Here is a 56,264-nt window from a genome sequence, read left to right as displayed (position 1 = left end):
CGGCAGGCCGTGCGAGCGGTTCTTGTCGAGCAGCCGGTCGGTGCGGCGCTCCGCGATGGAGCCGAGGTCGGCGGCGGCGATGGCGAGGAAGTCCAGCACGTAGCCGACCGGGGCGCCGTGGAAGTTGCCGTTGGATTCGACCCGGCCGTCGGGGAGTACGACCGGGTTGTCGACGGCGGAGGCGAGCTCGCGGTCGGCGACCAGCTGGGCGTGCGAGAGCGTGTCCCGGCCCGCGCCGGCGACCTGCGGGGCGCAGCGGACCGAGTAGGCGTCCTGGACCCGCGGGGCGTCGTCCTGGTGATGGCCGGTCAGGCCGGAGCCCTGCAGCACCTTCAGCATGTTGGCGGCGCTGGCGGCCTGGCCCGGGTGCGGGCGGATCGCGTGCAGCTCGGGCAGCAGCACCTTCTCGGTGCCGAGCAGCGCTTCCAGCGACATGGCGGCGGTGATGTCCGCGGTGGTGAACAGCCGGGACAGGTCGGCGATGGCCATGACCAGCATGCCGAGCATGCCGTCGGTGCCGTTGATGAGGGCCAGGCCCTCCTTCTCGTGCAGCTCTATGGCCGTGATTCCGGCTTCGACCAGGAGCTCGCCGGCGGGGCGGATCTCGCCGTCCGGTCCGTACGCCTCGCCCTCGCCCATGAGGGTGAGCGCGCAGTGCGACAGCGGGGCGAGGTCGCCGGAGCAGCCGAGCGAGCCGAACTCGCGCACCACGGGGGTGATGCCGGCGTTGAGGATCGCGGCCATGGTCTCGGCGACAACGGGGCGGACGCCCGTACGGCCGGAGGCGAGGGTCTTCAGGCGCAGGAACATCAGCGCCCGAGTGACCTCGCGCTCCACCTGCGGGCCCATGCCGGCGGCGTGCGAGCGAACCAGGGAACGCTGGAGCTGGGCGCGCAGCGGACGCTCGATGTGCCGGACGGCGAGGGCGCCGAAGCCGGTGGAGACCCCGTAGACGGGGCGGGGTTCGGCTGCGAGCGCGTCGATGCGGGCGCGGGAGCCGGCCATCTCCGCGAGCGCGTCCTCGGAGAGTTCGATGCGGGCGTTGCCGCGCGCGACGGCGATGACATCCGCCGGGCTCACGTTGGCCTTGCCCACGACGACACGGTCGTCACTGTCGTCCACCACGTTGTGCATATCCATATGCACATTCTCACCAGGTGAATGCACTTATGACAACTAGCTGGGCCCACGATCTCGGTCACACGCGCTACGGCGGCCATCCTTCGGCCCCTGGTTCACCCGATCGGACCAGGAGCTGCGGCTACGGGTACCGTGGGTGCCCGAACCGGAAGGAGCCGCGCATGGGCCGCGTGACCGAGCGCCGCCGCGTGGTGCGACTGCAGGGCCCGCGCAGCGGCGCCCGCCCCGACACCCTCGCCGCCGAGGAACCGCTGGAGATCCGGATCAACGGCGTCTCGCTGACCGTCACCATGCGCACCCCCGGGGACGACTTCGACCTGGTCGCCGGGTTCCTGGTGAGCGAGGGCCTGGTCGCGGAGGCCGCCGCCCTCGCATCCCTGCGCTACTGCGCGGGCACCGACGCGGACGGCCGCAACACCTACAACGTGATCGACGCCGCCCTGCCCGGCCGCTCGGCGCCGCCGGTCTCGTTGCACCGCAACCTGCTGACCTCCAGCGCGTGCGGGATCTGCGGCAAGGAGACCATCGACGCCATCCGCACCCGCGTGCCGCAGGCCGAGGCCCTCGCCGCGGACCCGCTGCGCATCGCTCCCGACATCCTCTACGGACTGCCGGACACGCTGCGGGCCGCGCAGAAGGTCTTCGACTCGACCGGCGGACTGCACGCGGCGGGGCTGTTCACGGCTGGTGGCGAACTACTCTGCCTGCGCGAGGACGTCGGCCGCCACAACGCCGTCGACAAGGTCGTCGGCTGGGCGCTGCGTGCGGACCTGCTGCCGCTGCGCGGGCAGCTGCTGCTGGTCAGCGGCCGGGCATCATTCGAGCTGACGCAGAAGGCGGCGATGGCGGGGCTTCCCCTGCTCGCCGCGGTCTCGGCACCGTCCTCGCTCGCGGTCGACCTCGCCACCGAGCTGGGCCTCACCCTGGTCGGCTTCCTCCGCGACCGCAGCGCCAACGTGTACGCGGGGGCTGAACGGATCACCGGCGCCGAGTAGTCGTCACGGCGGCGAGGCGGGGCCGGAGAGGGCGACGGCGACCAGGGCACGCAGGGTGGGACAGAGGGCGGCGAAGGACAGGGTGGACTCGTCGGCGAAGAGCTCGACCAGCCAGCCGCCCGCGGGGTTGGCGCCGCCCGCGGCGATCACCGCTCGGTAGCCGCCGACCAGCAGCACCGCCTCCTCCGTCGGATCGTTGCCGGGCACCCCGGCCCGCATGGTGAATGCCTGGCCGTGTACGGCCCGCGCGGTCAGCGGATACGAACGCAGGTCGAACACCGCGTCCGGAGCCTCGTTCACGGCGCGCTGCACCTGGGCGCGGACGCTGCCCGGGCCCCGCGTCATCCGGCGGACGCCGTAGTGCGCGGTGCGCATCTGCTCCGATCCCGGCGGGACGTACGAGATCCACCAGGCCACCGCGTCGAGCAGCCGTGACGCCGTCTCGGCGACGATCTCCAGGCGGCCCAGGGTGTCCGCGGGGTGGACCTGACGCACCGGCTGCTCCTCGTCGAGAGCACTGATCGCAGCCGAGAGCAGCAGTCCCGGATCCGCGCTGTGCCGGGCACCGCGGAAGCGGCGACGCTCGGTCCGGCGACCGCCCCGTCCGTCACCGCCATCGTCGATCGCGCTCTCGACCAGCCGCACCGTCGGGTCCGGCCGCTCGCCGCGACCCGCCACCACGGGCTGCGCGGCATGCCCGGACTTGGCCCGGTACTGGGCGGCGTCGGCGAGACGGAACAGCCGGTCCGCGGTGGTGACCGGGCCGATCGGGTCGCCCGTGGAGGCGACCCCGCAGGCCACGCCGTCACCCTGGTCCAGCGTCAGCGCCTGCGCGCAGAGCTCCTCGGCGACCCGCACCACCTCGTCGGCCGACGCGCCCTCCGCCACCAGGCAGAACTCGTCGCCGCCGAGCCGTCCGGCGACGCTCCCGGGGAGCATCGCGCCGCAGAGCGACAGCTGATTGGCGAATCGTTCCAGCAACTGGTCCCCCACCTCGTGACCCCGCTCGTCGTTGACCCGCTTGAGGCCGTTGACGTCGCAGACCACCAGCGACACCACCGTTCCGTCCCTGAGGTGCGCCTCCAGCGCCTCGTCCAGCCGGGCGTCGACCGCGCGGCGGTTGGCCAGGCCGGTCAGCGGGTCGGTGAAGGCGAGCCTGCGGACCTCCTCCAGTTCTTCGCTCTGCGCCAGACCGGCGGAGATCTGCGCCGCCATGACCGTGGCGAACTCGGCGTCAGGTCGGCCGAACACCGGCCCGCCCACCGTGCGGGCGAGGTAGAGCTCGCCCCAGGCGCGGCCGCGCAGCAGGATCGGCGCGACCAGGCAGCAGCCGCGCCCGCGCCGTCGTAGGGAGGCCGCGCGCTGGCTGCAGGCCGGGCCGTTGTTGCTGGTGTCGTCGTCGACGCTCTGCACCCAGGCCCGCGGCAGGCCGTCCATGGTCCACGGCTCGCCGAGGCCGCGCTGCTCCAGGAAGCGGGCGATCTCCGGGTAGTCCGCGACCGGGTAGGACTCGTCCTCGGGCAGTTCCTCCTCACCGGGTGCGAGCAGGCCGTTGTTGACCAGCACCCGGAGCCGCCCGGTATCGCGCTCCCACATCGAGACGGCCGCCATGTCGGCGCCCAGCGCCTCCCTCGCCCGCACCGCGGCCGCCTGCACCGCGTCGATCCGCGACCGGGCGGCGGACATGGCCTGCGCCAGACCGACCACGGCCCGCAGCCGGGCGTCGGGGTCCGCGGGACCCGCCTCGACCGGAGGACCGCCCTCCACCTGCACGCCGCTGCCCTGCACGCCCCTGGCCGCCTCTCCGCCGCGCTCGCCACCCGTGCCCGCGGCACTCACCATCAGCCTAGGGACATTTCCGGCAAAACGGTGCGAGCACGCTCCTATCGCCCCAGGTCGTCGCCGGAGACCGGCCTGCGGCTGAGCAGCCACGGCTCGACCAGCCCGAGCCCGCGCACCGGCCGCCGCCACATCGGCTGCAGGTTGAAGCGGTACCGCAGCTCCAGATCGTCCAGTACCGCCGGCTCCGGACGGTCCTCCGGGGCGATCCCCACCGCGGCCACCGCCGACAGCGCGTCGGCCGCGCCCGGCGGCAGCCCCAGCGTTCCCCCGGCCCCGAACGGTGCGACCGCGCCCTCCCGCTCCAGCGCCGCCGCCATCTCGCCGTCCACCAGCACCGCGTCCTTGGGCGCGATCGAGGTCAGCCGGCTCGCCAGGTTCACCGTCGTCCCGAACACGTCTCCCATCCGGGTGGTCACCGTACCGAAGGCCAGGCCGACCCGCAGCGCCGGCATGGACTCGTCCTTGCCGAGGGTCTCGATCAGCGCGAGGCCGATCTCGGCGGCCGTTCCCGCGTCCTCGGAGACGTAGAGGATCTCGTCGCCCAGGGTCTTCACCAAGCGGCCGCCGCGTCCCGCGACGATGTCCGCGCAGGTGATCTCGAAGCTCTCGACGAGCTCGCCGAGTTCCTCGTCCTCCAGGCGGCGCGAGAGCCGGGTGAAGCCGACCAGGTCGGCGAAGCCCACCGAGAGCCGACCGCTCTGCATGTCCTCGTCCTCGGCGGCCTGCACCACTCGCCCGGTCACGGCGGCGAGCTGCCGCCGCCACACGTACACCAGGAACTGCTCCAGCTCCGGCAGCAGCAGCTCCACCAGCGGGTACGCCACCTCGGCGCGGGTCAGCCCCGGCTCGGACGCGGAGGTCAGATGCTCCAGGAAGGTGTCGATCTGCCACTCGGCGAGACGGGCCGTGGTCTGCCCGGTCGACCTGGCCACCTGGATCGCCATCGGCTCGCTGAGCAGTCCGGCCTCGACCAGGCCGGCGAGCCGGCGCAGCGCGATCACGTCGGCGTCCGTGAGCGCCCGCGATTGGCCGATGTCCGCGAAGCCCATGGCGCGCCAGAAGCGCGAGGCCAGTTCCATCGACACGCCTGCGGCGCGGGCCGCCTGGAACGGGGTGTACTGGCGCTCGGAGTCGAGAATCAGCTGTTCGAGCTGCAGCGGCACCGAATTCTCGTGGCCGGTCGCCTCGGACTCGTCGCCGTTCCCGGCCGAGCCGGTCATCCGGTCCTCGTCGCCCACCTGTCCACCCTCGCGCTCACGCCCTGTGTCCTTGCTCACACCCCCGCCCGCACGAATCCTCGCACGGATTCATCCCTTTCGGGGCATCACGCCTGGTCCTGCCACGGCCGCAGATGGACGACATCGCCCGCGCCGACCGGCCGCTCGGTGCCGTCGGCGGTGCGCACGACCAGCCGCCCGTCGCCGTCGACCGCCGTCGCCTCGCCCACCAGTTCACGTCCGCCGGGGAGTTCCACCCGGACCGTCCGGCCGAGGGTCGCGCACTGCGCGGAGTAGGCCGTCCGCAGGCCGCTCGCGTCCGGATCGCCCTTCCCCTCGACCCAGTCCACGTACAGCTCGGCGAAGGTCCGCAGCAGGGCCCGCAGCAGGGTCTCCCGGTCGGTCACCGCCGCGCCGGCCAGGGCGAAGGACCCCGCGGTCGGCACGGGCAGCTCCTCGGCACGCAGGGTGACGTTCAGCCCGATACCGACGACCACCGCGTCCCCGGCCAGCTCCGCCAGGATGCCGCCGAGCTTGCGCTCCTCGCCGTCGACCGCGACCAGCAGGTCGTTGGGCCACTTCAGCCGCACCTCGACCTCGGCGGTGCCGCTCAGCGCGGACGCCGCCGCCACCCCCACCAGCAGCGGCAGCCAGCCCCAGCGCTCCTTCGGCACCTCGGCGGGGCGCAGCAGCATCGACAGGAAGATCCCCGAGCGGGCCGGTGCGCTCCAGGTGCGCTCCAGGCGTCCTCGCCCGGCCGACTGCTCCTCGGCGACCAGCACCGTGCCCCCAGGAGCCCCGGCGGCTGCCTCGGCCACCAGGTCGCTGTTGGTCGACCCGGTCTGCGGCACCACCCGCACCGAGGTCCACAGGCCACCGGGCCGCACCAGGGCCCGCTCCAGCGCCGCGCCGCGCAACGGCGGCCGGTCCAGGTCACTCCACTGCGAAGACGTCACCCACCCACCCTATGACGCCTATGACGCCGGTCACTCGCCATATCCGCCACGCTGCCGTCATGGCTACGCTACTCAACGGAAACCTCACCCGTTGGTGCTGCTGGGAGCCCTACCGCCCTGGACAGCACTACCCCCTCCTGACGGGAGTCGCGCCGGATGTCCCAAGCCGAAATCGCCAACGAGGGCGCGGCCAGCCACACCACCGCCGGCAAGATCGCAGATCTGAAGCGGCGGCTTGACGAGGCCACGCACTCGGGATCCGCCCGCGCCATCGAGAAGCAGCACGCCAAGGGCAAGCTGACGGCCCGCGAGCGGGTCGCGCTGCTTCTCGACGAGGGCTCCTTCGTCGAGTTCGACGAGTTCGCCCGCCACCGCTCGACCAACTTCGGCCAGGACCGGAACCGGCCCTACGGCGACGGCGTCGTCACCGGCTACGGCACGGTCGACAGCCGTCAGGTCGCCGTCTTCGCGCAGGACTTCACGGTCTTCGGCGGCTCGCTCGGCGAGGTCTTCGGCGAGAAGATCGTCAAGGTGATGGACTTCGCCCTGAAGACCGGCTGCCCGATGATCGGCATCAACGACTCCGGCGGCGCCCGGATCCAGGAGGGTGTGGCCTCACTCGGCCTCTACGGCGAGATCTTCCGCCGCAACGTCCTCGCCTCCGGCGTCATCCCGCAGATCTCGCTGATCATGGGCCCCTGCGCCGGCGGCGCCGTCTACTCCCCGGCGATCACCGACTTCGTGGTGATGGCCGACCAGACCTCGCACATGTTCATCACCGGGCCCGACGTCATCAAGACGGTCACCGGCGAGGACGTCGGCATGGAGGAGCTGGGCGGTGCGCGCACTCACAACTCCAAGTCCGGCGTCGCCCACCACCTCGCCCCGGACGAGAAGGAGGCCGTCGACTTCGTCAAGGCCCTCCTCTCCTACCTGCCGTCCAACAACCTGGAGGAGCCCCCGGCGTTCCCGGAGGAGGCCGACCTCGGCACCACCGACCTGGACCTGGAGCTCGACGCGATCGTCCCGGACTCCGCCAACCAGCCCTACGACATGCACAAGGTCATCGCCCACATCCTCGACGACGGCGAGTTCCTGGAGACGCAGTCGCTGTTCGCGCCCAACATGCTCACCGGCTTCGGCCGGGTCGAGGGCCACGCCGTCGGCATCGTCGCCAACCAGCCCATGCAGTTCGCGGGCTGCCTGGACATCGACGCGTCCGAGAAGGCCGCGCGCTTCGTCCGCACCTGCGACGCGTTCAACGTCCCGGTCCTGACCTTCGTGGACGTGCCCGGCTTCCTGCCCGGCACGGACCAGGAGTGGGACGGCATCATCCGCCGGGGCGCCAAGCTGATCTACGCCTACGCCGAGGCCACCGTCCCGCTGATCACCGTGATCACCCGCAAGGCGTACGGCGGCGCGTACGACGTCATGGGCTCCAAGCACCTGGGCGCGGACCTCAACCTGGCCTGGCCCACCGCACAGATCGCCGTGATGGGCGCCCAGGGCGCCGTCAACATCCTGCACCGCGCCGACCTCGCCGCCGCGGCCGACCCCGACGCCCGCCGGGTCGAGCTGGTGGAGGCGTACGAGGACACCCTGCTCAACCCCTACGTCGCCGCCGAACGCGGCTACGTGGACTCGGTGATCATGCCGTCCGAGACCCGCCAGCACATCGTCAAGGGCCTCCGCGCGCTGCGCAACAAGCGCGAGGTGCTGCCGCCCAAGAAGCACGGCAACATCCCGCTGTAGCGCTGCCCAGCCGTCGAGCCGGAGCCGTGGACCGGAGCCGTAGAGGAGTCCCCATGTCCCCCATCAAGGTGCTGCACGGGCACCCCAGCCCCGAGGAGCTCGCCGCCGTCCTGGCGGTGGTCTCCGCCCGGGCGGCGGCCAACGCCGCCCGGGCCGACGAGACCGACCAGCCGTCCGTCTGGTCCGACCGGGCCCGCGCCATGCGCAGGCCCCAGCGCCCGGGCCCGTACGCCTGGCGCACCTCCGCCTGGGCGAACTGAACACACGCCGGAGCGCCTGCCGGTCGGTCTAAGAGGCTCCGCCAGTAGGGGGCTGGATGAAGGAGCGGGGCGAGGGCCGAGTCTGGGCGGTGCGGAGGAGGGAGTCGATGCGGAGCATCGGTCGACCGACGACAATCCGGCCAGGCGACAGCCATCGGCACGCGACGCCAGCCCCCTACTGGCGGAGCCTCTAAGGTCGACCGCCCCACGAAACTGAGTACCCGTACTCAGGCGTGGGGCAGCTTCCGGTTGCACCCTGGAGAGCGTGCTCTGGTCCGACCCCGTTGACGACACAGCGCAGGAGAAGCGCCGCCTGAACGACCTCCTGCGGCGCGTCGGCGCGTTCATCGCCGTGTTCGCGGTGCTGCTGCTGATCATCGTGATGGCCTGACCCGGGCGTGGCTCGGGCGTGAGTCGTGCGTGACTCAGGCGTGACGGGGCACCCCCTGGCCTGACCCCCGGTCAGCGCGGCGCCGGCCCGGGGCGAGCCCCTACCCTGGACGCCATGACCGTTCCGCTGATCCTCGCCTCCGCCTCCCCTGCCCGCCTCGCCCTGCTGCGCCAGGCCGGGCTCGACCCGCAGGTGGTCGTCAGCGGTGTGGACGAGGACGCCGTCACCGCGCCCACCCCCGGCGAACTGGCCCTGGTCCTCGCCGAGGCCAAGGCGGCAGCGGTCGCGGCGACCCTCGGCGCCCCCGCCCTGGTGGTCGGCTGCGACTCCGTCCTCGAACTGGACGGCCAGGCCCTCGGCAAGCCCGCCGACGCCGCCGACGCCCTCGCCCGCTGGCAGTCGATGCGCGGCCGCAGCGGCGTGCTGCAGACCGGGCACTGCGTCATCGACACCCGCACCGGCGCACGCGCCTCGGCCACCGCCGCCACCACCGTCCGCTTCGGCAGCCCCTCCGACGAGGAGATCGCCGCCTACGTCGCCTCCGGTGAACCCCTGCATGTCGCCGGGGCATTCACGCTGGACGGCCGCTCCGCGCCGTTCGTCGACGGCATCGACGGCGACCCCGGCAACGTGATCGGGCTCTCGCTCCCGCTGCTGCGCGCCCTACTGCTCAAACTGGACGTCAGGATCACCGACCTCTGGGTCTGACGCCCGGACCGACACCCCGGACCGACACCCGGGACTGACGCTCCGTCGTACCCACCCACTAGCCTGGCCCTGTACGCCTCAGAAGGGGGAGCGCGCATGGCTGACGGGGTACTCAACATCGTCCTGGGTGTGGTCTCCAGCGCCCTCAGCGCGGTCCTCGCCTGGAGTCTCCAGGCGGCCCTGCGCCGCCGCAGGATCGACCGCAAACGGCGCTTCTTCGGCCTCTACGCGGGCACCGAGTGCCTGCTCGTCGTCCCCCGCAAGGCCGGCGGCGGCGCCGAGCGCACGGTCGCCCAGCGGGACGTCTACGCGCTCATGGAGCTCGCCTCGCTGGTCCGCGAGTGCGGCGCCGAGGCGGAGATCACCTCCCACAACGAGGTCCACCAGGGCATAGGCAACAAAGCCGAGTTCTGCATCGGCGGTCCGGTCGCCAACGACCGCATGGCCGCGCACCTCCGCTGGCGGCTGCCCGGCGTCTCCGTCCGTGTGGAGTGGGAGGCCGGGGTCAACGAACTGACCGTCGGCGACCGGACCTGGTCCCGCGAGCCCGGCAAGTTCGACCACGTCCTGCTCGGCCGCATCGCCGCCGGCGAGGGCGAGCGCCCCACCTTCCTGATCTGCGGTCAGACCGCGACGTCCAACCTGGCGGCGGTCCGCTACCTCACCCGGCACCACCGCGAGATGATGCGCGTCCACAGCCCCGACGAGACCTTCTGCCTGCTGCTGCGCGTCATCCAGCCGGATGCCTACGGGGCCGACGTCATCGAACTCGTAGCCGACGTCACAGCGCAGGCTTCGGCACCACGTCCGACACCGGTCCCGGCGTCGGACCCGACCCCGGCTCCGTCGGGGTGAAGAGCAGCAGCACCAGCAGACCCAGTGTCAGCAGCATCCCCACAAAAGCCGGAACGCCGGACAACGCCAGCAATGCCGTCGCGAGCACGCCGTGGAGCACGGCACAGACAATCAGCAGAATCCTTGTGGGCCGCCCCATGGCACGCCGCCGCACCGCCATGAGAACGAGCACCACCGCCACCGCCACCAGGAACACCGCGAGCAGGCCCAGACCCACCCACGCGCCCACGGCCATCGCCTTCGGCGCCAAGCCGCCGAAGGACATGTTCTGCCGCTCGGCGACAGCACCCAGAACAAGCCCGGCAACGCCGAACACCAGGGCCTCAAGCACCAGCAGCACCGCTGCGGCGACCGCCGTCCAGATCCTCATGTCCGCACCTTACTGAGCAGTAGTCACCTCCGGAAGGGGTGCGCCAAAACACCCGCCCCGGCCCCCCGGCGTACCGTGGAACAGACAGAATCACCCTCCGTGTGGGCAAGCTCACCTCTGGACCCGACTCACCAATAGGCCCCCGGACTCCATAAACTCATCCACGGTTCAAGAAGGGAGCCATTGTGCGCAAGGTGCTCATCGCCAACCGCGGAGAGATCGCAGTCCGCGTCGCCCGGGCCTGTCGCGACGCAGGTATCGCCAGCGTCGCCGTGTACGCCGAGCCGGACCGGGACGCGCTGCATGTCCGCGCGGCCGACGAGGCCTTCGCCCTGGGTGGCGACACCCCGGCCGGCAGCTATCTCGACATGGCCAAGGTGCTCAGGGCCGCCGCCGACTCCGGCGCGGACGCCATCCACCCCGGCTACGGATTCCTGTCCGAGAACGCCGAGTTCGCCCAGGCGGTGCTCGACGCCGGACTGACCTGGATCGGCCCGCCGCCGCAGGCCATCCGCGACCTGGGCGACAAGGTCGCCGCCCGCCACATCGCCCAGCGCGCGGGCGCCCCCCTGGTCGCGGGCACCGCGGACCCGGTCTCGGGCCCCGACGAGGTGGTCGCGTTCGCCACCGAGCACGGCCTGCCGATCGCCATCAAGGCGGCCTTCGGCGGTGGCGGTCGCGGCCTGAAGGTCGCCCGCACCCTGGAGGAGATCCCCGAGCTGTTCGACTCCGCCGTGCGCGAGGCCGTCGCGGCGTTCGGGCGCGGCGAGTGCTTCGTCGAGCGCTACCTGGACCGGCCGCGCCACGTGGAGACCCAGTGCCTGGCCGACAGCCACGGCAACGTGGTGGTCGTCTCGACCCGTGACTGCTCGCTGCAGCGCCGCCACCAGAAGCTCGTCGAGGAGGCGCCGGCCCCGTTCCTGACCGACGCCCAGAACGCCGAGCTGTACGCCGCCTCCAAGGCGATCCTGCGCGAGGCCGGCTATGTGGGCGCGGGCACCTGCGAGTTCCTGGTCGCCGTCGACGGCACCATCTCCTTCCTGGAGGTGAACACCAGGCTCCAGGTCGAGCACCCGGTCACCGAGGAGGTCACCGGGATCGACCTGGTCCGCGAGCAGTTCCGGATCGCCGACGGCGAGGCGCTCGGCTACGGCGACCCGGAGATCCGCGGTCACTCCTTCGAGTTCCGCATCAACGGCGAGGACCCGGGCCGCGGCTTCCTGCCCGCTCCCGGTACGGTGACCGCGTTCGCGCCGCCGTCCGGTCCTGGTGTGCGCCTGGACTCCGGCGTCGAGGCCGGATCGGTCATCGGCCCGGCCTGGGACTCGCTGCTGGCCAAGCTCATCGTCACCGGCGCGACCCGGACCCAGGCCCTGCAGCGCGCGGCCCGTGCGCTGGCCGAGTTCACGGTCGAGGGCATGGCCACCGCCATCCCCTTCCACCGCGCCGTGGTCGCCGACCCCGCCTTCACCGCGGACCCCTTCACCATCTACACCCGCTGGATCGAGACGGACTTCGTCAACGACATCCCGCCGTTCGCCCCGACCGGAGCGGACGCGGAGGAGCCCGACACCCGCGAGACCGTGGTGGTCGAGGTCGGCGGCAAGCGCATCGAGGTCTCGCTGCCCTCGAACCTGGCGGCGACCAGCAGCAAGCCCGCCGCCAAGTCCAAGCGCCGGACCACATCGAGCAAGTCGGGCTCGGCCGCCTCGGGCGACACCCTGGCCTCGCCGATGCAGGGCACCATCGTCAAGGTCGCCGTCGAGGAGGGGCAGACGGTCGCCGCGGGCGACCTGATCGTCGTCCTCGAGGCGATGAAGATGGAGCAGCCGCTCAACGCCCACAAGGCGGGAACCGTCGTCGGCCTCAGCGCCGCCATCGGCGCCACCGTCACCAGTGGCGCGGCGATCTGCGAAATCAAGGACTGACCCACACCGTCCCGCCCCCTCGTGAGGGGGCGGGACGGGCCGCAGGGCGGGGTTGCGACCTCGCCGTCAGCCCCGCCCGCGCATGCGCGCTGCCACCGCGGCGGGCGGCAGTACCGTGCCGACCGGCGACCTTCGTTGCCCCGGGAAAGCCACGCCCGCCGCGGGCGGGGCGGCCCCCGTCGAGGGCGGGACGATCGGGGCGACACAGACCTGGACCCCGCGGTCGGCCAGCGCGTCGAGCTCCCGCGACGCCTCCTCGGACACCCCCGCCTGCTCGTCCGTCACCAGGCAGGCGATCGCCTCGGTGGCCACGGTCTGGAACATCGTGTCGGACCCGAGCTTCCCGTGGTCGGCGAGCACGACGACCTCCGCGGCCGCGGCCACCAGCGCCCGGTCCACGCTCGCCGAGAGCATGTTGGTGGTGGACAGCCCGCGTTCGGCGGTCAGACCGCTGCCGGAGACGAAGGCCCGGGACACCCGCAGCCCCTGCAGGGACTGTTCGGCCCCGCTCCCCACCAGCGCATAGTTGGAGCCCCGCAGGGTCCCGCCGGTCATCACCACCTCCACCCGGTTGGCGTGCGCGAGCGCCTGCGCGACCAGCAGCGAGTTGGTCACGACCGTCAGACCCGGCACCCGGGCCAACCGTCTCGCGAGTTCCTGGGTGGTGGTTCCGGCACCCACCACGATGGCGTCGCCCTCGGCGACCATCGAGGCGGCCAGGTCGGCGATGGCGCTCTTCTCGGCGGCGGCGAGATGCGTTTTCTGCGGGTATCCGGGTTCTCGTGAGAGACCGCCGGGAAGCACCGCCCCTCCGTGTCGACGGTCGAGCAGGCCCTCGGCCTCCAGCGCCCGTACGTCACGGCGTACGGTCACTTCGGAGGTTTGGACGACTCGGGCGAGCTCCCGGAGCGAAACCGCTCCGTTCGCGCGCACCATTTCGAGGATCAGTTGGCGACGTTCTGCAGCGAACACGAAACAGACGGTAACGTGCATGACCATCTGCTTTCAGGCGTTTGCACCTAGTAGTCGAAGTTGTCCACCAGGGAACGGCGCACACCACTAGAATGCGCGCCGCCCGAGCCGATCTCACGCCCCCGGGGTACCGCCGGCAGCGCGCTTGCGGATGTGCAACTGCCGCGCGGCTTCTGCGATCGACCCGGAGACCGACGGGTAGACCGTGAACGCGCTCGCGACCTGCTCCACCGTCAGATTGTTGTCGACAGCCAGTGAGATCGGGTGGATCAGCTCGCTCGCGCGCGGCGCGACCACGACACCGCCCACCACGATCCCGGTCCCCGGACGGCAGAACAGCTTCACGAAGCCGTCCCTGATGCCCTGCATCTTCGCCCTGGGGTTGCCCCGCAGCGGCAGCTTGACGCACACCGCGTCCATCATTCCGCACTCCACGTCGGCGGCGCTGTAGCCGACCGTCGCGATTTCCGGGTCGGTGAACACGTTGGAGGCGACCGTCTTCAGGTTCAGCGGCTGCACCGCGTCCCCGAGCGCGTGGTACATCGCGATGCGCCCCTGCATGGCCGCGACCGAGGCCAGCATGAACACGCCGGTGCAGTCACCTGCCGCGTACACGCCCGGCGCCGAGGTGCGCGACACCCGGTCCACCTTGACCTGGCCGCCCTCGGTCAGCCGGACCCCGGCCTCCTCCAGACCCATCCCGGCGGTGTTGGGGATCGAGCCGACCGCCATCAGGCAGTGCGAGCCGGTGATGACCCGGCCGTCCGCGAGCGTCACCTCGACCTTGTCGCCGACCCGGCGCACGGACTCGGCGCGCGACCGCGACATGACGTTCATGCCGCGTCGCCGGAACACGTCCTCGAGCACGGTGGCGGCGTCCGGGTCCTCGCCCGGCAGCACCCGGTCGCGGCTGGACACCAGCGTCACCCGCGACCCCAGCGCCTGGTAGGCACCCGCGAACTCGGCCCCGGTGACCCCGGAGCCGACGACGATCAGCTCCGTGGGGAGCTCGTCCAGGTCGTAGACCTGGGTCCAGGTCAGGATGCGCTCGCCGTCGGGGGCGGCGTCGGGCAGCTCCCGCGGGTGCGTACCGGTCGCGATCAGCACCGCGTCGGCGCGCAGCTCCGTCGTCCCGCCCTCGGCGAGGTCGACCAGCACCGCCCGCGAACCGTCCACCGCCTGCCCGCCGTCGCCCAGGCGGCCGAAGCCGCGGAGCAGGCCGACCCCGGCGCGGGTGACGGACTGGGTGATGTCGTGCGACTGGGCGACCGCGAGGCGCTTGACCCGTCGGTTGACCTTGCCCAGGTCCACGCCGTGCACGCGCGTGGTCGGGCTGCCGTCGGCGACGGTGATGCCCAGTTCCTCGTAGGAGCTGTCGAAACTGGTCATCACCTCGGCGGTGGCGATCAGGGTCTTCGACGGCACACAGTCCGTCAACACCGCCGCGCCGCCGAGGCCGTCGCTGTCGACGACGGTCACCTCCGCGCCGAGCTGTGCGGCGACGAGCGCCGCCTCGTATCCGCCAGGTCCGCCACCGATGATCACAATGCGAGTCACGTACGCCATTGTCCCGCACCTCGCCCCCTCCGTGACACCGGGCTCGACCGCACCTCGGTGTGCTCCCGTACGCTGTGACGCATGTCGCTCTATGCCGCCTACGCCAGCAACCTCGATGCGCGGCAGATGAGCCGCCGTGCCCCGCACTCGCCGTTGCGCGGAACCGGCTGGCTGGACGGCTGGCGGCTGACCTTCGGCGGGGAGCAGTTCGGCTGGGAGGGCTCGATCGCCACGGTGGTCGAGTCGGAGAAGGAGCAGGTCTTCGTCGCCCTCTACGACATCGCCCCGATGGACGAGGTGGGCCTGGACCGCTGGGAGGGCCTGCCGCTCGGCTTCTACCGCAAGGTCCGGGTGCGTGTGCACACCATGGAGGGCGATCTGACCGCCTGGACCTATGTGCTCAACGACTACGAGGGCGGCCTGCCCTCGGCCCGCTACGTCGGCATCATCGCGGACGCCGCGGAGTCGGCGGGAGCGCCGTACGACTACGTGATGGACCTGCGCAAGCGGCCGTGCTGAGTGCCGAGCGCCGAGGCTGTAGCAAACTCCACACCGAGAACGTCCCGGTGTCGGAAATGTCATCCGATCGTTCTTCTACGCGCGTAGGGCGAACAGATATCCTCGACCGTGTGAACGCATCTCCTCAGTCGGTCGCCGCTGCCGCTGCCGCCGCCAACAAGCCCGCCGACGTCAACGCCGACCCCTACGCCGCCGCCAAGGACGCCGCCGCCGCGCTGCGCGCCCTCACCGGCGTGGAGACCCACGACGTCGCTCTGGTCATGGGCTCCGGCTGGGTCCCCGCCGCCGACGAGCTCGGCACCCCCGACCACGAGTTCCCGATCACCGAGCTGCCCGGCTTCCCGGCTCCCGCCGTGGCCGGCCACTCCGGCAAGGTCCGCTCGATCACCATCGGGGACACCCGCGCGCTGGTCTTCCTCGGCCGCACCCACTTCTACGAGGGCCACGGCGTCGCCGCCGTCGCCCACGGCGTGCGCACCGCCGTCGCGGCCGGCTGCCGCACCGTCATCCTCACCAACGGCTGCGGCGGGCTGCGCCAGGGCATGGCCCCCGGCCAGCCGGTGCTGATCAGCGACCACATCAACCTCACCGCGGCCTCGCCGATCGTGGGCGCGAACTTCGTCGACCTCACCGACCTGTACTCCTCCCGGCTGCGCGCGCTGTGCAAGGAGATCGACCCCAGTCTGGAAGAGGGCGTCTACGTCCAGTTCCCCGGCCCGCACTACGAGACCCCGGCCGAGATCACCATGGTCCGGGCCATCGGCGGCGACCTCGTCGGCATGTCCACCACGCTGGAGGCCATCGCCGCGCGCGAGGCCGGGGCCGAGGTCCTGGGCCTCTCCCTGGTGACCAACCTCGCCGCCGGCATCACCGGCGAGCCGCTGAACCACGCCGAGGTACTGGAGGCCGGCCGCACCTCCGCCACCCGGATGGGCGCGCTGCTCGCCAAGGTCCTCGAACGGATCTGAGCACCCCACCGACGCCCCTGCATGGCATCCGCCTGTTCTCCCGGTGGATGCCATGCTCTTTGTACGGACCCACGCACGCACCCGACGCTTCGAACGCCTCACCGCACGGACCCAGCCCAGAGAAACGGATCAGGCAATGACGCTGAACCCCGCCACCGACCTGCTGACGCGGGCCCGTACCTGGCTCGCCGAGGACCCCGACCCGGACACCCGCGCCGAGCTGTCCGCCCTCCTCGCCGCCGCCGAGTGCGGCGACGGCACCGGGTCCGAGGACGAGTGCCGTTCCTGGTCCAGGCTCTCCGAGCGCTTCTCCGGCACGCTCCAGTTCGGTACCGCCGGATTGCGCGGCGAGATGGGCGCCGGACCCATGCGGATGAACCGCGCCGTCGTCATCCGGGCCGCCGCCGGACTCGCCGCCTACGTCAAGCGCGGCGGCGCGCACGGCCTCGTGGTCATCGGTTACGACGCCCGCCACAAGTCCTACGACTTCGCCCGCGACACCGCCGCCGTCATGGTCGGAGCCGGGCTCAACGCCGCGCTGCTCCCCGGCCCGCTGCCCACCCCCGTGCTCGCCTTCGCGGTACGGCACCTGGGCGCCGCGGCCGGCGTGATGGTGACGGCCAGCCACAACCCGCCCCGCGACAACGGATACAAGGTCTACCTCAGCGGCGACCTCAAGGGCTCGCAGATCGTCCCGCCGCACGACGCGGGCATCGCCGCGGAGATCGACGCGGTCCGCTCGCTGAACGACGTCCCGCTCGCCACGGACGGCTGGGACGTGCTGGCCGAGGCCGAGATCCTGGAGCCCTACCTGTCCCGCGCGGCGAGCGTCGTCGACCCGCACACCCCGCGCGACCTCTCCGTCGTCTACACCCCCCTGCACGGCGTGGGCCGGGACACCCTGCTCTCCGCGTTCAAGCGAGCCGGCTTCCCCACCCCCAGCACCGTCACGGCGCAGGGCGACCCGGACCCGGACTTCCCCACCGTCAGCTTCCCCAACCCGGAGGAGCCCGGGGCGATGGACCTGGCCTTCCGCACCGCCGCCTCGCTCGGGCCCGACATCGTCGTCGCCAACGACCCCGACGCCGACCGCCTCGCCGTCGCCGTCCCCGCGCACGGGACGGCGACCGGCTGGCGGATGCTGCGCGGCGACGAGGTGGGCGCGCTGCTCGCCACCCACCTGGTGTCCAAGCGTGCCGAGGGCACCTTCGCCACCACGATCGTCTCCTCCTCGCTGCTCTCCCGGATCGCCGCGGCCGCCGGACTCCCCTACGCCGAGACCCTCACCGGCTTCAAGTGGATCTCCCGCGCGGAGGGCCTGCGCTACGGCTACGAGGAGGCGCTCGGCTACTGCGTCGACCCGGAGGCGGTCCGCGACAAGGACGGCATCAGCGCCGCCCTCTCCATCGCCGAACTCGCCGCAGGACTCAAGGAGTCCGGGCGGACCCTCGCCGACCTGCTGGACGACCTCGCCCTCACCCACGGCCTGCACGCCACCGACCAGCTCTCGGTCCGGGTCGCGGACCTGAAGCTGATCGGGAACGCCATGGCCCGCCTGCGCGAGCAGCCGCCGCGCGCCCTGGCCGGACTGCGGGTGGACTCGGCGGAGGACCTGGAGCAGGGCAGCGCCGACCTGCCCCCCACCGACGGGCTTCGCTACCGCCTCAGCGGAGACGCGGTCTCCTCGGCGCGGGTCGTGGTGCGTCCCTCCGGGACCGAGCCCAAGCTGAAGTGCTACCTGGAGGTCGTCGTCCCGGTGGCCTCGGGCGACGTCCTCAACGCCGCGCGGGAGCGCGCGACGGCGCTGCTCGAGTCCATCAAGCGCGACCTCTCCGCCGCCGCCGGGATCTGACGCGCCGTCGGCGCCCACCCGTAGACCGACCGGCACATGGAGGGTGGAAGGAGAAGGGGGTCCCCCCGGCCGAAGGTTGGGGGAGGGTCGAGGGAGGGGGCACCCCCGGACGAAGTTTGGGGGAGAGCCTCCCCCACCCTTCGGGCGGGAGGTGCCCCCTTACCCGCGACGCCGCCCTCTATGTGCCGGTCGGTCTTAGGGTGAGCGCCATGGAGACGACGGACCACCACCCCGCCCGCAGTTCGATACCCGGCGCCGACCGGCTGATCGATGTCCCCGGCGTACGCAACCTCCGCGACGCCGGGGGCTTCGCCACCACCGGCGACGGCAGCCAGGACGGCCGATCCGGTCAGGTCAGACCGGGTCTGCTGTACCGCTCGGCCTCGCTCACCGAGCTGAGCCCGGAGGGCGCGGCCCGGCTCTCCGCGCTGGGTCTGCGCACGGTCGTGGACCTGCGCGGCGCGGACGAGCTCGTCCACTGGCCGAACCAGCGGCACGGCCTCGACTTCGAACTGGTGTCGCTGCCCACGCTGCCCCCGCTCCCGGAGACCTCCGCCAACCCGGAGACCGCGGCCGACGAGGTCGACAGCAGCCTGGAGGGCATGTACGCCTTCATGGCGGACACGGCCGGCGCGCCGATCGTGGCCTGCATCAAGCGGCTGATCGCACCGGACGCGCTTCCCGCCCTGGTCCACTGCGCGGTCGGCAAGGACCGCACCGGCGTGACGATCGCCGTGATCCTCTCCGCCCTGGGCGTGCGCGACGCCGACATCACCGCCGACTTCAGCCTCTCCAACGCGGGCCTGGGACTGCTCGACGGCCCGGTGTTCTACCTGGACGAGCACGGCGTCGAACGCCCCTCCCGCCCGGTGCACCCGGGACTGCTCTCGCTCTTCCTGGACCGTGTCCACAGCCGGCACGGCAGCACGGCCGGCTTCCTGCACCACCACGGGCTCAGCACGGGAGAGCTGGCGCGGCTGCGCGAACTGCTGGTGGCGACGGACTGACGACCGGGGGAGCGACAGGCTCAGCTGGTCGCGAACAGCACGACCAGCGCGACCGCGCCGACGACGATCGGGGCGATCAGCCACCAGGTCCAGGCGACGGAGACCGTGCCGACGGCGCTCTCGCGGCCCTCTGCGGCGTCGGCCAGCTCGCGGAGCTCGTCGACGACCTGGTCGGCCCAGGCCCGGGGGGTCTCCGACGCGCCGTACCCGGTGGCGCCGGATCCGCCGCGCGAGCGCAGGCCGGGGCCGCCCACCGGGAACCGGTCGTCGCCACCCGTGCGCCCGCGCCCGCGCCCGGAGCTCTGCTGCGACGCGTCGCCCGCGGCGATCATCGCCCGGCGGTTGGCCCGCTTGCGCTGCCGCAGGGACACCGGCACGGCCCAGAGCTGGAACTTCCTGCCGCCCGCGCGCAGCTCCACCGACAGCGCCGCCTCGATCGACTCGACCTCGCTCCAGGGGGCGCTGACGGTGCGCAGCGGGTTGCGGACCAGCAGCCGGTCCTGGTTCGCCCGGACGCAGGGCCAGACGGTGTAGGCGCCGACGAGCGGAAGCACGAGTACCAGCGTCGCCAGCCCGTACCAGGGCGCACGCCCGTGGCCGATCACCATCGCGTCGATGGAGAGCCACAGCGTGAGGACGATCAGCAGCGATCCGGCGACGGCCCCCATCACCGAGCGGTACGACCGGTCGGCGTAGGCCGGGGAGGCGGGAGTGGCCGCCGGGGCCGGAGACGCTGCCGAGGCTGGGAGGGCGGGGCCGTCGGGAGGCGCGGTGTGGGCGCTGCCGGGGGTGTCTGCTGCCGGGACGTCCGTGCCGGGGGTCTCCTGGCCTGGGGCGTCCTGGCCCTGGGGGTCGCTCATGGTGAACGATTCTGCCTCAGCGTGCCGCCCGGATCATGCGGGGCGCCATTGCGGTATGGCATCGGCGTTACCGGTCGAAAGTCACACCGGGTAGGCGCTGACGAAACGCTACGCGTGTAGATATGCTGGTCTGGTGAGCATGCCCACCACTCCCCCAGCAGCCGCCGACAGGGCCCGCGACGGACTGGCCGAGGTCGCCTCGTCGGAGGCGACCCTGCGCCGCTTCCTGCACGGGCTGCCCGGTATCGACGCCGTCGGCCTCCACTCGCGCGCAGCCTCGCTCGGCACCAGGTCCATCAAGACCACCGCCAAGGCCTACGCCATCGACCTGGCCATCTCCATGATCGACCTGACCACGCTGGAGGGTGCGGACACCCCCGGCAAGGTGCGGTCGCTCTGCGCCAAGGCCATGCGCCCCGACCCCAGCGACCCGACGACACCCCGCGTCGCCGCCGTCTGCGTCTATCCCGACATGGTCCCGTTCGCCCGTGCGGCGGTCGCCGGCAGCGGGGTCCAGGTGGCGTCCGTCGCCACCGCCTTCCCCTCCGGCCGCGCCGGACTGCCGGTCAAGCTCGCCGACACGGCCGAGGCCGTCGCCGCCGGTGCGGACGAGATCGACATGGTCATCGACCGCGGCGCCTTCCTGTCCGGCCGCTACCTGGAGGTCTTCGAGACCATCACGGCGGTCAAGGAGGCCTGCGTCCGTCCCGACGGCAGCGCCGCCCACCTCAAGGTGATCTTCGAGACCGGCGAGCTGCAGACCTACGACAACGTCAGGCGTGCCTCCTGGCTGGCGATGATCGCCGGAGCCGACTTCATCAAGACCTCCACCGGCAAGGTCGCCGTCAACGCCACTCCGCCGGTCACCCTGATCCTGCTGGAGGCGGTGCGCGACTTCCGCGCCGCGACCGGCGTGCAGGTGGGCGTGAAGCCCGCCGGGGGTATCCGTACCACCAAGGACGCCATGAAGTACCTGGTGATGGTGAACGAGACGGTGGGCGACGACTGGCTGTCCCCCGACTGGTTCCGCTTCGGCGCCTCCAGCCTGCTCAACGACCTGCTGATGCAGCGTCAGAAGTTGACCACCGGCCGGTACTCCGGTCCCGACTATGTGACGGTGGACTGAGCCGTGGCGAAGAAGAGCACCCCCCCGACCAAGGCAGCACCCGCCTCCCCCGGCCGCAAGCTGTTCGAGTACGCGCCGGCGCCCGAGTCGCGCGCCGCCGCAGGCGACATCGCGACCTCCTACGGGCACTACATCGGCGGCGAGTTCGTCGAGAGCACCGGCAAGGAAGCCCTCAAGACGATCGACCCCTCCACCGAGCAGGTCCTCGCCGAGTTCGCGCAGGGCACCGAGGAGGACGTCGAGCGCGCGGTCAAGGCCGCCCGCGACGCCTTCCCCGGCTGGTCCGCGCTGCCCGGCGCCGAGCGGGGCAAGTACCTGTTCCGGATCGCCCGGATCATCCAGGAGCGCAGCCGCGAGCTCGCGGTGCTGGAGTCCATCGACAACGGCAAGCCGATCCGCGAGACCCGCGACGTCGACCTGCCGCTGGTCGCCGCACACTTCTTCTACTACGCGGGCTGGGCCGACAAGCTGGAGTTCGCCGGCTACGGGCCGAACCCCCGTCCGGTCGGCGTGGCCGCCCAGGTCATCCCCTGGAACTTCCCGCTGCTGATGCTCGCGTGGAAGATCGCCCCGGCGCTCGCCACCGGCAACACCGTGGTGCTGAAGCCGGCCGAGACGACCCCGCTGACCGCCCTGCGCTTCGCGGACATCTGCGCCCAGGCCGGGCTGCCGAAGGGCGTCGTCAACATCATCACCGGCGACGGCCGTACCGGCGCCGCGCTCACCGGCCACGCCGGCGTGGACAAGGTGGCGTTCACCGGTTCCACCGAGGTCGGCCGCGCCATCGCCCGCACCCTGGCCGGCAGCCGCACCAGGCTCAGCCTCGAACTGGGCGGCAAGGCCGCCAACATCCTCTTCGACGACGCGCCGATCGACCAGGCGGTCGAGGGCATCGTGGACGGCATCTTCTTCAACCAGGGCCACGTCTGCTGCGCCGGCTCGCGGCTGCTGGTCCAGGAGTCGGTCCACGACGAGGTCATGGACTCGCTCAAGCGCCGGATGGCGACGCTGCGGGTCGGCGACCCGCTGGACAAGAACACCGACATCGGCGCGATCAACTCCGCCGCGCAGCTGGCCCGGATCCGCGAGCTCACCGACGCGGGCGAGGCCGAGGGCGCCGAGCGCTGGTCCCCGGCCTGCGAACTCCCCTCCGCCGGCTACTGGTTCGCGCCGACGGTCTTCACCGGCGTCAGCGCCACCCACCGGGTCGCCCGCGAGGAGATCTTCGGCCCGGTGCTGTCCGTGCTGACTTTCCGCACTCCGGAGGAGGCCGTCGCCAAGGCCAACAACACCCCGTACGGCCTGTCGGCCGGCATCTGGACCGAGAAGGGTTCGCGCATCCTCTGGATGGCGTCCCAGCTGCGGGCCGGTGTGGTGTGGTCCAACACCTTCAACAAGTTCGACCCGACCTCGCCCTTCGGCGGCTACAAGGAGTCGGGCTACGGCCGCGAGGGCGGTCGCCACGGCCTGGAGGCCTACCTCGATGTCTGAGACTCAGCAGATCCGCCTGGACGTCATGAAGACCTACAAGCTCTTCGTCGGCGGGAAGTTCCCCCGCTCCGAGAGCGGACGGGTGTACGAGGTGACCGACCGCAAGACCGGCGACTGGCTCGCCAACGCGCCGCAGGGCACCCGCAAGGACACTCGCGACGCCGTCGCCGCCGCCCGCAAGGCCGTCCCCGGCTGGTCCGGCGCGACCGCGTACAACCGCGGCCAGATCCTGTACCGCGCAGCGGAGATGCTGCAGGGCCGCCGCGAGCAGTTCACCGCCGAGGTGGCCGTGAGCGAGGGCATCGGCCTGAAGAAGGCCGCCGCCCTCGTGGACGCGACCATCGACCGCTGGGTCTGGTACGCGGGCTGGACGGACAAGGTCGCCCAGATCGCGGGCTCCGCCAACCCCGTCGCCGGCCCCTACTTCAACCTGTCGACGCCCGAGCCCACCGGCGTCGTCGGCATCGTCGCGCCCCAGACCGGGAACGGCTTCTCGCTGCTCGGCCTGGTCTCGGCGATCGCCCCGGTGATCGCGACCGGCAACACCGCCGTCGTCGCCCTGGCCCCCGACGCGCCGCTGCCCGGACTGTCCCTGGGCGAGGTGCTGGCCACCTCCGACCTCCCCGGCGGAGTGGTCAACCTGATCTCCGGCCGGACCGAGGACATCGCCCCCACCCTCGCCTCGCACCAGGACGTCAACGCCCTCGACCTCACCGGCGTGATTTCGCCCGAAGGTCACGGCTCGGCGCGAGCTCTCGAAGTCCTCGCAGCGGATACCCTTAAACGTGTACGGCGTCCCGACGTCACTGACGACTGGAGCGCCGCTCCGGGCACCGATCGCCTCCTGGCCTTCCTCGAGACCAAGACCGTTTGGCACCCGATGGGAATCTGACCGGACCGGTCGGAAACCCCCACAAGCCGGGCGGCCCGCCCCACCCCCCCTGGGCCCGGTCGTCCGTTGAGAACGGGCACGCGCTCCTCCCCCCCGAGTGCGTGCCCGTTCGCTTTGCCGATACTCCCCCGCGCCGATCAACGTTCGATCAACGAGGCCCGGCATGATGGTTGGCTATGACTGGTCCTGGGTATTCCGGCACCCCGCTGGCGAAGAAGTTGCGCATCAAGGAGGGGCACCGGGTGGCCCTGGTGCGGGCCCCCGACGGGTGGGAGATCCCCGGGCTGCCGGGCGGGGTGGAGCGGGTGGACGCGGTCGCGGAGGCCGATGTCACAGTCGCGTTCTTCCGCACCGCGGACGAGCTGCGGGCCGAGACGGCCAGGCTGGTCGCCGCGTTGGCGCCGGCGGCTTGCCTCTGGATCGCCTGGCCCCGGCGCGCGGCCGGGCACCGGAGCGACATCACCGACAACCTGCTGCGCGAACTGTTCCTGCCGACGGGCGTGGTCGACGTCAAGGTCGCCGCCCTGGGGGAGGACTGGTCCGGGCTGGCCTTCGTCTGGAGGCTGGAGAATCGCCCCGGCTGACATACGTCAGACTGGTGTCTTGTGAGCAGCCTCCCCGAGAACACCACCTTGCCCGCGCGCGTCGTCCTGCTGTGCGGGCCGTCGGGGTCGGGGAAGTCGACGCTGGCGGAGCGGGCCGGACTGCCGGTGCTGCAGCTCGACGACTTCTACAAGGACGGCGACGACCCGACGCTGCCGCGAGTGCCGCGAGCGCCGCAGACGGCGGGCGGCGGTAGTGGCAGCGGCGACGGCGACGGCGGTGTCACGGACTGGGACCACCCCGCCTCCTGGCACGCGGACGACGCGATGGCGGCGATCCGGCGGCTGTGCTCGGAGGGCCGGGCGGAGATTCCGGTGTACTCGATTCCCGACAACGGCCGAGTGGGGATGCACACCTTGGAGCTGGACGGCGCCACCGCGTTCATCGCCGAGGGGATCTTCGCCGCCGAGATCGTGCGGCGCTGCGAGGCGGAGGGGCTGCTGGGTGACGCGATCTGCCTGCGCAACCGCCCCACGGCGACGGCCTGGCGGCGCTTCCGCCGGGACGTGCGCGAGCGACGCAAGTCCGTTCCCTACCTACTGCACCGCGGCTGGCGGCTGATGCGCGCGGAACGCGGCATCGTGGCCCGCCAGATCGCCCAGGGCGCCTACCCCTGCCACGGCGACGCAGCACTGACCCGCATCCGCGCGGCCGCAGACCAACCCGCGGCCCTCCCCGTCAGCTGACGCACCCGCCCAGCCCACGGCGCCGACGGTCAACTCGACCACGGAGCGCAGGAGCGCGGAGCGCGCCCGCGCGGAACAGCGATGGCGAGGCCCGGCCGCACCCAACAGACCCGCGCGAAGCGCGCCCGCGCGCGGACCGGCGACGGCGAACCCCGGCGGACACCTAACAGGCCAGAGCAAAGCGCGCCCGCGCGCGGAGCGGCGATGGCGAAGCCGAGCGGGACGGAACACAGACCCGCGCGGAGCGCAGACGCGCGGAACGGGCCCGGCGTCCCTCCCCCGAGGTTGCCGTGCCCGTTCCGTTTCCTGCTGTCGCGGGTTCCCCGGCTCCCCCGAGCCGGGCCCCCACCCGCGACTTCCCCCCACATCCCCCGGGAGTGCGGGCCCATGATCCCCCCGGATCACGCGGCTCCCCGTGGTCGTACGTCCCTCGGCGGGACCGGTCGCCTCCCTCAGGCGACCAGCTCGCCGAAAGCCTCACCCAGGTCACCGTCGCGCGAGGCCAGGATCTCGTCCTCGCGCAGCCGGCGCAGGGCGCGCCAGATGCTGCTCTTCACCGTGCCGACGCTGATGTTGAGCACGTCGGCGATCTCCGGGTCGGTGCGGCCCTCGTAGTAGCGCAGAACCAGCATGGTGCGCTGGGTCTCCGGGAGCTTGGCGAGCGCCTGCCACAGGACGGCGCGCAACTCCGTGCCGCCCATGGCGTCGGTGTCGCCGACGGTCTCCGGCATCTCCTCGGTCGGGTACTCGTTGACCTTGCGACGGCGCCACGCGGAAATGTGCAGGTTGGTCATGGTGCGCCGCATGTACCCGCCGACCGCGGCCTTGTCGGTGATCCGGTCCCAGGCGCGGTAGGTGCTGAAGAGCGCGCTCTGCAGCAGGTCCTCGGCGGCGAAGCGGTCGCCGGTCAGGTGGTAGGCGGTGGCGTACAGGGAGGCGCGACGCTCGCGGACGTAGGCCGAGAACTCCTCCTCGTTGGTTCGCGAGGTGTCGTGCGAGTGCTCCCCGGACGCACCTCCCTGTACACCGACCGGTACGGCGGTCTGCTGGCCGCTTCCCGCCGCACCCCCCGGGAGCTCGCGGACGGTGGTGCTGCGCACCACACCCCGGAGCGTGAGCGTCATGGTGGTCGAGCCGTCGTGGGCACCCTGCGTGGAGTGCAGACCCTGGCGGCCGATGCCGTGCAGGGACTGTCGGTGCGCCGACGGCTGGACGGTGTGCTGAGTGCCGTGCTGCGTGCCGTGCTGGTTCGCGTGCACAGGGCGCGCAGCGCGAAGTGCCGCGGCGCTCCGGGCCTCGATGACTGCGTTCATGCTGCGCTCCCTGGTGGATGTTGGTACTGGGTGTCGTGGTCCCCCGACTCCGACATGCAAAAGCTTGCCCCCGTCGGGTCATGGCCGTGTCCGTCGACTGTCACAGCCCTGTCACAGAGGCCCGAATCGGGAGGAAGCGGCAGGGGGGTCGTTTGCCGCCACGGTGATGAGTCAGAATGGCTGCCGTGTCTCATCTGCTGCTCATCGAGGACGACGACGCCATCCGCACGGGTCTCGAACTCGCGCTGACCAGGCAGGGCCATCAGGTATCGGCCGCTGCCTCGGGCGAGGACGGCTTGAAACTGTTCAAGGAGAAGCGTCCCGACCTCATCGTCCTGGACGTGATGCTCCCCGGTATCGACGGCTTCGAGGTCTGCCGCCGGATCCGCCGCACCGACCAGCTGCCGATCATCCTGCTGACCGCCCGCAGCGACGACATCGACGTGGTGGTGGGCCTGGAGTCGGGCGCGGACGACTACGTGGTGAAGCCGGTGCAGCCGCGGGTGCTGGACGCCCGGATCAGGGCGGTGCTGCGTCGGGGCGAGCGGGAGAGTTCCGACTCCTCGGCGTACGGTGACGTGGTGATCGACCGCAGCGCGATGACGGTCACCAAGGCGGGCGCCGACCTGCAGCTGACGCCCACCGAGCTGCGCCTGCTGCTGGAGTTGAGCCAGCGGCCCGGCCAGGCGCTGTCCCGGCAGCAGTTGCTGCGGCTGGTGTGGGAGCACGACTACCTGGGCGACTCGCGCCTGGTCGACGCCTGCGTGCAGCGGCTGCGGGCGAAGGTGGAGGACGTACCGTCGGAGCCGACGCTGATCCGTACGGTGCGCGGCGTGGGCTACCGGCTGGACCCGCCGCAGTAGTCCTTCCAGTCCCCCGACCCTCCCCTTTTACGACCAGTCAGAACCGAAGCAGCGAAGGCGACGTGACGGACCATCCAAGAGCCCTGCCCGGCATGTGGCTGGCACGGCGCCTCCGACTGACCTCCCTGCGGATACGGCTGATCGCCGTGTTCGCGCTGGTGGCGCTGGCCGCGGCGGTGTCCGCGTCGGGAATCGCCTACTGGCTGAACCGGGACGCGGTGCTGAAACGGACCCAGGACAACGCGCTCATCGCCTTCCGCGGCTCGCTGAGCGGGACGATCACCGAGCTTCCGTTGCAGCCCACCTGCGACGAGTTGCAGCGGGCCGCGAGCGTGATCGCGCACGCGGGGCTGCAGTACAGCGTGGTCCTGGTGAGCGACACCTGTTCGGTGTCCTCGGACCCGACGTTCAGCGCGCCGATGGTTCCGGCGGCCCTGCAGCGCTCGGTGACCAGCCCCTGCGCGCACTGCACCACCGCGCCGGGCAGGTACCACCTGTTCTGGCAGCGGGTCACCATGGCCGGCACGCCCTACCTGATCGGCGGCACCCGGGTGCAGCCCACGGGTCCAACCGCGTACATGTTCAAGTCGCTGGACGACGAGCGCAAGGACATGGACTCGCTGGCCTGGTCACTGGGCATCGCGACGCTGCTGGCGCTGGTCGGCTCGGCGCTGCTGGCACAGGCAGCGGCGTCGACGGTGCTGCGCCCGGTGGCGCGGCTGGGCGACGCGGCCCGGCAGTTGGGCGCGGGGCGTCTGGACACCCGGCTCGAGGTGAGCGGCGCGGCCGAGCTCGCGGAGCTGTCGCACACCTTCAACCAGACCGCCGAGGCGTTGCAGGCCCAGGTCGAGGAGCTGAGCGCGCGCGAGCACGCAAGCCGCCGCTTCGTCGCCGACATGTCGCACGAGCTGCGCACACCACTGACCGCGATGACGGCGGTGACGGACATCCTGGAGGATGAGGCCGACACGCTGGACCCGATGATCGCCCCGGCGGTGCGCCTGGTCGTCAGCGAGACCCGCAGACTCACCGAACTGGTCGAGAACCTGATGGAGGTCACCCGCTTCGACGCCGGTACGGCGAAGGTGGTGCTGGACGAGATCGACGTGTCCGACCTGATCACCTCCTGCATCGACACCCGCGCCTGGCTGGACGCCGTGGAGCTGGACGCGCCGCGCGGCATCGTCGCGCGGGTCGACCCGCGCCGGGTGGACGTGATCCTGGCGAACCTGATCGGCAACGCGCTGAAGCACGGCGGGTCCCCGGTGCGGGTGCAGGTCAGGGTGGACGACTCCTGGCTGGTGGTGCAGGTCGCCGACGGCGGACCCGGCATCCCCGACGACGTGCTGCCCCATGTGTTCGACCGCTTCTTCAAGGCGGACGCGGCGCGGCGGCGGTCCGAGGGCAGCGGTCTCGGCCTGTCCATCGCCATGGAGAACGCCCGTATCCACGGCGGCACGATCACGGCCGCGAACGGGCCGGACCGGGGTGCGGTGTTCACGCTGAGCCTGCCGATGAACCCGGCTGTGGCGGCCGGGCACCCCCTGGCTCCGGACGGCGGCCCGAGCGTGGCCCGGCCGGAGCCGGGTGCCGCGGACGGCACCGCCGACACCGTCAAGCGGCACGATGACCGGAACGACAACGGGGGCAACGAGGACGGCACCAACGAGGACGGCACTGTGAAGGGCAACGACGCGTGAAGCACGGCACCGCAGTCCACCGGAGCACCGCGCGCCCGCGCGTGGTCGCAACCGCGCCGGCGGGTGACACCTCCCGTCGCACCGGTCGCGCCGGCGGGCTCGCCGTCGTCGGCGTGCTGGCCGCGGTGCTGGCGGTTGCGCTCAGCGGCTGCGGGATCCGCGACACGGCGGTCCCGGTCGACGCGGGCGACGCGGCGTCACGGACCGCCTGTCCGCCGCCGCCGAACGCGACCCTCTCCGCGTTGGAGCGCGACGAGAGCCTGCTGCCGACGGCCCCGACCACGGGGCCGATCGGGCGGGTGATCTGGCCGCCCGCCTCCGCCAAGGCGTGGGACAAGGCCCATGCCCTGGCCACGCATTCGTCCACCCCGGCCCCTTCGGCGACCGGCCCCACCGCGGCCGACGGCACGCTGTCCTGCCTCCACGTCAGCTCCAGTCCGACGGCGAGCACTTCCGCGACACCGGCACCCACGTCCACCCTCACGCCCACGAGCGCCGCCTCGAACGCCGCGTCGAACGCGGCATCGACCACCGCGTCCCCATGAGCCCCGTACGTCCCGCCCGCGAGAACGGTGGAACCGAGAAGCCCGCGACGCGCGTCCTCCCCGGCGTGCAGCGAGGAAACGCCGGCGTGCGGACCGGTATCGGCCAGCGGTTCCCCGAGGGGGACCACCCCGGCGACCTGGCGACCGTGCACCGAGGCGCGCGGCGTCTGGGGCTGCTGCTGCTCGCGGTGCATCTGGGGCTCGTCCTCTGGGCCGCGTTCCTGCCGGTGTCGGCGGCCTGGATGGCCGACACCAATCTGACGCCCTTCGCGACGGTCCACGCCGAGCTCCTCGCCGGGACCTCCCACGCTTATCTGGAGATCGCCCGCGGGCTGCTTCTGCTCGCCCCGCTGGGCGTGCTGCTGCCGCTCGCCGGCGGACGGGCGAACGCCACCACGCTGTCGTCCTTCTTCCGCACCGTCTTCGCCGGGGTGCTGCTCGCCACCGGCCTCGAGGTGCTGCAGTCCACGCTGACGAGCCACCTGCTGGACGTGGACGACGTGCTGCTGGCGGCGATCGGCATCGCTGCCGCCCACCTCGCGTTCGTCCCGCTGACCCGGGCGGCGCTGCGCCACAGGGGCCGTTCCCGCGAGGCAAGCGGCGTACGCGCGACCGCGGCAGCCTTCGAGATCGCACACTCGGCCCGCTGAAGGCCGCTGAGCTGGGCGGACGGACGGGTTCTCAGGGGTGACCCGGAGAGCGTCCCGGAGAGTCGGTCATCCCGGGGCGGGGGCCCGGCAGGGGTCGGAATCGTCGACCGGGCGGACGTTCGGCCGGGTTCGGGGCGGCAGGCTGGAAGCACCACAACGGAGCACCGCCGAACACCCGATGGAGCAGATCATGAACGCCGCCGCCACCACCCTCGCCCGTCCCCGCCACGACCGCGTCATCGCCGGTGTCTGCGCGGGAATCGCGAAGCGCTTCGGGGTGAGCGCGCTGACCGTACGCGTGCTCTTCCTGCTCTCCTGCCTGCTGCCGGGCCCGCAGTTCCTGGTCTACCTCGCGCTCTGGCTGCTGCTCCCCCAGGAGCCGTGAACCCCCGGCCGGACCCGTACCCGGGCCGGGTCCGTCACCCGAGTGGTGACGGACCCGGCCCGGGTCGCGTCCGGCTTCCGCGTCGAGCTCCGACCGCGGGTCAGCCGGCCAGCCCGCCCGGGACCGGCAGGGCCTGCGTGGCCGCACCGAGGCCCGGCAGGCTGCTGACGGGCAGGCTGCCGACCCCCGGAAGCCCCACCGGGAGCCCGCCCGGCAGCCCTCGGGTCGGGGAGGTCGCCTGGCTCAGTCCGGAGACCGCCTGGGCGGCGTTCTGCACGGCCGGAGCCGCCGCGTTGACCAGGCCCTGCGCCGTGCCGGTGACCGCGTGCACGCTCGCGTTCTGGGAGCCGAGGACCTGGCCGCCCTCCGAGTTGGGGGTGCCCGCCAACCCGTTGGGGAGTCCCCCGGTGGGCAGCCCGCCGAGCGCTCCGCCCAGTGCGTCCGCGGCCGCCGGGGTAACGGCAGCCGCGGCGAGCGCGACACCGAGCACGGCGGTTCCGGCGGCTTGGAGCATTGCCTTTTTCATGAGCTGGTTCCTCGTGTCCTCGGATGGGGCCGTGGCGAGCCTTTCGGCTACGCCACGTGCTCGACTGGCGGCCCAACGTATCCACGAGGCGCTTTCCGCCCCAAATCTCCCGTCCCCTGATCGGCCTAACCGCGCAGGCGGTTCACCGACTCGTATCCCGGCTTGATGACGTCGTTGATCAGCGCGAGCCGCTCGTCGAAGGGGATGAACGCCGACTTCATCGCGTTGATGGTGAACCAGCGCAGGTCGTCCAGGGTGTAGCCGAACGCCTCCACCAGGTGCTCGAACTCGCGGCTCAGGGTGGTGCCGGACATCAGGCGGTTGTCGGTGTTCACCGTCACCCGGAAGTGCAACCGCCGCAGCAGGCCGATCGGGTGCTCGGTGTAGGAGACGGCCGCGCCGGTCTGCAGGTTCGAGGTGGGGCACATCTCCAGCGGCACCCGGCGGTCGCGGACGTACTCGGCGAGGCGCCCCAGCTTGACGCCGCCGTCCTCGGCGACGGCGATGTCGTCGATGATCCGCACCCCGTGGCCCAGGCGGTCGGCGCCGCAGATCTGCAGCGCCTCCCAGATGGAGGGCAGTCCGAACGCCTCGCCGGCGTGGATGGTGAAGTGGTTGTTGTCGCGCTTGAGATAGTCGAAGGCGTCGAGGTGCCGGGTCGGTGGGTGGCCTGCCTCGGCTCCGGCGATGTCGAAGCCGACGACACCCATGTCCCGGTAGCGGTTCGCCAGTTCGGCGATCTCACGGGAGCGGGCGGCGTGCCGCATCGCGGTGATCAGCGTGCCGACCCGGATCTGCTGGCCCTTCGCGGCGGCGCGGGCCTCGCCGGCCCGGAATCCCTCGTTGACGGCCTCGACCACCTGGTCGAGAGTCAGCCCGCCCTCCAGGTGCTGCTCGGGCGCGTAGCGGACCTCGGCGTAGACGACGCCGTCGGCGGCGAGGTCCTCGGCGCAGTCGGCGGCGACCCGGATCAGGGCCTCGCGGGTCTGCATGACGGCGCAGGTGTGCGCGAAGGTCTCCAGGTAGAGCTCCAGCGAGCCGGAGTCGGCAGCCTCGCGGAACCAGGCGCCGAGCTCGGCGGGGTCGGGCTGCTTCCCGTTGGCGAAGCCGGGCAGTCCCTGGTAGCCGACGGCGTCCGCGAGTTCGACGATCGTCTCGGGGCGCAGCCCGCCGTCGAGGTGGTCGTGCAGCAGCACCTTGGGAACACGACGGATCTCGTCAGCGCTGGGCAGCCGCGGCGTCGCGGGGGATGTGGCAGGGGTGTCTGTGGGGGTGAGGGTGCTCTCCATCGGTCAACGATACCTCCTACGCGCGTAGACGGAGAACGCCGCGAGGACGACGTTCTGCACAACATTCCGCACACCGTTGTGGACATGCCCGGGGTCCGGGCCCTAGCTGTGCAGCGGCAGCCGGTCCCGCGCCGACAGGACGTACCCGCGGAAGGCCTCGGCGGGTGGCGTGAGCGGACGTCCCGTCACCCAGGCCAGAGCGATCTCCCGGCGCGCTCCGGGAGACGAGAGCTGCAGCTCGGCCACGTCCGGACGGGGCGCCGTGGCGGGCGGCAGCACCGCGACGCCGAGCCCCGCGGCGACCAGTCCGCGGAGCGTCTCCGCCTCCTCGCCCTCGAAGGACACCCGCGGCGCGAACCCCGCCTCCGCGCACAGCGCGTCGGTGATCCGCCGCAGGCCGTATCCGGGCTCCAGGGTGACGAAGGCGTCGTCGGCGACCTCCTGGAGCCGCACCCGCTGCCGTCCCGCGAGCCGGTGGTCGGCCGGAACCACGAGGCGCAGCCGCTGCTCGCCGAGCCGGCGCGCCGTGAGCTCGGGCCCCTCCGGGCGCGGCGAGACCAGACAGAGGTCGAGCTCGCCCTCGCGCAGCCGCTGGAGCATGGAGTCGGTGTAGTCCTGCACCAGCTGGAAGCGGACCTTCGGGTACTCCACCCGGAAGCCCCGGAGCAGCATCGGCACCGCCTCCGAACCCATGGTGTGCAGAAAGCCGAAGGCCACCCGGCCGCCGGTCGGGTCCGCCTCGGCCCGCGCCGCCTCCGCGCCCCGCTCCACCTCGGCGAGCGCCCGCTCCGCCGCGGCGAGGAAGATCCGCCCGGCGCGGGTCAGCCGCACCGTGCGGCCCTCCCGGGCCAGCAGAGTCACCCCCAACTCCTCCTCGAGCCGGGCGACGGCGCGGCTCAGCGTCGGCTGCGGCATCCCCAACTCGGCTGCCGCCCTGGTCACATGCTCCAGCCGGGCGACCGCGGCGAACTGGGCCAGCAGCGGCGCGAGCAGCACGCCGGGCGCGTCCGGCGCGAGCTCGACGGTGATCGCGGGCATGTCTTCTGCGTCACGTGGCCGTTTCGGACTGCCCGTCGACCTCTGCTCATACCTCACAGCATCAATCATCTCTCTTTCATGCATTGGACGCATCAGCCGACCGAGCCTAGGTTCAGAGTATGCCGCCTGCCACTAGCGGGGCATTCGACGACCAGCCGTCGAGTGCCCTCATCTCGTCGCCCCGTACCGAAGCCGCAGCGCCCGCCACTGCCATCGCCACGTCGACCGCCACCGCGACCGCGACCGCCGCGAGGCTCGCGGACCTGCGCCACCTTCCCGGCAGCCGCGGCCTGCGCCGCACGCAGCTCGCCCTGTTCGGCGCCGGTCTCGCCACGTTCCTGCTGCTCTACTCCACCCAGGCGCTGCTGCCGGCGCTCTCCGCCGACCTGCGGCTGACGCCGGGTCAGGCCAGTCTCACCGTCTCCGCCGCGGCGATCGGCCTCGCCCTCGCGGTGATCCCGATCAGCGCCCTGTCGGAGAAGTACGGCCGCACGGCCGTGATGACGGCCTCCGTGTTCAGCGCCGCCGCCATCGCCCTGATCCTCCCCCTCGCGCCGGACCTCACCACCCTCACCGCCCTGCGCGCCCTCCAGGGCGTCGCCCTGGCCGGACTGCCCGCGACCGCGATGGCCTACCTCGCGGAGGAGGTGCACCCGACGGCGCTGGCCTCCGCCATGGGCCTGTACGTCGCGGGCAACAGCATCGGCGGGATGAGCGGGCGGCTGGTCTCGGGCGTCATCGCGGGCTCGTTCGGCTGGCGCTGGGGGCTGGCCGCAGTGGCCGTGCTCTCCCTGCTCTGCGCCGTCGCCTTCCGGGTGCTCATTCCCCGGGCCCAGTACTTCCGCCGGGGACCGGTCAACCCGGCCGCCCTGCTCCGCACCGTCACCTCGCACCTGCACAACCCGCTGCTCGGCCGGCTGTTCGCGCTGGGCCTGCTGTTCATGACGGTCTTCGGCGCGGTCTACACCGTGATGGGCTACCGGCTGGTCGCGGCGCCGTTCAACCTCCCCCAGGGGCTGGCGAGTTCCATCTTCGCCGTCTACCTCGTCGGCACCTTCGCCTCCGCCGCCTCGGCCCGGGTCACCGGCCGCTTCGGCCGGCGCGGCACGCTGTACCTCGCGATCGGGACGACGACGGCCGGGCTGCTGCTCACCCTCCCGGACTCGCTCCCCACCGCGCTGCTGGGCCTGGTCCTGATCACGGCGGGCTTCTTCACCGGCCACTGCGTGGCGTCGGCCTCGGTCGGCCGCACCGCCACCCACGGCCGCGCCCAGGCCTCCGCGCTCTACCTGGCGGCCTACTACCTCGGCAACAGCCTCGGCGGCACCCTCGGCGCCAACGCCTACCACTCGGGCGGATGGAACGGCACCGTCCTGGTCGCCCTCGCCGCCATGGCCCTCGCCGCATGCGTCACCCTCTACGGCACCGTCCACGCCCGCACCACGGCAGGCCACGCGGTGGCCGCTGCTCGTTAGACTCGGGCCATGAGCAGCGATCCTGCCACATACGCCCGGTTGCGAGAGATCGCCGGCCAGCTGCCGCAGATCCCGGGAACAGGGCAGGTGGAGATCGCCAACGGGGTGATCGTCATGATGATTTCCCCCGTCAGGAGGCACGAGCTCGCGGTCATCCGCATCGGCAAGCAGCTCAACGAGCAGCTCGACCGGACCCACCCCGGATTCGTGGCCCACGCGGGGGCCGACCTCGAGGACATCGGCCTGGCGAGGCTGCGCCGCCCCGATCTCATGGTCTTCCCGGAGTCGATCCTGGAGGAGGACGCAGCAGCGGTCTATCCCGCCGACGTCCTCCTGGCCGTGGAGATCGTCTCGAAGTCCAACCCCGAGAACGACTACGAGGAGAAGGTCAGGGACTACTCCGCCATGGGCATCCCGCTCTACCTCATCGTCGACCCACGTGACGGGACCGGCATCGTCCACTCCCAGCCCAGGTACGCCCGCCGCGAGAGCTTCGCCTTCGGCGACACCGTGCCCGTGGGCCCGTGGCGGATCGACACCAGCGGACTGCTCACCTACGGGAAGTGACCCGCGAACCGGCCGCCGGAGGATGCCTCCGGCGGCCGGCGGCCGTTCCGAACGCGTCAGGCGATGCGGTCCAGGATGATCGGGGCCGGGTCGAACGCGGTCCCGGCCGGGGCGATGGTGATGCCGTCGGTGAGGGCTTCCAGGGCGTAGGCGAAGCGCTCCGGGGTGTCGGTGTGGAGCGTGAGCAGCGGCTGCCCCTCCCGTACCGTCGCGCCGGGCTTGGCGTGGAGCTCGACGCCGGCGCCCGCCTGCACCGGGTCCTCCTTGCGGGCGCGGCCGGCGCCCAGGCGCCAGGCGGCGACGCCGACCGCGTAGGCGTCCAGCTCGGTGAGGACGCCGGAGCCGGTGGCCGTGACGACGTGCTGCTCGCGGGCCACCGGCAGGGGCGCGTCGACGTCGCCGCCCTGGGCGGAGATCATGCGGCGCCAGTGGTCCATGGCGGAGCCGTCCTTGAGGGCCGTCTCCGGGTCCTTGCCGCCCGCGACGCCGGCGGCGGCGAGCATCTCGCGGGCGAGCGCGAGGGTCAACTCGACGACGTCGGCGGGGCCGCCGCCCGCGAGCACCTCGACCGACTCGCGGACCTCGAGCGCGTTGCCCGCGGTCAGGCCGAGCGGGGTGGACATGCCAGTGAGCAGCGCGACTGTGTTCACGCCGGCCGCCTGGCCGAGGCCGACCATGGTGCGGGCGAGTTCCTGGGCCTGGGGCAGGGACTTCATGAACGCACCGGTGCCGACCTTGACGTCCAGGACCAGCGCGCCGGTGCCCTCGGCGATCTTCTTGGACATGATGGAGCTGGCGATCAGCGGGATCGCCTCGACCGTTCCGGTGACGTCGCGCAGCGCGTACAGCTTCTTGTCGGCGGGGGCGAGGCCGTCGCCGGCCGCGCAGATGACCGCCCCGGCCTCGCGCAGCACGTGCATCATCTCGTCGTTGCTGAGCAGGGCGCGCCAGCCGGGGATGGACTCCAGCTTGTCCAGGGTGCCGCCGGTGTGGCCGAGGCCGCGTCCGGAGAGCTGGGGCACGGCCGCGCCGCAGGCGGCGACGAGCGGGGCGAGCGGAAGCGTGATCTTGTCGCCGACGCCGCCGGTGGAGTGCTTGTCCGAGGTCGGCAGCGGGAGGGAGGAGAAGTCCATCCGGACGCCGGAGCGGATCATCGCGTCGGTCCAGCGGCTGATCTCGCGCAGGTTCATGCCGTTGAGGAGGATCGCCATGGCAAGAGCGGACATCTGCTCGTCGGCGACCTCGCCGCGTGTGTAGGCGTCGATCACCCAGTCGATCTGGGCGTCGCTGAGCTCGGCACGGTCGCGCTTGGCGCGGATGACGGAGATGGCGTCCATGGAGATCTCCTCGGGAGGGTTCAGGAGGTGGGTTCAGGAGGGTGGATTCAGGAGGGGTCGACCGGGTGGGTACAAGCGAGTGGCGCGGTACGGGAAACCGTACCGCGCCACTCTACGCGCGTTGCGCTGCTGCGGAAGGGTTCAGAGCCGTTCCGGACCGAAGGCGTCCGGGAGCAGCTCTGCGAGCGGACGGATGCCGGAGACCGACTCCACCAGCAGTTCCGCGCCGCCGTGCTCCCACAACAGCTGGCGGCAGCGCCCACAGGGCATCAGCGGCGCACCGTCGCGGTCGCAGCAGGTGAACGCGACCAGTCGTCCGCCGCCGCTGAGCAGCAGCGCCGAGACGAGCCCGCACTCGGCGCACAGGCCGAGCCCGTAGGAGGCGTTCTCGACGTTGCAGCCGCTGACCACGCGCCCGTCCTCGACCAGCGCCGCCGCACCCACCGGGTAGCCCGAGTACGGCGCGTACGCGCGGGACATGGCCTGACGCGCGGCGGCCCGCAGGCCGTCCCAGTCGACTGCGGCCGCGTCCGTCGCCGTCACTTGCCCTGCCCCTTGCGGAAGGGAATGCCGTCCGCCTTCGGCGGGCGAAGTCGCTGGGAGGCGAAGGCGAGGACCACCAGGGTGATCACGTAGGGCGTGGTGGACACGATCTGCGCCGGCACGTCCTTGGTCATGGCGAACCAGAGCGCGAACATCGCCGCGGCCACCAGGCTGAAGAGCGCGCCGACGTAGCTCTTCCGCAGCAGCATCCGGATCGCGATTCCCAGCAGCAGCACCGCGACCGCGAGCAGCAGCGCGTGGACCGCGTCGCTGCCGCGCAGTTGCAGGCTGTCGGTGTAGCCGAACAGGCCCGCGCCCATCGCCAGACCGCCGACCCGCCAGTTGCCGAAGATCAGCGCGGCGAGGCCGATGTAGCCTCGGCCGCCGGTCTGCCCGTCCTGGTAGATGTTGGAGCTGACCATCACCAGGTAGACGCCGCCGAGCCCGGCCAGCGCGCCGGAGACGATGACGGCGATGTACTTGTAGCGGTAGACGTTGACGCCCAGCGACTCGGACGCCGTCGGGTTCTCACCGCAGGAGCGCAGCCGCAGGCCGAAGGGCGTGCGCCAGAGCAGGTAGTAGGTACCGACGAACAGCACCGCCGCGAGGACGACCAGGATGGAGAGGCCGGTCACCAGCGCGCCCAGGATGCCCGCCAGGTCGGAGATCGCGAACCAGTGGTGTTTCTCGATCCCGGTGAGCCATGGCGAGATGCCGGGGATGTTGATGGTGGGCAGGGGCTTCAGCGGCGGGGACTGCTTGGAGCCGACGACCGGGTAGAAGGTCAGCTTGGCCAGGTAGCCGGTGACGGCCGGGGCCAGGATGTTGATGGCAACACCGGAGACGACGTGGTCCACGCCGAAGGTGACGGTGACCACGGCGTGCAGCAGGCCGCCCAGCGCGCCGCCCGCCATACCGAGAACCACGCCGGCCCAGGGGCCCCAGTGCCAGCTGCCCCAGGCGCCGAAGAAGGTGCCGAGGATCATCATGCCTTCGAGGCCGATGTTGACGACCCCGGACCGCTCGGCCCACAGGCCGCCGAGTCCGGCCAAGCCGATCGGCACGGCCAGGCCGAGCATGCCGCCGATCTGGCCGGCGGAGGTGAGGTCGTTGGCGCCGGTCCCGGCGCGGACCGCGAACAGTGCGAGCAGCAGTCCGGAGATGAGCAGCAGCAGCCGCGGCGTGGTGAGCTTGCCGCTCGCCGACTTCGCCCTGCTCACGGCCTTGTTGACGTTGGTGGGGGCGCTCATGCCGCCGCCTCCTTCTGCTGCGGGGACGCGGTGCCGGACTGGGCGGCGAGCTCGCGGCCGACCTTCTGCTGCTGGCGCTTGAGGCCGTAACGCCGGACGACCTCGTAGGCGACGACGACGGAGACCACGATGGTGCCCTGGATGATGCCGACGATCTCGGTGTCGAAGCCGTCGAAGGTGAGCTGGCCTCCGGCCCGGTCGAGCGAGGCCCAGAGCAGCGAGGCCAGCGCGATGCCGACCGGGTTGTTGCGGCCCAGCAGGGCGACCGAGATTCCGATGAATCCCCACCCCTGCGGGAAGGTGAGGCCGTAGCTGAAGGACTCGTGCAGCAGTTCGGGCACGCCGATGAGTCCGGCCATGCCGCCGGAGATGAGCATCGCGGTGACGATCATCTTCTTGACGTTCACGCCGGAGGCCTGCGCGGCGCCGTCGGACTGCCCGGTCGTCCGCAGGTCGAAGCCGAAGCGGGTGCGCGAGAGCACCAGGTGGAACGCGACGCCCATCAGCGCGGCGATCACGATGAAGCCCCAGATCGGCCCGCCGTAGGAGCTGAAGGTGAAGAAGTGGGCGCTGGTGGGCAGCACGGCGGTGGTGACGTCGTTGCTGCCGGGGTTGTTGGCGGCCAAGCGGCCCGGTTGCAGCAGGAAGGCGATGATGCCGCTGGTGGCGATGAAGTTGAGCATGATCGACGAGATCACCTCGTTGACGCCGCGGGTCACCTTGAGCACGCCCACGATGCCCGCCCACGTGGCGCCGACCAGGACAGCCACGACGATGATCACGATGATCCGCAGCGCGCCCGGGAGGTGCAGCGTGCCTCCGACGTAGGCGGCGAAGAAGGCACCCATTCGGTACTGGCCCTCGACGCCGATGTTGAAGAGGTTCATCCGGAAGCCGATGGCCACCGCGAGACCGGCCATGTAGTAGATGGTTCCGCGGTTGAGGATGTAGACGGTGCTGTCCGGCTTGACGTCGTAGCTGAAGATGTCCGAGATCGCCAGGACCGGGTTCTTCCCGGAGATCAGCAGCACGATCGCGGTCACCAGGCCGGCGAACAGCACGGCCAGCACCGGGGCGGCCACGCCGAGGAGGACCTTCTCCCAGTCGATCCTGGCGAACCGGGTGGACCGGGCGCGGGGGTTGCGCCCCGAAGTAGTGGTTTCCATGGCTACTCCCCCGCCTGGTTCGTGGCGGTGTCGCTGTCAGTGCCGTTGTCGGCGTGGTCGAGGTGACCGGAGGCGGCACCGGTCATGGCGGAGCCGAGCTCCTCCGGAGTGACCGCGGCCGGATCGGCTTCGGCGACCAGGCGACCCCGGTAGATCACCTTGAGGGTGTCGGAGAGGCCGATCAGCTCGTCGAGGTCGGCCGAGATCAGCAGGACGGCGAGCCCGTCGCGCTGCGCGGCGCGGATCTGCCCCCAGATCTGGGCCTGCGCGCCGACGTCCACGCCCCGGGTGGGGTGCGCAGCGATCAGCAGCTTGGGCTTGTGGATCATCTCCCGGCCGACGATCAGCTTCTGCTGGTTGCCGCCGGAGAGCGAAGCCGCGGTGACCTCGATGCCCGGCGTGCGGACGTCGTACTCGCGGACGATGCGCTCGGTGTCCCGGCGCGCGGCCTTGGGGTCGATGATGCCGTGCCGGCTGTTGGGCGGCTCGGTGACGTGGCCGAGGATGCGGTTCTCCCACAGCGGCGCTTCCAGCAGGAGCCCGTGACGGTGGCGGTCCTCGGGGATGTAGCCGATGCCGGCCTCGCGCCGGGCGCGGGTGGCCTCGGCGCTGATGTCCCGGCCGTCGAGGGTGATGACGCCCTCGTCGAGCTTGCGCATCCCCATGATGGCCTCGACCAGCTCGGCCTGGCCGTTGCCCTCGACGCCGGCGAGGCCGAGGATCTCGCCCTTGTGGATGGTGAAGGTGATGCCGCCGAGCACGCTGCGCTCGACGCCGTCCGGGTCGGTCTCGCTGAGGCGCAGCCCGGACGCGTCGAGCATCGGCTCGACGGTGACCGTGGACTCGCGCGACTCCGGCGAGGGGAGCTCGCTGCCGACCATGAGCTCCGCGAGCTGACGTGAGGTCACCTGGCGCGGGTCCACACTGGCGACGGTGGTGCCGCGGCGGATGACGGTGATCGCGTCGGCGACCGAGAGCACCTCGTCCAGCTTGTGCGAGATGAAGATGACGGTCAGGCCCTCGGACTTGAGCTCTCGCAGGTTGTCGAAGAGTGCGTCGACCTCCTGGGGCACCAGGACGGCGGTGGGCTCGTCCAGGATCAGGGTGCGGGCGCCGCGGTAGAGGACCTTGAGGATCTCGACGCGCTGGCGGTCGGCGACACCGAGCTGCTCGACCAGGACGTCGGGGCGGATGCCGAGGCCGTAGGCGTCGGAGATCTCCCTGATCCTGGCCTTGGCCCGGCCGCCGATGCCGTGCAGCTTCTCCGCGCCGAGGACGGTGTTCTCCAGCACGGTCAGGTTGTCCGCCAGCATGAAGTGCTGGTGGACCATGCCGATCCCGCGCTTGATCGCGTCGGCGGGCGAGTGCAGTTCGGCGCGTTCCCCGTCGACGGTGATGGTGCCCTCGTCGGGTCGCTGCATCCCGTAGAGGATCTTCATCAGTGTCGACTTGCCCGCGCCGTTCTCACCTACGAGAGCGTGCACGGTGCCGCGTTGAACCGTGATGTCGATGTCGTGGTTGGCCACGACGCCAGGGAACCGCTTGGTGATGCCGCGCAGCTCGACAGCGGCCGGCGAGCCTGCGGTGGGTGACGGAGTGGCGGCGTTGATGGCGCGCTCCTGGGTGAGTCCGGGCGGGCGAAGAAGAGGCGAAGAAGTGTCGCACCGGGGCGACGGTGAAGAGAAGGCTGAAGAGAAGAGCGAAGAGAAGGGGGTCCGAGGGGGACGCATGTGCGCACCCCACGGACCCCCTTTCCACAGGCGGCGAAGCGACTAACGGAACGTCACTTCACGGTGGTGGGGACAACGACCTTCTTGGAGGTGATGTCCGCGGTGGCCTTGTCCAGCTGGGCCTTGATGTCGTCGACGAACCCACCGGAGGTGGAGTAGCCCACGCCGTTCTTGTCGAGGCTGAAGACCTGCGTGCCGGTGAGCGGCGTACCGGACTTGACCGACTGGATGTAGTCGTAGACGGCGACGTCCACGTTCTTCAGCGCGGAGGTCAGGATGCTGCTCTTGTACTGGGCCAGACCCGGCAGGTTGTACTGGTCGGAGTCGACGCCGATGGCCCAGGCGCCGGGCTGTGCGTGGACAGCCTCGATGGCGCCGTTGCCGGAGCTGCCGGCCGCGCTGTAGATCACGTCGGCACCCTGGGACAGCATGCCCTGCGCGGCCGCCTTGCCCAGGTTCGGCGAGGAGAACCCGGCGAAGTTGCCGGCCGGGGTCAGGTACTTCACCAGCACCTTGTCGGACGGCTTGACGGAGGCGACACCCGCCTGGAAGCCGGCCTGGAACTTGTGGATCAGCGGCACGTCCACGCCGCCGATGAAGCCGACCGTGTTGGTCTTGGACTTCAGCGCGGCGGCGACGCCGACCAGGTAGGAGCTCTGCTCCTCGGTGAAGACCAGGTTGGTGATGTTCGCCGCGGTGTTGCTCGCGTCGTCCACGATGGCGAACTTGATGTTCGGGTACTTCGCGGCCTCGGTCTTGAGCGCTGCGGAGTAGGCGAACCCGATCGCGATGATCGGGTTGTAACCGTTCTGGGCCAGCTGGTCCAGGCGCGAAGCGCGGTCGGCATCGCTGTCCGTGGGGGTGGCCTGGAGTTCCTTCGTCTGAATCCCGAAGTCGGTCTTCGCCTTGTCCAGGCCCCGGCCGGCGGAGTCGTTGAAGGAGAAGTCACCGCGGCCGCCGACGTCGTAGGCCATACCGACCTTCAGCGTGCCAGCGACAGATGCGGTGGAAGCAGAGGGGGAGCTGCTGGAGGCAGTCGAGTTGCTGCCACAAGCTGCGAGGGAAGCCATTCCGAGGGAGCCGCTGAGCACAACCGCGGCGATCTTGGTAACCCGGCGCAAGGGATTCTCCTTGGTCGACGCGCACCTAACCGGCGCGGATTGAATGCGACGTTAACGCGCGTAGAACACGATTGTGTTACGCCGGGCCGGGCGTTATCAGATCGTCGCAAACAGCCCGTACCGGAATCCAGCGTACCGCTTCTACGCACGCTGTCGATCATCCCAGCGCGAGCGCCGCGAACAGTTCCACTCCGATGCCGATCGCACCCTCGTCCACGTCGAACGACCCCTGGTGGAGGTCGCGTGAACCCGTCTCGGCCGGACTCCGGACGCCCAGTCTCGCCAGCGCGCCGGGGGCGTGTTCCAGATACCAGGAGAAGTCCTCGCCGCCGAGGCTCTGCTCGGTTCCCTCGACCCGCCCGGGGCCGAAGCAGTCCTCCATCGCCCCACTGATCATCGCCACCGAAACGGCCTCGTTCACCACCGGAGGCACACCCCGGTGGTAGTCGAGCACCCACTTCGCCCGGTACGTCTCGGCGATCTGGCCGACCAGCTCGTCGATCGCCCCCGGGGCCTCGCGCCAGCCGTCCAGCTCCAGGCAGCGGACTGTCCCCTCCAGCTCCGCGTGCTGCGGGATCACGTTCGCTGCGGAGCCGCTGGCGATCCGGCCCCAGACCAGGCTCACGCCCCAGCGCGGGTCCATCCGCCGGCCGAGCGCGCTCGGCAGCTCGGCGGCGGTCTTGGCGACGGCCGTCACCAGGTCCGTGGTCAGGTGCGGACGGGCGGTGTGGCCGCCGGGGCCGTCCAGGGACAGCCGCAGCAGGTCGCAGGCGGAGGTGATCGCGCCGACCTTCAGCCCGATTCGGCCCATCTCGACCTTGGGATCGCAGTGCACCGCGAAGATCCGTTCAACCCCGTCCATCCCGCCGGCCGCGATCACGTCGAGGGCACCGCCCGGCATGAGCTCCTCGGCAGGCTGGAAGATCAGCCGGACCGGACCGGACAGCCGCCCCTCGGCCAGCGCCTCCGCCAGCACCAGGGCGAGGCCCAGCACGACGACCGTGTGCACGTCGTGGCCGCAGGCGTGCGCCCGGCCGGGGACGGTGGAGCGGTAGGGCACGCTCTCGGGCTTCGCGTCGTCGATCGGCAGCGCGTCGATGTCCGCGCGAAAAGCCGTCAGCGGGGCGGTCGCTGACACTCCCTCGGGCCGGATGTCGCAGATCAGCCCGGTCCCTCCGGGGAGCATCCGGGGCGCGAGACCGGCCTGCTCGAGCCGTGCCTTCAGCAGTGCGGTCGTCCGCACCTCCTGCCGCCCCAGCTCGGGGTGCATGTGCAGATCACGGCGGATCTCGGTCAGCTCGGGAAGGTGCGCCTGCACGCGCGCACGAAGACCGAAGGGGCGGCGGGAGGGGGCGGACGCACCGTCAACTGGCTGGCTCACCTCGGCAAGCCTACGGCTCTGGGGCGGCTGGGGCAGGAGATCGCAGGAATCCGTGCCGCCGGAAGGGGAGGAAGTCCCCCGCTCGGCGCATAGTCCGATCGCTGATGGGTATGACATCGTGTTTGCACCCCTCCCTGCCGCACCCGCTCATCCGGCCAACGAGCGCACGACGAAGAGGGCACGGCTGACCCCGAGTGATCTGGATCACCCGGGGTCGGGATGCGTGCGGAAGCCGCGGACCTCCAGCAGCCGCAGGGCTCAGAAGCTGTCCACGGGGATGTACGTCCCCCACACCTCGCGCAGCGCGTCGCAGGTCTCGCCGACGGTCGCGCGGGCGGCCAGCGCCTCCTTCATCGGGTAGAGCACGTTCTCGGCCGGCGTCTCGGCCGCCCGCCGCAGCGCGGTGAGCGCCCGGTCCACCGCGGCGCTGTCCCGGTCGGCGCGCAGCTTCGCCAGCCGCTCGGCCTGCTGCAGCTCGATCGCCGGGTCCACCCGCAGCGGCTCGTACGGGTCCTCGGTCTCCTGCTGGAAGCGGTTGACGCCGACCACGGTGCGGCGGCCGTCGTCCGTCTCCAGGGCGACCTGGTAGGCGCTGCGCTCGATCTCGGCCTTCTGGTAGCCGCGCTCGATGCCGGCGACCGCGCCGCCCATGTCCTCGACCTTGCGCATCAGTTCCAGCGCGGCGGCCTCGACCTCGTCGGTCATGTGCTCGACGACGTAGGAGCCCGCGAACGGGTCGACGGTCGCGGTGATGTCCGTCTCGTAGGCCAGCACCTGCTGCGTGCGCAGCGCCAGTCGGGCGGACTTCTCCGTGGGCAGGGCGATGGCCTCGTCGAAGGAGTTGGTGTGCAGCGACTGGGTGCCGCCGAGCACCGCGGCCAGGGCCTGGACCGAGACCCGGACCAGGTTCACCTCGGGCTGCTGGGCCGTCAGCTGCACTCCCGCGGTCTGGGTGTGAAAGCGCAGCATCTGGGACTTGGGGTTCTTGGCGTTGAACTCCTCGCGCATGACCCGGGCCCAGATCCGGCGGGCGGCCCGGAACTTGGCGACCTCCTCCAGCAGGGTCGTCCGCGACACGAAGAAGAAGGAGAGGCGCGGTGCGAAGTCGTCGACGTCCATGCCCGCGGCGACGGCGGTGCGCACGTACTCGATGCCGTTGGCGAGGGTGAAGGCGATCTCCTGCGCGGGCGTCGCCCCGGCCTCGGCCATGTGGTAGCCGGAGATCGAGATGGTGTTCCACTTGGGGATCTCGGCGCGGCAGTACTGGAAGATGTCGGAGATCAGCCGCAGCGAGGGCTTGGGCGGGAAGATGTAGGTGCCCCGGGCGATGTACTCCTTGAGCACGTCGTTCTGGATCGTCCCGGTGAGCTGCGTGGACGGCACCCCCTGGGCCTCGCCGACCAGCTCGTACATCAGCAGCAGCAGCGAGCCCGGCGCGTTGATGGTCATCGACGTGGAGACCTCGCCCAGCGGGATGCCGCCGAACAGCACTCCCATGTCGTCCACCGAGTCGATGGCCACACCGACCTTGCCGACCTCGCCCGAGGCGATCTTCGCGTCGGAGTCGTAGCCCATCTGGGTCGGCAGGTCGAAGGCGACGGACAGGCCCATCGTGCCGTTGGCGATCAGCTGCTTGTAGCGCGCGTTGGACTCGGCGGCCGTCCCGAAGCCGGCGTACTGGCGCATCGTCCACGGCTTGCCGGTGTACATGCTCGGGTAGACGCCGCGGGTGAACGGGTACCGGCCCGGCTCACCCAGCTTGGTCGCCGGGTCCCAGCCCTCCTGCGTTGCCGGTCCGTAGACGGGCTCGATGGGCAAACCGGACTCCGACAAGCGGGCCATGAGGGTCCTCCGCAGAGAATATATGGGTGTTAGCGGCGATTAACGTCCACTTCGCTACGCACTGTAATGATGCCGCAATCCCGGGAACAGACGCAGCCGCTGGGAGGTTCCTCACACCGGCCTACGATGCTCCGGGCACGTAGTCGACCGGAGGAGTGACGTGATGGCAGGTCGGTTCGAGGGCAGGGTCGCCGTGGTGACCGGCGCCAGCAGCGGTATCGGGGCGGCGACCGCGCGGCGGCTGGCCGAGGAGGGCTTCCGGGTGGAGCTGCTCGCCCGGCGGTCGGACCGGGTCGAGGCGCTCGCGAAGGAGATCGGCGCCGCGGGCGGTCAGGCGAGCGCCCACACCGTGGACGTCATCGACCGCGCCGCCGTGGACGCCTTCGCGGCCTCGCTCGACCGGGTCGACGTGCTGGTCAACAACGCCGGCGGGGCGTTCGGCGCCGACTCCGTGGAGCAGGGCGACCCGGCCGACTGGCGGCAGATGTTCGAGGTGAACGTGCTCGGCGTGCTCCACATGACCCAGGCGCTGCTGCCCGCGCTGCGCGCCAGTGGCGACGGCACGGTGCTCGTGCTCTCCTCCACCGCCGCGTTCACCGCCTACGAAGGCGGTGGCGGCTACGTCGCGGCCAAGGCGGGCGCGCACGCGATCGCCGGGACACTGCGGCTGGAACTGGTCGGCGAGCCGATCCGGGTGATCGAGATCGCCCCGGGCATGGTGAAGACCGAGGGCTTCGCGCTCACCCGCTTCGACGGCGACGCGGCCCGGGCCGCCTCGGTGTACGCGGGCGTGGCCGAGCCGCTCAGCGCCGAGGATGTGGCGGACACCATCGCCTGGACGGTCACCCGGCCGGCCCATGTCAATGTGGACCTGCTGGTGGTCCGACCTCGCGCACAGGCGGCCCAGCACAAGATCCACAGGGAGCCGTAGACGCAGCCGGCGTTCACCGCAGCGAAGCCGTCCCATCATTCGACCGTAAGGGTCTCGACTTGATAGCCAATTCGAGTGAATCCTTATGCGGGGGCAGACGATGTCAGAGACTCGGAACGCCATGTGCCAACCGGCATTCAAGCCCCCATTGCCCCCGTTCACCCCTTCCGCACCCCGGAACCGGAACTGTCACCCCGCCGTCGCACCCGTCGAAAGCAGGGCAGGAGGCCGCGGCGAACTGCACTAGCCTCGCGCCGCGCCCCTACCCCTGCCCCGCTCGACTGAGGAGGACCCGCTGGCCAGTGAGATTCCGGCGCAGCCGGGCACATCCGATGCGCCCGTGCCTGTGTCCGTGACCGCACCCGCAGCTGTCTCCGTACCTCCTGTGTCCGCGCCCGTACCAGTGAACGGGAACGGGGGCAGGCCGTCCGGGCTGCGGAGGTTCAACGAGGCCACGATCGGCGCTGCCGAGGAGGCTCTGCTGGCGTGCTGCGGCAGCCGCCGTTGGGCGCTGCGGCTGGCCCTGCACCGCCCCTACCCCACCGTCTCCTCGCTGCTCGCGGCCGCGAGCGAGGCGTCGTACGACCTGTCGTTCGCGGATCTGACGGAGGCGCTCGCGGACGAGAGCTCCATGCCGCAGCCGCTGCTGGGGATGCGGGCACCGGGCAGCCACGCGGCGCACACCGCGTTGCAGGCGGCGCACGCCGCCTATGAGGCGCGTTTCGGTCATGTGTTCGTCGTGTGCCTGGACGGCTGTCCGGCGGAGGAGATGCTGGACCAGGTACTCGTGAGCCTGCGGGCGCGGCTCGCGAACGACCCCGACGAGGAGCGCAGTACAGCCGCGGAGGAGCTCCGGCGGATCGCGCTGAGCCGCCTGGAGCACCTGGTCGCGTCTCACGCCTCGGCGGCTTCGTGAGACGGCAGGGGTGATCTCCCCCACATCCGCGCCAGCGGCCTGACCTGCTCTCACGTCGGGCCGAGCGGCTCAGCCGCAGGCCGTCGCGGGCGGATCCACTCGGCGGCGGCCACAGGATCACGACCTCATTACGCCGCGCAGGGCTGTTTGATCACACCGTGTACCCCCGGCGGGCTCCGCCCCTGTTCCCGTGGCTACGATGGCCAGGGCCGGTGGACCATACCCGGCCGGGCCGACCGACGCTGATGCCGGACGAGCCCCCGCCCCGCTTCCGGAGGGTTGTTCCGTGCCGGCTGGAACGCTGTACCGCGGCCGGGAAGGAATGTGGTCGTGGGTGGCTCATCGAGTCACCGGCGTCCTCATCTTCTTCTTCCTGTTCGCCCATGTTCTCGACACCGCTCTCGTCCGCGTCTCACCGCAGGCGTACAACAGCGTGATCGCGACGTACAAGACCTGGCCCGTCAACCTGATGGAGTACGGCCTCACGGCCGCCATCCTGTTCCACGCGCTGAACGGCCTCCGGGTCATCGCGGTGGACTTCTGGGCGAAGGGTCCCAAGTACCAGCGGCAGATGCTGTGGACCGTCGTGACCGTGTGGGTGATCACCATGGCCGGGGCGTTCTACCCGATCCTGCGTGAGACCCTCCGTACCTGGTTCGGGTGAGGCTGAAGATGGCTATCGAGACTGACAACGTCGAGCTCACGCACACGAGCACCGACCCCGGCGCCTTCCTGATCGAGGCACCCCGGACCCGCACCAAGCGGACCGGGCGCACGTCCCGCACCAACTTCGAGATGCTGGCGTGGCTGTTCATGCGCCTCTCCGGCATCATCCTGGTGTTCCTGGTGCTGGGTCACCTGATCATCCAGCTGGTGCTGGACGGCGGTGTCACCAAGATCAGCTTCGCGTTCGTCGCCGGTCGCTGGGCGTCCCCGTTCTGGCAGGTCTGGGACCTGCTGATGCTGTGGCTCGCGATGCTCCACGGCGCGAACGGCATGCGCACGGTCATCAACGACTACGCGGAGCGCGACACCACCCGCTTCTGGTTGAAGGTCCTGCTGGTGACCGCCACGGTCTTCACCGTGCTGCTGGGCACCCTGGTGATCTTCACCTTCGACCCGAACATCAGCTAGCGCGACGGACGAGGCAGCAGACTGACATGCAGGTACACAAGTACGACACAGTCATCGTCGGCGCCGGTGGCGCCGGTATGCGCGCGGCCATCGAGTCGACCAAGCGCAGCCGCACCGCCGTGCTGACCAAGCTCTACCCCACCCGCTCCCACACCGGCGCGGCCCAGGGCGGCATGGCCGCCGCCCTCGCCAACGTCGAGGAGGACAACTGGGAGTGGCACACCTTCGACACCGTCAAGGGCGGTGACTACCTGGTCGACCAGGACGCCGCCGAGATCCTGGCGAGGGAGGCCATCGACGCGGTCCTCGACCTGGAGAAGATGGGCCTGCCGTTCAACCGCACGCCCGAGGGCAAGATCGACCAGCGCCGCTTCGGCGGCCACACCCGCGACCACGGCAAGGCGGCCGTCCGCCGCTCCTGCTACGCGGCGGACCGCACCGGCCACATGATCCTCCAGACGCTGTACCAGAACTGCGTCAAGGAGGGCGTGGAGTTCTTCAACGAGTTCTACGTCCTCGACCTGCTGCTCGCCGACGTGGACGGGGTCAAGAGGACCGCCGGCGTCGTCGCGTACGAGCTGGCGACCGGCGAGATCCACGTCTTCCAGGCGAAGTCGGTCATCTTCGCCTCGGGCGGCAACGGCAAGTTCTTCAAGGTGACCTCCAACGCGCACACGCTGACCGGTGACGGCCAGGCCGCCGCGTTCCGGCGCGGGCTGCCGCTGGAGGACATGGAGTTCTTCCAGTTCCACCCGACGGGCATCTGGCGGATGGGCATCCTGCTCACCGAGGGCGCGCGCGGCGAGGGCGGCATCCTTCGCAACAAGGACGGCGAGCGCTTCATGGAGAAGTACGCGCCGGTCATGAAGGACCTGGCGTCCCGTGACGTCGTCTCCCGCGCGATCTACACCGAGATCCGCGAGGGTCGCGGCTGCGGCCTCGACGGCGACCACGTCTACCTGGACCTGACCCACCTTCCGCCGGAGCAGCTGGACGCCAAGCTCCCGGACATCACCGAGTTCGCGCGGACCTACCTCGGCATCGAGCCCTACACGGACCCCATCCCGATCCAGCCGACCGCGCACTACGCGATGGGTGGCATCCCCACCAACGTCCAGGGCGAGGTGCTCATGGACAACGACACCGTCGTCCCGGGCCTGTACGCCGCGGGCGAGGTGGCCTGCGTGTCCGTGCACGGCGCCAACCGCCTCGGCACCAACTCGCTGCTGGACATCAACGTCTTCGGGCGCCGGGCCGGCATCGCCGCCGCCGACTACGCGTCCACCGCCGACTACGTCGAGCTGCCGGAGAACCCGGCCGCGCAGGTCGTGGCGCAGCTGGAGCGGATCCGCAACGGCAACGGCTCCGAGCGCGTCGTGGACATCCGCAGCGAGCTGCAGCAGTCCATGGACACCAACTCGATGGTGTACCGCACCGAGCAGACCCTGAAGCAGGCGGTGGCCGACATCGCCGCGCTGAAGGAGCGCTACAAGAACATCTCGGTGATGGACAAGGGCAAGCGCTACAACACCGACCTGCTGGAGGCCGTGGAGCTGGGCAACCTGCTCGACCTGGCCGAGGTCACGGCGGTGTCCGGGCTCGCCCGCAAGGAGTCGCGCGGCGGCCACTTCCGCGAGGACTTCCCGACCCGCGACGACGTCAACTTCATGCAGCACACCATGGCGTACCGCGAGGTGGACGCTGACGGCAAGGACAGCATCCGCCTGGACTACAAGCCGGTCGTGGTGACCCGCTACCAGCCGATGGAGCGTAAGTACTGATGAGCACCCCCACGATCGACGCCCCCGCCAACGGTGCAGCGCACTCCGCCGGCCTCGACGCCGCCGAGAACGGCAAGGTCGAGCTGATCACCATCACCCTCCGGATCCGCCGGTTCAACCCGGAGGAGCACCCGGACGCGGTGTGGGTGGACTACCAGCTCACCGTGGACCCGAAGATCCGCGTCCTGGACGCGATCAACACGGTGAAGTGGGAGCAGGACGGCACCCTGACGTACCGGCGCTCCTGCGCCCACGGCGTCTGCGGCTCGGACGCCATGCGGATCAACGGCAAGAACCGGCTCGCCTGCAAGACGCTCATCAAGGACGTCAGCCCGGACAAGCCGATCACGATCGAGCCCATCAAGGGCCTGACGGTCCTGAAGGACCTGATCGTGGACATGGAGCCGTTCTTCCAGGCGTACCGCGACGTGATGCCGTTCCTGATCACCACCGGGAACGAGCCGACCCGCGAGCGGATCCAGTCCGAGGCGGACGTGCAGCGCTTCGAGGACACCACCAAGTGCATCCTCTGCGCCGCGTGCACCACCTCGTGCCCGGTGTTCTGGAACGACGGCCAGTACTTCGGCCCGGCGGCCATCGTCAACGCGCACCGGTTCATCTTCGACTCGCGTGACGAGGGCGCCGAGCAGCGCCTGGAGATCCTGAACGACCGCGAGGGCGTCTGGCGCTGCCGTACGACCTTCAACTGCACGGACGCCTGCCCGCGCGGTATCGAGGTCACCAAGGCGATCCAGGAAGTGAAGCGGGCGCTGGTCACCCGCCGCTTCTAGCTTTCGGGCAGAGCCACCACCAGGGGCGCGAGGCTGAGCCTCGCGCCCCTGGTGGTGCTACGTCGTCTGCCTGGAGCTGCGCAGCGAGCGCAGGCCCAGGGAGCCCACGACGACGCCCAGCAGCAGTGAGGCCAGGGCGAGCAGGGCGTGGATCCAGAAGTAGGCGGTGGGCCGGGAGTGGTCCCCGTGTACAAAGGCCAGTCCCTCTCCGTCCGCCCAGAGGTTCTTGAAGAAGGTCACCCAGATCCAGACCGACCAGACGCCGAAGGCGGTCAGGAACCAGGAGGCACGACGACTCAGTCTCATGGTCCAAGTATGGGCGGCGGCCGGACGGGCGGTTTTCAGCGGGGGTTGGTCCGGCGCGCAGAACGATTGGGTACGGTCTATCGGTGCACATCGAACTTCGTAGTGTCGGGTCCACAGCAGCCTCCTGTATCGCGGCTCTTGCCGTCGGACTGGCCGGCGCGGCTCCTGCCGCAGCCGCCCACAGAGCGACGCCGAGAGCGAGCTCCACCCCGGTGCGGCTGCCGCCGGCGCAGATGTCCACCGTCGGCGGTGACCGGCTGGGCCGCGCCGGTGTGCAGGTCGATCCGCAGGAGGGGGCACCGGCGGTACCTGTCAAGGTGTCAGCGCTGGCCTGGATGGTCTCCGACGCCGACTCAGGTCTGGTGCTGGCGGCGAAGAACCCGCACTGGCAGCTGCCGCCGGCGAGCACCCTGAAGACGCTGTTCGCGGACACCGTACTGCCGAAGATCCCCTCCACCGCCCTGCACATGGTCACCGGCTCCGACCTGGCCGGGATGGGCGAGGGCAGCAGCGAGGTCGGGGTGCTCCCCGGCCAGACGTACCGGGTCTCCGACCTCTGGCTGGGCGTCTTCCTGCGCTCGGGCAACGACGCGGTGCACGTACTCGCGGCGATGAACGGCGGGGTGCCCGCGACGGTCACCGCGATGCAGGCCGAGGCACGCGCGCTGGGCGCGAACGACACCCATGTGGTGTCGCCGGACGGCTACGACATGCCGGGACAGGTGTCCTCGGCGTACGACCTGAGCCTGTTCGCACGGGCCGGGCTGAAGAACGCCGACTTCGCCCGCTACTGCGCGACCGCGCGAGCCCAGTTCCCGGGCGGCCCCAACACCAAGGGCAAGCCCTTCGAGATCGACAACACCAACCGGCTGCTCTCCGGGATCGACGGCGTCGCTCACTACGACGGCCTGATCGGCGTGAAGAACGGTTTCACCACCAACGCGGGCAACACCCTGGTTGTGGCGGCGAAGCGGGGTGGCCGCACGCTGGTGGTGAGCGTGATGAACCCGCAGGACCACACGTACAACTCGGTCTACACCGAGGCCAGGCAGTTGCTCGACTGGGGCTTCGCCGCCGAGGGCAGGGTCACCCCGGTCGGCAGTCTCGACGCTCTCGCTGCGGCCGCGGCGCCGGGCACCTCCACCGGTGCGCGACCCGCAGGACCCGACAAGGCGGCGAGCGGCCCGCTCGGCGTACCGAGCGGGTCCGGCAGCGGCCTGCTGGGCTGGACCGAGACGGTGGGGGTCGTGGCGCTGGCCGGGGCCGCCTGCGCGTTCCTGCTCGCGCGCCGGCGGCGGGGATCCGGCCGCCGCCGGACCCCGCTGCCGGACGCGGTGGACTGAGACCGAGGGGGCGACCGGGCTGACTCCGCCGGCCTGGCCCGCTGAGTCGGCTACTGCTGGGTGGGGTCGCTCGCCGCGTCGGAGTCGGCGGCGTCCGCCGCGCTCTGGGCCGCGTCGACCTTCTGCTGCAACTGCTGCTGGGTCGGCTGGCCCGGCTGCGTCTGCGCGGTGGAGCTCGTGTCGGCGGGCGCCGGCGTGGCGCTGGTGGCGCCGTGCGCGCAGCCGCTGAGCAGCAGGGCTGCGGTGACCGCCGCCAGCACCAGGGCGGGAGGCCGACGGCGCATCAGGAGCCGGCCTTGCCGTTGTTGTTGGCGGCGCACCAGGTCTGAACCTGCTTCAGGTCAGCCTGGCGCTCGGTCAGCGTGGCGACCAGGCCCTTCCGCGTGGTCAGCCGGTCGTTGAGGTAGGTCTCGATGGCGGTGTGACCCGCCTTGTGGGCGTTCTCGACGCGCTGCTGGAGCCGGGCGATGGAGCCGGCTTCGGTGACCGGACCCGCCAGCCGGGCGAGCTCGCGGGTGATCCGCGTGTCGATCTTGGTCGCGCGCAGGCAGATGCCGTGGGCGCCGTCGCCCTTGGGACCGGCCTTCTGGGCGCTCGCGCCGGGCGTGCTGCCGGCGGCGCTCGCGGGGACGGCGCTCGCGCCGAGCAGCGTGCCGGCGAGGGCGAGCCCGGCGAAGGCCGAGGCGAAAGTCTTCAGAGGCGCAGCGCGAAGCGCTTCGATGGAAGGGTGGCGGCGGGCGACGGGCGGGCGGTTGGGCATGGCAGGTCTCCTCCATGTGGTCGGGGCACGGTTGACGCCCCGTCTGTGAGGAGCCTAGAAAGCGTCCTTGTGGAATCTTTGTGGCTCTTCCCCGAGGGCTCAGGCCCCGACCCTGAGCCAGTCCCGGCGCAGCTGAAGGGTGACCGATGCGGGTGCCAGCGGCAGCCGTACCTGGGCCCGGGTGCCCCGTCCCGACGGGGGCTCGCCCAGCCGAACGGTCCCGCGGTGCAGGGCGATCTGCTGGGCCACCAGGGTCAGGCCGAGGCCGGATCCCGGGCTGCCGGGCCCCCGCTGGAACCGGGCGAACACCGCCTCGCGCTGCGCCGCGGGGATGCCGGGCCCGGTGTCGTCCACGGTGAGCAGCGCCTGCTCGCCGTCCGCCCGTACCTCGACCTGGACGTGCGTCCTGCCGTCCGGTCCCTGTCCATGGACCAGCGCGTTGACCAGCAGGTTGTCGATCACGATGCGCAGACCCGGCTCCCAGCCGCGCAGACGCAGCGACGACTCCGAGCGCAGGGTGATCACCGCCTGCGGCTGGAGCCTCCGGGCGTCGGCGACGGCGGCTTCGACCAGCTCGGCGAGGTCGACGGTGCCGAACGCGTCGGCCTCGACCAGGTCGCCCTGAGCGAGCGAACGCAGCGCGACCAGCGTGCCCAGCAGCCGGGCGTGCTCGGCATGGAGGTCCTCCAGGACCTCCGCGCGTTCCAGCGGTCCGAGATCGGGATGGTCCGCGAGGATGTCCAGGTTGGTGCGCATGCTCATCAGGGGCGTGCGCAGCTCGTGGGAGGCGGAGGCGGCGAAGGCGCGCGCCGTGTCCAGGGCCTCGGCGGTACGGGCGGCCTGCTCGTCGTAGCGCTCCAGGACCGATTGCAGGGTTCCGGCCAGCTCGTCGACCTCGGTGATGTGGGTGGGCCTGTGGCTGAGTCGGGTGGCCGGGTCGTCGGGGTCGAGGCCGCTGGTGCGCCGCTGCAGGGTGCGCAGCGGGCGGGCGGCCCGCTCGGCGACGAGGTAGGAGAACAGCCCGCCGAGGGGTGCGGCGACCAGTGCGACCAGGACGATCCGGCCGCGTACCGACCCGACCTCGTCGTTGACGACGGAGGCCGGGGAGAACAGCCACAGGGTGCCGCCGGGCTGCGGCGCGAGCCCGGTGACCGGCTGGGCGAGCGCACGCCAGGCGGTGCCGCCGGAGCGGACGGTCAGCGGCACGTCGGGGGCGGCGTGGGGCAGCACGGAGCTGTCCGGCTGCGGGCCCTCCTGGACCAGGACGGTGCCGTCAGCTGCGATCAGCCGGATGCCCATGTCGAGGGCGGCGGCGCTGAGGTGGTGCTGCTGGGTCGCCTCCTGGCGTGCCCGTCCGGTGTCCGCGGCGCGCAGCACGGTCCTGGCGCTGACCAGTACGGCGGCGCTGCGTTCGCGCAGCCGACCGTCCTGCCCCGCGTGCAGGTCCCGGCCGACCAGGCCGATCAGCAGCAGCCCGGCTAGCAGCACGAGCACCGGCACGATCGCGGCGGTGACCAGGGCGATCCTGGTGGCGAGTCTCATCGTGCCGCCGCCTCGCTGCGCAGGACGAAACCGACGCCGCGGACGGTGTGCAGCAGGCGGGGCCGGCCGCCCGCCTCGAGCTTGCGGCGGAGGTAGCTGACGAAGGTGTCGACGACGTCGGTGCGGACGTCGAAGTCGTAGCCCCAGACCCGTTCGAGCAGCTGGTCGCGGGTGAGCACGAGCCCGGCGTTGCGAGCGAGGACTTCGAGGAGCTCGAACTCCCTGCGGGTCAGTTCGACCGGGGCCCCGCAGTAGCGGACCTCCCTGGTCGCGGGGTCGACGCTGAGGGCGCCGACGGTGAGGGTCACGTCGGGGCGCGGGGGCCTGCGGCGCAGCAGGGCGTGCAGGCGGAGGACGAGTTCCTGCAGGGCGAAGGGCTTGACCAGGTAGTCGTCGGCGCCGGCCTGGAGCCCGGCAAGGCGGTCGTCCAACTGGTCGAGTGCGGAGAGCATCAGCACGGGGGTCTCGTCGCCCTGGGCGCGGAGCCTGCGGCAGACCTCGGTACCGGTGAGGTCCGGCATGGACACATCGAGGACCAGCACGTCGGGCGGCGTCTGCGGCTGCCCCTGCAGAGCGGCGAGCGCGGCGTGACCGCCGTCGGCGAGCGCGACGGTGAACCCGCTGAGCCGCAGGCCGCGCTCCAACGACCGCCTGATCGCCGCGTCGTCGTCAACGACCAGCACCCTGCCGTGGCGCTCCACCATGCCTCCCACCTGCCTCAATCCGCGCTTGTGCGGAGCCACCCTCTCACCCGCGAGCAAGAGAGGGCCATGCCTTCCATGAGATTCCGCAGGACCCGCAGAGCGGCGCGGCGGAGCGGGGAGCGGAGCGGAGCGGGGCGGAGCGGGGCGGAGCGGGGCGGAGCGGGGGGCGAAGCGCGGAGCAGGGCGGGGGGCGGAGCGGAGCAGGGCGGGGGGCGGAGCGGAGCGGGGGGCGGAGCGGAGCGGGGCGGGGCGGGGCGGGGCGCAAGGCGGGGCGGGGCACAAAGCGGGGCGGGGCACAAAGCGGGGCGGAGCACAAAGCGGGGCGGAGCACAAAGCGGGGCGGAGCACAAAGCGGGGCGGAGCACAAAGCGGGGCGGAGCACAAAGCG

General features: G+C 71.5%; 54 protein-coding genes and 1 pseudogene (1 of these 55 running past the window's edge). 30 read left to right on the top strand and 25 right to left on the bottom strand.

All coding sequences use genetic code 11. The features are described 5' to 3' along the window. On the bottom strand, positions 1-1,140 hold the 5' portion of the coding sequence (gene hutH, locus ABIA33_RS26995) for a histidine ammonia-lyase (protein ID WP_370085159.1). Its footprint begins 438 nt before the window's first position; the window shows 1,140 of its 1,578 coding nt (coding positions 1-1,140); its start codon is at positions 1,138-1,140; the stop codon falls past the left edge of the window. A 161-nt stretch (positions 1,141-1,301) separates the two neighbouring features. Here hutH and fdhD point away from each other — a divergent pair, with 161 nt between their 5' ends. Next, entirely contained in the window at positions 1,302-2,135 is an 834-nt protein-coding gene (fdhD, locus tag ABIA33_RS26990) for a formate dehydrogenase accessory sulfurtransferase FdhD (protein ID WP_370085158.1), read from the top strand. 558 nt (positions 2,136-2,693) lie between these two features. On the opposite strand, the pseudogene ABIA33_RS26985 reads toward fdhD, so the two are convergent. The 3 genes and pseudogenes from ABIA33_RS26985 to ABIA33_RS26975 all read right to left on the bottom strand — a co-directional run. Continuing rightward, a pseudogene (locus ABIA33_RS26985) lies at positions 2,694-3,821 on the bottom strand (diguanylate cyclase domain-containing protein); the annotation flags it as partial. A gap of 197 nt (positions 3,822-4,018) precedes the next feature. Further along, the gene (locus tag ABIA33_RS26980) at positions 4,019-5,197 is read right to left on the bottom strand and encodes an adenylate/guanylate cyclase domain-containing protein (protein ID WP_370085248.1); all 1,179 of its coding nucleotides are present in this window, start codon (positions 5,195-5,197) and stop codon (positions 4,019-4,021) included. Positions 5,198-5,301: 104 nt separating this feature from the next. Then, a complete protein-coding gene (locus ABIA33_RS26975) occupies positions 5,302-6,150 on the bottom strand; it encodes a biotin--[acetyl-CoA-carboxylase] ligase (RefSeq protein WP_370085157.1) in 849 nt (282 codons plus the stop codon). Positions 6,151-6,306: 156 nt separating this feature from the next. Between ABIA33_RS26975 and ABIA33_RS26970 the strand changes: the two genes are divergently transcribed. The 5 genes from ABIA33_RS26970 to ABIA33_RS26950 all read left to right on the top strand — a co-directional run bounded on the left by ABIA33_RS26970 (position 6,307) and on the right by ABIA33_RS26950 (position 10,116). Further along, positions 6,307-7,902 (top strand): acyl-CoA carboxylase subunit beta, encoded by a 1,596-nt coding sequence (locus ABIA33_RS26970; protein ID WP_370085155.1) that lies wholly within the window; start codon positions 6,307-6,309, stop codon positions 7,900-7,902. A gap of 53 nt (positions 7,903-7,955) precedes the next feature. Further along, positions 7,956-8,162 carry an acyl-CoA carboxylase subunit epsilon gene (locus ABIA33_RS26965; RefSeq protein WP_370085154.1) on the top strand — a complete coding sequence of 69 codons (207 nt, stop codon included), beginning with the start codon at positions 7,956-7,958 and terminating at the stop codon, positions 8,160-8,162. Positions 8,163-8,427: 265 nt separating this feature from the next. Continuing rightward, complete coding sequence (gene mmpB / locus ABIA33_RS26960) at positions 8,428-8,553, top strand: morphogenic membrane protein MmpB (RefSeq protein WP_370085152.1); 126 nt, start codon at positions 8,428-8,430, stop codon at positions 8,551-8,553. A gap of 114 nt (positions 8,554-8,667) precedes the next feature. Further along, positions 8,668-9,261: a nucleoside triphosphate pyrophosphatase gene (locus ABIA33_RS26955; protein WP_370085149.1), complete on the top strand. Its 594-nt coding sequence runs from the start codon at positions 8,668-8,670 to the stop codon at positions 9,259-9,261. A 96-nt stretch (positions 9,262-9,357) separates the two neighbouring features. After that, positions 9,358-10,116 (top strand): hypothetical protein, encoded by a 759-nt coding sequence (locus tag ABIA33_RS26950; protein WP_370085148.1) that lies wholly within the window; start codon positions 9,358-9,360, stop codon positions 10,114-10,116. Here the strand turns inward: ABIA33_RS26950 and ABIA33_RS26945 are convergent. Continuing rightward, on the bottom strand, positions 10,043-10,486 hold the full coding sequence (locus ABIA33_RS26945) for a hypothetical protein (RefSeq protein ID WP_370085147.1): 444 nt from the start codon (positions 10,484-10,486) through the stop codon (positions 10,043-10,045). The genes ABIA33_RS26950 and ABIA33_RS26945 overlap by 74 nt on opposite strands. Before the next feature lie 185 nt (positions 10,487-10,671). Between ABIA33_RS26945 and ABIA33_RS26940 the strand changes: the two genes are divergently transcribed. Then, positions 10,672-12,414 carry a biotin carboxylase N-terminal domain-containing protein gene (locus ABIA33_RS26940; RefSeq protein ID WP_370085146.1) on the top strand — a complete coding sequence of 581 codons (1,743 nt, stop codon included), beginning with the start codon at positions 10,672-10,674 and terminating at the stop codon, positions 12,412-12,414. 66 nt (positions 12,415-12,480) lie between these two features. Here the strand turns inward: ABIA33_RS26940 and ABIA33_RS26935 are convergent, their stop codons facing one another. Both ABIA33_RS26935 and ABIA33_RS26930 read right to left on the bottom strand, forming a co-directional pair. After that, positions 12,481-13,386, bottom strand: a complete 906-nt coding sequence (locus ABIA33_RS26935) for a DeoR/GlpR family DNA-binding transcription regulator (protein ID WP_370085145.1) — start codon at positions 13,384-13,386, stop codon at positions 12,481-12,483. 114 nt (positions 13,387-13,500) lie between these two features. Further along, positions 13,501-14,952 carry an NAD(P)H-quinone dehydrogenase gene (locus tag ABIA33_RS26930; protein ID WP_370085144.1) on the bottom strand — a complete coding sequence of 484 codons (1,452 nt, stop codon included), beginning with the start codon at positions 14,950-14,952 and terminating at the stop codon, positions 13,501-13,503. A gap of 72 nt (positions 14,953-15,024) precedes the next feature. Between ABIA33_RS26930 and ABIA33_RS26925 the strand changes: the two genes are divergently transcribed. The 4 genes from ABIA33_RS26925 to ABIA33_RS26910 all read left to right on the top strand — a co-directional run bounded on the left by ABIA33_RS26925 (position 15,025) and on the right by ABIA33_RS26910 (position 19,289). Further along, positions 15,025-15,462, top strand: a complete 438-nt coding sequence (locus tag ABIA33_RS26925; RefSeq protein WP_370085143.1) for a gamma-glutamylcyclotransferase — start codon at positions 15,025-15,027, stop codon at positions 15,460-15,462. 110 nt (positions 15,463-15,572) lie between these two features. After that, positions 15,573-16,430: a purine-nucleoside phosphorylase gene (locus ABIA33_RS26920; protein WP_370085142.1), complete on the top strand. Its 858-nt coding sequence runs from the start codon at positions 15,573-15,575 to the stop codon at positions 16,428-16,430. A gap of 136 nt (positions 16,431-16,566) precedes the next feature. After that, complete coding sequence (locus tag ABIA33_RS26915) at positions 16,567-18,282, top strand: phospho-sugar mutase (protein WP_370085141.1); 1,716 nt, start codon at positions 16,567-16,569, stop codon at positions 18,280-18,282. Between the two features lie 209 nt (positions 18,283-18,491). Next, entirely contained in the window at positions 18,492-19,289 is a 798-nt protein-coding gene (locus ABIA33_RS26910) for a tyrosine-protein phosphatase (RefSeq protein WP_370085140.1), read from the top strand. Positions 19,290-19,309: 20 nt separating this feature from the next. Here ABIA33_RS26910 and ABIA33_RS26905 read toward each other — a convergent pair whose 3' ends face one another. Next, positions 19,310-20,149 carry a PH domain-containing protein gene (locus tag ABIA33_RS26905; RefSeq protein WP_370085139.1) on the bottom strand — a complete coding sequence of 280 codons (840 nt, stop codon included), beginning with the start codon at positions 20,147-20,149 and terminating at the stop codon, positions 19,310-19,312. 139 nt (positions 20,150-20,288) lie between these two features. Here ABIA33_RS26905 and deoC point away from each other — a divergent pair, with 139 nt between their 5' ends. From deoC to ABIA33_RS26880, 5 genes are all read left to right on the top strand, one after another. Beyond that, positions 20,289-21,275, top strand: a complete 987-nt coding sequence (gene deoC / locus ABIA33_RS26900) for a deoxyribose-phosphate aldolase (protein WP_370085247.1) — start codon at positions 20,289-20,291, stop codon at positions 21,273-21,275. Between the two features lie 3 nt (positions 21,276-21,278). Then, positions 21,279-22,766 carry an aldehyde dehydrogenase family protein gene (locus ABIA33_RS26895; RefSeq protein WP_370085138.1) on the top strand — a complete coding sequence of 496 codons (1,488 nt, stop codon included), beginning with the start codon at positions 21,279-21,281 and terminating at the stop codon, positions 22,764-22,766. Further along, on the top strand, positions 22,759-23,658 hold the full coding sequence (locus ABIA33_RS26890) for an aldehyde dehydrogenase family protein (protein ID WP_370085137.1): 900 nt from the start codon (positions 22,759-22,761) through the stop codon (positions 23,656-23,658). The genes ABIA33_RS26895 and ABIA33_RS26890 overlap by 8 nt, the downstream gene beginning before the upstream one ends. Positions 23,659-23,834: 176 nt before the next feature. Beyond that, positions 23,835-24,242 (top strand): DUF3052 domain-containing protein, encoded by a 408-nt coding sequence (locus tag ABIA33_RS26885; protein WP_370085136.1) that lies wholly within the window; start codon positions 23,835-23,837, stop codon positions 24,240-24,242. Positions 24,243-24,263: 21 nt separating this feature from the next. Next, entirely contained in the window at positions 24,264-24,947 is a 684-nt protein-coding gene (locus ABIA33_RS26880; protein WP_370085135.1) for an ATP-binding protein, read from the top strand. A gap of 452 nt (positions 24,948-25,399) precedes the next feature. Here ABIA33_RS26880 and ABIA33_RS26875 read toward each other — a convergent pair whose 3' ends face one another. Beyond that, a complete protein-coding gene (locus ABIA33_RS26875; protein WP_370085133.1) occupies positions 25,400-26,260 on the bottom strand; it encodes a SigE family RNA polymerase sigma factor in 861 nt (286 codons plus the stop codon). 185 nt (positions 26,261-26,445) lie between these two features. Between ABIA33_RS26875 and ABIA33_RS26870 the strand changes: the two genes are divergently transcribed. From ABIA33_RS26870 to ABIA33_RS26850, 5 genes are all read left to right on the top strand, one after another. Next, positions 26,446-27,123 (top strand): response regulator, encoded by a 678-nt coding sequence (locus ABIA33_RS26870; RefSeq protein WP_370085132.1) that lies wholly within the window; start codon positions 26,446-26,448, stop codon positions 27,121-27,123. Between the two features lie 92 nt (positions 27,124-27,215). Then, entirely contained in the window at positions 27,216-28,823 is a 1,608-nt protein-coding gene (locus tag ABIA33_RS26865; protein WP_370085246.1) for an ATP-binding protein, read from the top strand. Next, a complete protein-coding gene (locus ABIA33_RS26860; RefSeq protein ID WP_370085131.1) occupies positions 28,820-29,368 on the top strand; it encodes a hypothetical protein in 549 nt (182 codons plus the stop codon). Before ABIA33_RS26865 ends, ABIA33_RS26860 begins: the two co-directional genes overlap by 4 nt. Further along, entirely contained in the window at positions 29,365-30,018 is a 654-nt protein-coding gene (locus tag ABIA33_RS26855; RefSeq protein WP_370085130.1) for a VanZ family protein, read from the top strand. The genes ABIA33_RS26860 and ABIA33_RS26855 overlap by 4 nt, the downstream gene beginning before the upstream one ends. A gap of 190 nt (positions 30,019-30,208) precedes the next feature. Further along, positions 30,209-30,403: a PspC domain-containing protein gene (locus ABIA33_RS26850; protein ID WP_370085129.1), complete on the top strand. Its 195-nt coding sequence runs from the start codon at positions 30,209-30,211 to the stop codon at positions 30,401-30,403. A gap of 100 nt (positions 30,404-30,503) precedes the next feature. Here ABIA33_RS26850 and ABIA33_RS26845 read toward each other — a convergent pair whose 3' ends face one another. From ABIA33_RS26845 to ABIA33_RS26835, 3 genes are all read right to left on the bottom strand, one after another. Continuing rightward, entirely contained in the window at positions 30,504-30,929 is a 426-nt protein-coding gene (locus ABIA33_RS26845; RefSeq protein WP_370085128.1) for a hypothetical protein, read from the bottom strand. A 125-nt stretch (positions 30,930-31,054) separates the two neighbouring features. Further along, the gene (locus ABIA33_RS26840) at positions 31,055-32,218 is read right to left on the bottom strand and encodes an adenosine deaminase (protein ID WP_370085127.1); all 1,164 of its coding nucleotides are present in this window, start codon (positions 32,216-32,218) and stop codon (positions 31,055-31,057) included. 102 nt (positions 32,219-32,320) lie between these two features. Continuing rightward, complete coding sequence (locus tag ABIA33_RS26835; RefSeq protein ID WP_370085126.1) at positions 32,321-33,256, bottom strand: LysR family transcriptional regulator; 936 nt, start codon at positions 33,254-33,256, stop codon at positions 32,321-32,323. Positions 33,257-33,375: 119 nt separating this feature from the next. Between ABIA33_RS26835 and ABIA33_RS26830 the strand changes: the two genes are divergently transcribed. Together ABIA33_RS26830 and ABIA33_RS26825 are read left to right on the top strand one after the other, a co-directional pair. Next, a complete protein-coding gene (locus ABIA33_RS26830) occupies positions 33,376-34,731 on the top strand; it encodes an MFS transporter (protein ID WP_370085125.1) in 1,356 nt (451 codons plus the stop codon). Between the two features lie 9 nt (positions 34,732-34,740). Beyond that, complete coding sequence (locus ABIA33_RS26825; RefSeq protein WP_370085124.1) at positions 34,741-35,298, top strand: Uma2 family endonuclease; 558 nt, start codon at positions 34,741-34,743, stop codon at positions 35,296-35,298. A 56-nt stretch (positions 35,299-35,354) separates the two neighbouring features. On the opposite strand, the gene ABIA33_RS26820 is transcribed toward ABIA33_RS26825, so the two are convergent. From ABIA33_RS26820 to ABIA33_RS26785, 8 genes are all read right to left on the bottom strand, one after another. Beyond that, complete coding sequence (locus tag ABIA33_RS26820; RefSeq protein ID WP_370085244.1) at positions 35,355-36,641, bottom strand: thymidine phosphorylase; 1,287 nt, start codon at positions 36,639-36,641, stop codon at positions 35,355-35,357. Between the two features lie 135 nt (positions 36,642-36,776). Beyond that, positions 36,777-37,178, bottom strand: coding sequence for a cytidine deaminase (locus ABIA33_RS26815; protein WP_370085123.1), 402 nt, complete (start codon positions 37,176-37,178; stop codon positions 36,777-36,779). Then, the gene (locus tag ABIA33_RS26810) at positions 37,175-38,428 is read right to left on the bottom strand and encodes an ABC transporter permease (RefSeq protein ID WP_370085121.1); all 1,254 of its coding nucleotides are present in this window, start codon (positions 38,426-38,428) and stop codon (positions 37,175-37,177) included. Before ABIA33_RS26810 ends, ABIA33_RS26815 begins: the two co-directional genes overlap by 4 nt. Beyond that, positions 38,425-39,594, bottom strand: a complete 1,170-nt coding sequence (locus ABIA33_RS26805) for an ABC transporter permease (RefSeq protein ID WP_370085119.1) — start codon at positions 39,592-39,594, stop codon at positions 38,425-38,427. Before ABIA33_RS26805 ends, ABIA33_RS26810 begins: the two co-directional genes overlap by 4 nt. 2 nt (positions 39,595-39,596) lie before the next feature. Further along, the gene (locus tag ABIA33_RS26800; RefSeq protein WP_370085117.1) at positions 39,597-41,324 is read right to left on the bottom strand and encodes an ABC transporter ATP-binding protein; all 1,728 of its coding nucleotides are present in this window, start codon (positions 41,322-41,324) and stop codon (positions 39,597-39,599) included. Positions 41,325-41,377: 53 nt separating this feature from the next. Then, positions 41,378-42,445 (bottom strand): BMP family protein, encoded by a 1,068-nt coding sequence (locus ABIA33_RS26795; RefSeq protein WP_370085115.1) that lies wholly within the window; start codon positions 42,443-42,445, stop codon positions 41,378-41,380. Between the two features lie 157 nt (positions 42,446-42,602). After that, positions 42,603-43,826, bottom strand: a complete 1,224-nt coding sequence (locus ABIA33_RS26790; protein WP_370085113.1) for an amidohydrolase — start codon at positions 43,824-43,826, stop codon at positions 42,603-42,605. A gap of 258 nt (positions 43,827-44,084) precedes the next feature. After that, a complete protein-coding gene (locus ABIA33_RS26785; protein WP_370085112.1) occupies positions 44,085-45,668 on the bottom strand; it encodes a methylmalonyl-CoA mutase in 1,584 nt (527 codons plus the stop codon). A 163-nt stretch (positions 45,669-45,831) separates the two neighbouring features. Here ABIA33_RS26785 and ABIA33_RS26780 point away from each other — a divergent pair, with 163 nt between their 5' ends. The 6 genes from ABIA33_RS26780 (at position 45,832) to ABIA33_RS26755 (ending at position 51,221) form a co-directional block, all read left to right on the top strand. Next, on the top strand, positions 45,832-46,599 hold the full coding sequence (locus ABIA33_RS26780; RefSeq protein WP_370085111.1) for an SDR family NAD(P)-dependent oxidoreductase: 768 nt from the start codon (positions 45,832-45,834) through the stop codon (positions 46,597-46,599). Between the two features lie 346 nt (positions 46,600-46,945). Then, positions 46,946-47,515 (top strand): 2-oxo-4-hydroxy-4-carboxy-5-ureidoimidazoline decarboxylase, encoded by a 570-nt coding sequence (locus ABIA33_RS26775; RefSeq protein WP_370085242.1) that lies wholly within the window; start codon positions 46,946-46,948, stop codon positions 47,513-47,515. 286 nt (positions 47,516-47,801) lie between these two features. Further along, complete coding sequence (sdhC, locus tag ABIA33_RS26770; protein ID WP_370085110.1) at positions 47,802-48,179, top strand: succinate dehydrogenase, cytochrome b556 subunit; 378 nt, start codon at positions 47,802-47,804, stop codon at positions 48,177-48,179. 8 nt (positions 48,180-48,187) lie between these two features. Beyond that, a complete protein-coding gene (locus ABIA33_RS26765; RefSeq protein WP_370085109.1) occupies positions 48,188-48,649 on the top strand; it encodes a succinate dehydrogenase hydrophobic membrane anchor subunit in 462 nt (153 codons plus the stop codon). 26 nt (positions 48,650-48,675) lie between these two features. After that, positions 48,676-50,430: a succinate dehydrogenase flavoprotein subunit gene (gene sdhA, locus ABIA33_RS26760; protein WP_370085108.1), complete on the top strand. Its 1,755-nt coding sequence runs from the start codon at positions 48,676-48,678 to the stop codon at positions 50,428-50,430. Further along, entirely contained in the window at positions 50,430-51,221 is a 792-nt protein-coding gene (locus ABIA33_RS26755; RefSeq protein WP_370085107.1) for a succinate dehydrogenase iron-sulfur subunit, read from the top strand. The genes sdhA and ABIA33_RS26755 overlap by 1 nt, the downstream gene beginning before the upstream one ends. 57 nt (positions 51,222-51,278) lie before the next feature. Here the strand turns inward: ABIA33_RS26755 and ABIA33_RS26750 are convergent, their stop codons facing one another. Continuing rightward, positions 51,279-51,527: an SCO4848 family membrane protein gene (locus ABIA33_RS26750; RefSeq protein WP_370085106.1), complete on the bottom strand. Its 249-nt coding sequence runs from the start codon at positions 51,525-51,527 to the stop codon at positions 51,279-51,281. 83 nt (positions 51,528-51,610) lie between these two features. On the opposite strand from ABIA33_RS26750, the gene ABIA33_RS26745 reads away from it, so the two are divergent. Next, complete coding sequence (locus tag ABIA33_RS26745; protein ID WP_370085105.1) at positions 51,611-52,870, top strand: D-alanyl-D-alanine carboxypeptidase family protein; 1,260 nt, start codon at positions 51,611-51,613, stop codon at positions 52,868-52,870. Between the two features lie 50 nt (positions 52,871-52,920). Here ABIA33_RS26745 and ABIA33_RS26740 read toward each other — a convergent pair whose 3' ends face one another. The 4 genes from ABIA33_RS26740 to ABIA33_RS26725 all read right to left on the bottom strand — a co-directional run bounded on the left by ABIA33_RS26740 (position 52,921) and on the right by ABIA33_RS26725 (position 55,876). Further along, entirely contained in the window at positions 52,921-53,154 is a 234-nt protein-coding gene (locus ABIA33_RS26740) for a hypothetical protein (RefSeq protein ID WP_370085104.1), read from the bottom strand. Further along, complete coding sequence (locus ABIA33_RS26735) at positions 53,154-53,630, bottom strand: hypothetical protein (RefSeq protein ID WP_370085103.1); 477 nt, start codon at positions 53,628-53,630, stop codon at positions 53,154-53,156. Before ABIA33_RS26735 ends, ABIA33_RS26740 begins: the two co-directional genes overlap by 1 nt. 99 nt (positions 53,631-53,729) lie before the next feature. Then, positions 53,730-55,172: a sensor histidine kinase gene (locus ABIA33_RS26730; RefSeq protein ID WP_370085102.1), complete on the bottom strand. Its 1,443-nt coding sequence runs from the start codon at positions 55,170-55,172 to the stop codon at positions 53,730-53,732. Next, positions 55,169-55,876: a response regulator transcription factor gene (locus ABIA33_RS26725; RefSeq protein WP_370085101.1), complete on the bottom strand. Its 708-nt coding sequence runs from the start codon at positions 55,874-55,876 to the stop codon at positions 55,169-55,171. Before ABIA33_RS26725 ends, ABIA33_RS26730 begins: the two co-directional genes overlap by 4 nt. Positions 55,877-56,264: the final 388 nt, after the last annotated feature.

Source organism: Streptacidiphilus sp. MAP12-16, assembly GCF_041262165.1.
Taxonomy (GTDB): domain Bacteria; phylum Actinomycetota; class Actinomycetes; order Streptomycetales; family Streptomycetaceae; genus Streptacidiphilus.
Note: the sequence above shows the minus strand (reverse complement) of the source record. Positions and strands in the feature narration are given on the sequence as shown.

Excerpts from the sequence above, each read along its gene's own strand:
- ABIA33_RS26965 (WP_370085154.1), top strand. The coding sequence starts at position 7,956 with ATGTCCCCCATCAAGGTGCTGCACGGGCACCCCAGCCCCGAGGAGCTC.
- ABIA33_RS26980 (WP_370085248.1), bottom strand. The coding sequence starts at position 5,197 with ATGACCGGCTCGGCCGGGAACGGCGACGAGTCCGAGGCGACCGGCCAC.
- ABIA33_RS26780 (WP_370085111.1), top strand. The coding sequence starts at position 45,832 with ATGGCAGGTCGGTTCGAGGGCAGGGTCGCCGTGGTGACCGGCGCCAGC.
- ABIA33_RS26915 (WP_370085141.1), top strand. The coding sequence starts at position 16,567 with ATGACGCTGAACCCCGCCACCGACCTGCTGACGCGGGCCCGTACCTGG.
- fdhD (WP_370085158.1), top strand. The coding sequence starts at position 1,302 with ATGGGCCGCGTGACCGAGCGCCGCCGCGTGGTGCGACTGCAGGGCCCG.
- ABIA33_RS26855 (WP_370085130.1), top strand. The coding sequence starts at position 29,365 with ATGAGCCCCGTACGTCCCGCCCGCGAGAACGGTGGAACCGAGAAGCCC.
- ABIA33_RS26905 (WP_370085139.1), bottom strand. The coding sequence starts at position 20,149 with ATGAGCGACCCCCAGGGCCAGGACGCCCCAGGCCAGGAGACCCCCGGC.
- deoC (WP_370085247.1), top strand. The coding sequence starts at position 20,289 with ATGCCCACCACTCCCCCAGCAGCCGCCGACAGGGCCCGCGACGGACTG.
- ABIA33_RS26845 (WP_370085128.1), bottom strand. The coding sequence starts at position 30,929 with ATGAAAAAGGCAATGCTCCAAGCCGCCGGAACCGCCGTGCTCGGTGTC.
- ABIA33_RS26850 (WP_370085129.1), top strand. The coding sequence starts at position 30,209 with ATGAACGCCGCCGCCACCACCCTCGCCCGTCCCCGCCACGACCGCGTC.
- sdhA (WP_370085108.1), top strand. The coding sequence starts at position 48,676 with ATGCAGGTACACAAGTACGACACAGTCATCGTCGGCGCCGGTGGCGCC.
- ABIA33_RS26875 (WP_370085133.1), bottom strand. The coding sequence starts at position 26,260 with ATGAACGCAGTCATCGAGGCCCGGAGCGCCGCGGCACTTCGCGCTGCG.
- ABIA33_RS26945 (WP_370085147.1), bottom strand. The coding sequence starts at position 10,486 with ATGAGGATCTGGACGGCGGTCGCCGCAGCGGTGCTGCTGGTGCTTGAG.
- ABIA33_RS26890 (WP_370085137.1), top strand. The coding sequence starts at position 22,759 with ATGTCTGAGACTCAGCAGATCCGCCTGGACGTCATGAAGACCTACAAG.
- ABIA33_RS26865 (WP_370085246.1), top strand. The coding sequence starts at position 27,216 with ATGTGGCTGGCACGGCGCCTCCGACTGACCTCCCTGCGGATACGGCTG.
- ABIA33_RS26725 (WP_370085101.1), bottom strand. The coding sequence starts at position 55,876 with ATGGTGGAGCGCCACGGCAGGGTGCTGGTCGTTGACGACGACGCGGCG.
- ABIA33_RS26930 (WP_370085144.1), bottom strand. The coding sequence starts at position 14,952 with ATGGCGTACGTGACTCGCATTGTGATCATCGGTGGCGGACCTGGCGGA.
- ABIA33_RS26925 (WP_370085143.1), top strand. The coding sequence starts at position 15,025 with ATGTCGCTCTATGCCGCCTACGCCAGCAACCTCGATGCGCGGCAGATG.
- ABIA33_RS26730 (WP_370085102.1), bottom strand. The coding sequence starts at position 55,172 with ATGAGACTCGCCACCAGGATCGCCCTGGTCACCGCCGCGATCGTGCCG.
- ABIA33_RS26785 (WP_370085112.1), bottom strand. The coding sequence starts at position 45,668 with ATGGCCCGCTTGTCGGAGTCCGGTTTGCCCATCGAGCCCGTCTACGGA.
- ABIA33_RS26885 (WP_370085136.1), top strand. The coding sequence starts at position 23,835 with ATGACTGGTCCTGGGTATTCCGGCACCCCGCTGGCGAAGAAGTTGCGC.
- ABIA33_RS26840 (WP_370085127.1), bottom strand. The coding sequence starts at position 32,218 with ATGGAGAGCACCCTCACCCCCACAGACACCCCTGCCACATCCCCCGCG.
- ABIA33_RS26750 (WP_370085106.1), bottom strand. The coding sequence starts at position 51,527 with ATGAGACTGAGTCGTCGTGCCTCCTGGTTCCTGACCGCCTTCGGCGTC.
- ABIA33_RS26800 (WP_370085117.1), bottom strand. The coding sequence starts at position 41,324 with ATGCGTCCCCCTCGGACCCCCTTCTCTTCGCTCTTCTCTTCAGCCTTC.
- ABIA33_RS26765 (WP_370085109.1), top strand. The coding sequence starts at position 48,188 with ATGGCTATCGAGACTGACAACGTCGAGCTCACGCACACGAGCACCGAC.
- ABIA33_RS26970 (WP_370085155.1), top strand. The coding sequence starts at position 6,307 with ATGTCCCAAGCCGAAATCGCCAACGAGGGCGCGGCCAGCCACACCACC.
- ABIA33_RS26830 (WP_370085125.1), top strand. The coding sequence starts at position 33,376 with ATGCCGCCTGCCACTAGCGGGGCATTCGACGACCAGCCGTCGAGTGCC.
- ABIA33_RS26755 (WP_370085107.1), top strand. The coding sequence starts at position 50,430 with ATGAGCACCCCCACGATCGACGCCCCCGCCAACGGTGCAGCGCACTCC.
- ABIA33_RS26835 (WP_370085126.1), bottom strand. The coding sequence starts at position 33,256 with ATGCCCGCGATCACCGTCGAGCTCGCGCCGGACGCGCCCGGCGTGCTG.
- ABIA33_RS26825 (WP_370085124.1), top strand. The coding sequence starts at position 34,741 with ATGAGCAGCGATCCTGCCACATACGCCCGGTTGCGAGAGATCGCCGGC.
- ABIA33_RS26810 (WP_370085121.1), bottom strand. The coding sequence starts at position 38,428 with ATGAGCGCCCCCACCAACGTCAACAAGGCCGTGAGCAGGGCGAAGTCG.
- ABIA33_RS26805 (WP_370085119.1), bottom strand. The coding sequence starts at position 39,594 with ATGGAAACCACTACTTCGGGGCGCAACCCCCGCGCCCGGTCCACCCGG.
- ABIA33_RS26910 (WP_370085140.1), top strand. The coding sequence starts at position 18,492 with ATGGAGACGACGGACCACCACCCCGCCCGCAGTTCGATACCCGGCGCC.
- ABIA33_RS26740 (WP_370085104.1), bottom strand. The coding sequence starts at position 53,154 with ATGCGCCGTCGGCCTCCCGCCCTGGTGCTGGCGGCGGTCACCGCAGCC.
- ABIA33_RS26735 (WP_370085103.1), bottom strand. The coding sequence starts at position 53,630 with ATGCCCAACCGCCCGCCCGTCGCCCGCCGCCACCCTTCCATCGAAGCG.
- ABIA33_RS26950 (WP_370085148.1), top strand. The coding sequence starts at position 9,358 with ATGGCTGACGGGGTACTCAACATCGTCCTGGGTGTGGTCTCCAGCGCC.
- ABIA33_RS26955 (WP_370085149.1), top strand. The coding sequence starts at position 8,668 with ATGACCGTTCCGCTGATCCTCGCCTCCGCCTCCCCTGCCCGCCTCGCC.